The organism is Candidatus Kapaibacterium sp., from assembly GCA_025059875.1.
Taxonomy (GTDB): Bacteria; Bacteroidota; Ignavibacteria; order Kapaibacteriales; family HRBIN21; genus HRBIN21.
On sequence record JANXCT010000001.1, the window covers coordinates 403701 to 458490 of the forward strand.

The window sequence follows — 54790 nt, forward strand, 5'->3', positions numbered from 1 at the left end:
AGCACCCAATATGGCGACAATGCGCGGAAAGGTGCTTGCAGCTCATCCGTCGACAGGCACTCCATGCTCAGGTCTTGGGGTTCTTCCATCCCGTTACTCAGCAGTGGATTGAGTGCCAGAGTCCGCTCCCTTCTGATATGCAGGCTGTGTTGGATGAGCTACGTGCTGCGCGTCAGGCGACGGAGGCTCCACACCAAGGAGTTGTGCCACTACTTGCTCCGCTTTCCGAAGAGTCTCCTCCAGGCGGTCGTTGCAGATAACGAGGTCGAATTGGGCCTGGTAGCTCAGCTCGAGTGATACCCGCTGGAGGCGCTGTTGGATCTGCTCTTCTGTTTCTGTCCCTCGCTGCCGGAGGCGGCGTTCTAGCTCTTCAATGCTCGGGGGGGCGACGTAGAGCAGAAAGGTCTCTTCCGGATACGCTTTGCGTAGAGAGAGTGCGCCTTTGACGTCAACATCGAAGAGCAAGAACTCGCCCTTGACGAGGGCTTCCTCTATTTGCCGCCGCGGGGTACCATAGAGGTGTCCGAAGATTTCCTCGTACTCTACTAGCTCTCCAGCGCGGATGGCGGCCTGGAATTCTTCGGTTGAGAGGAAGAGGTAGTCTCTTCCATGCACCTCTCCGGCGCGTTGCGGACGTGTTGTTGCGGAAACAGAGAATCGGAGCTGTGGGAAACGCGATAGCAGGTATCGGGCAACAGTGGTCTTCCCAGCGCCGCTTGGAGCGGAGATGACGATCAGGTGCTTGCGCTGACCAGCCGTGCTGCTCATGCTGCTACTCAATGTTCTGAGCTTGCTCGCGAATGCGTTCCAATTCTTCCTTCAACTGAACAACCCACTGCGAGATTTGGGCATCATCCGCTTTTGCTCCAATTGTATTCGCTTCCCTCTGCATCTCCTGCAGCAGGAAGGAGAGCCGACGTCCTACAGGCTCGCGTTCGCGTAGGAGCTGCCGCATTAGCTGAAGGTGGCTGCGGAGTCGGGTACATTCTTCCGTTACGTCCAGCCGATCCGCTAGTATGGCGAACTCTTGGTAGAGGCGCTGAGGATCTGGAAGCTCTTGGAGGAGTGCAGCAACCCGCTTGCGGAGCCGCTGTTGGGCTTCGGGCACACGCTGATTGCTTCGGCGTTCGATTGCCCTGACGGTGCGTTCTATGGTCCGAAGGCGCTGACGAATATCAGCAACGAGAGCCTGGCCCTCGGCAGCCCTCATACGCTGAAGTTGGCGAAGTGCTTCCTGCAAAACTCGCTGCGTCAGCTTCCAAAGGTACTCGTCGGTCTCGGAGGTCGTCGTCCCTTCAAAGAGTTCGGGGAAGCGCAGGAAGTGCTCCAGCCGCAATGTGTCTTCTATGCCCGTCAGCTGGATGAGTTGCTGTAGCATACGCTGGTATGCCTGGACGAGTTCAGGGGAAAGGAGGCGAGCCGGCGGTTCCTGCCATTGCAGCGTAACGGCAACAGTAACGGTCCCCCTTGAGATGTAATCTTGGACCAGCTCCCGGATGTGCCACTCACGTGCAGCTAGTACCTTCGGCAAGCGGCATGAGATGTCTAGGAAACGGCCGTTGAGGCTGGTGATCTCAGCGACTATGCGGACGCGCCTGTCGTAGATTTCTGCCCGCCCAAAGCCGGTCATGCTGCGCAGCATTCTGCTTGCCTTGTGGTGTAGGCAAAAGCAGAGGCTGCGGGTATGAGCCAATCTACCAGGCAAGCATACCCGCAGCCTATTGGAGGCACTACCCTAGCGTCTGCCACCCCGCTGCTGTTGTTGCTCGCTACCCTGCTGCTGAGCTGCTGCTGTGATGGCATCCATGACTTGTTTGTATCGGTCAGCATCAGCACCCGTAATACGGGCACGCTGCATGAGCGTTACCAGATTCTGTGCAACCGGCAGCTGGAGCTCCAAGGTAATCTCGTCGTTCGGATTGGCGCGGTTGGCCTTCTGTGCGTTCTCTAGCGCATCAGAGAGGACTTTGCGAACCTCGAGGAATGCATCTACCTCACGACCCTGAATTTCCACGCTGTTGATGAGGTTGATGGTGAAGACCAGCCCTGCAGCCGTCAGCTTCGGCTTGATAATCTGAGGCGGAGGTGGCGTCTGGAGTTGGCCAGCCCCTTGCTGTGCCATTGCAAAGGTGCCTGCGGTAAGACTAACCATGAGCCATTGCACGACAGATCTGGACATTGGAACACCTCACGAGCTGCGTGGTTCTACATACCTATCTGTACACCCAGCCGGTGAAGCAAGGCAGCGCTCACCAGCGTTGCACTGTAGTCAACACTTACCTCCGGTACGGTAATTCCTACGCCGGCTGTTGCCCCCGTCGTACCCCTATACCCTGACGCGGCGGCACGACGCAATGCGTTGTCGTAGCCGATGCGAAGCCGGAGCGCAGGACTAAAACGTAGCTCCACGCCAACCGCAAAATTCTCGAATTTTTGCCATATGGAGGCGCTTGGTTCAGTCAGGCGCGTGAAGCTCAGGTTGAAGATTGCTGGTAGACCCTGTAGGAAGTGTGTCAGCCCAACCCGTAGGTCGGTAGGTAGGGACAGAGGCTCCTGGGAGAAGCGGCGGAGGATTGTACCAGCATGAAGAAGGGATAGTCCAACGCTTGTTCGCTCGTCCGGGAAACGGTAGAGCAGGCCAGCGTCTATGGCAATAACCCAGGCGTGGCGGCTCTCTAAGCGCTCCCACACAAGCTTGGCTCCAAGCCCATAGAAGAGGCGTGGCTCCAGCGTGTCGCCGTAGGAGATGGAGAGAGCTATGTCGTGGGCTGAGAACTCTCCCAGAGGGCGCCCTTGGACGTCGCGCCGTTCGAAGACGCCGTAGTCCATGTAGACGATACTAGTACTGAGTATGCCGGCCATTAGGGGAATGCCGGCTGCCAAAAGGGCTCCCGCGTTGATGTCCAGTACGTGCTTCAGGAACACTGAGCTGAAGGAGCGGCGGGGGAGCGTGGGATTCAGGGCAGGGTTCAACAGAATGCTGGGGGCATCCTCTGGGAGAGCGACTGTCGCCGCAGCCAGGGCGGCTGAACGAGGGGCAATCGCAGTCCGCAGGAACTGGAATGCCGCCGTAGAGCTAGCAATCGCGGGCACGACGGTAAATAGGCCGAGCAGTACTATGCGGTACATCTGCTGCGGACCTGCTGCACAACGTAACGCTGGATTGCTTCCCAGAAGATTGCCGGGGGGCGGACAGGCCGCCACCGACGGGCATCCATGAAGGTGTGGAGCGTATAACCAGTAGCGATCAACTCAGTCTCGCGATAGATTTCATACTCCAGCCGAAGTGATGGAGTGTACCGAGGAAGGTACCGAGTCCGAATAGAAAGCACGTCGTCATAGTGCGCGGGGGCATGGTAGTGAGCATGGGCTTCTAAAACCGGCAGGAGATACCCGTGTGCCTCCAGGACGACGTATGGAATTCCGCAAGCACGTAGTAGCTCGGTGCGCCCCACCTCGAAGTAGAGTAGGTACGTGGCGTAGTACACGACCCCCATTCGGTCAGTGTCGGCGTAGCGAACCCGTATAGTGGTGGTATGCAGGAGCGGCGGTAGCGTTTCCAGCTCTGCTAATCTCATCGGCGGGGGAGAGGGTGGATCTTCTCCAGCGTTGCGAAGAGCTCCAGGAGCCGCTCCAGTTCCTCAAAGGAGTAGAACTCAATCTCTAGCCGACCTTGCCCGCGAGCGTTCGCATGGAGACGGACACGTGTGCTGAAGAGCCGCTGGAGGTGCTCTTCGATCTCCTTCAGGGTGGTCTGAACAGGCGAAGAAGTGGCTGCTGGGGAAGAAACGGGCGCTTCGCTGGTTTTGGGAGGTCGTTCTAACGCTCCTTCGGGGGTCAAGCGCAGCCGTCCTAATTCGATCTCCTTCACCAGCATCTCCGTTTGGCGGACGGAGAGACCCTTTGCGAGGACGAGTTCAAAGGCGGCACGCTGTAGCTCTTCTGTCGGTAGTGCCAACAGAGCACGTGCATGTCCCATCGTGAGCTCGCGCCGGCGGAGAGCCTCCTGGATAGGTTCTGGCAGACGGAGGAGCCGAAGGAAGTTTGCTACGGTCGTCCGGTCTTTGCCAACTTTAGCAGCCACCTCCTCCTGTGTCAGGTGGCATTCCTCAATGAGCCGCTGGTAGCCTCGGGCAACCTCTATGGGGTTGAGGTTCTCTCGCTGAACATTCTCGATGAGCGCTAGCTCGAGGAGCTCGATGTCGCGTTCAACGTCCAGGATGTACGCGGGGACACGCTCCAATCCCGCTTCTATGCAGGCGCGTACGCGGCGCTCTCCAGCGATCAGCTCAAACTCATTGCCAGCGCGGCGGACGGTGATTGGTTGGATAAGCCCTCGCTCTTTGATCGACCGGGTCAGCTCTTCGAGTGCTTTCGGATCGAAGTCTTGGCGAGGCTGGTAGGGATTCGGACGAATCTTCCGGAGCTCAATCAGCATGACAACGCCAACCGAAACGCCGTCATCCAGCGGTAGTTCCCGGGCCCGTTCGGGGGATAGGGGTGTTGAGGGGATCAGAGCCTCGAGTCCACGTCCTAATCCGAGAGCTGGACGGGCCTTAGAGCTCATCCTACCTTCCCTGCAGCTGTTGATGTCGCCTGCTCTGGTAAGTGTGATCCTCGGGCAATCTCGGGGTTACGTTCTAGGATCTCCTGCGCCAGCTCCAAGTAGTTCCGTGCCCCCTGGCAGAGAGCGTCGTAGAGCAAGACAGGCTTGCCATGGCTCGGGGCTTCAGAGAGGCGCACATTACGAGCAATGACTGTCCGGAACGTCTTTGTCCCAAAGTGACGTCGGACTTCCTCCAAGACCTGGTTGGAGAGTCGGAGGCGACTGTCGTACATCGTCAGCAAGACACCCTCAATGTCCAGCGTTGGATTGAGGTGTCGCCGGACAATCGCGATCGTATTCAGAAGCTGGCCTAAGCCCTCCAGAGCGTAGTACTCACACTGCACGGGAATGAGCACGGAGTCGGCGGCAGTTAAGGCGTTGAGGGTGAGCAGGCCGAGGGATGGGGGACAATCGATGAGCGTGAAGGAATACTTGCGTCGAACATCTTCCAGGACCTCCCGTAGGATGCGCTCTCGCCGTGGAAGGTCTACCATTTCAATCTCTGCGCCCACCAGATTGATGTGGGATGGCAACACCCAGAGAAAGGGAAGCTCTGTAGACACGATGGCCTCGTGGATCGGCACGCCGCCAATGAGGACTTCATACGTGGTCTTCTCCAAGCGCCGAGTGTCGATTCCTAGGCCGTTGGAGGCATTTGCTTGCGGATCGACGTCAACCAAGAGCACGGGGTATTCTGCGACTGCTAGAGAGGCAGCTAAGTTGACAGCTGTTGTCGTCTTCCCAACCCCACCCTTCTGGTTAGCGATCGCGATGACTTTCCCCATACTGCCCCATAGGCTGTAGTACCATCCCCTCGTTGCACAGGAAAGCGTAGAGGGCTACCAGTACCAGGGAGTGGCGAATCTGACCAGAACGGATGAGGTGAGGGAGTGCTTCTACGGGAGTCAGGCGAACAGCGATTTCTTCATGCTTGTCCCATCGCTGCTCATCTACCTGGCGGCAGTCGCGCCAGAGGTACGTGTAGCAGACATTCGTCAGGAAGGCAGGGTTAGGATACACTGTGGCTAGCAGGGTGGCGTCGGTGTCTGAGGCATACCCGGTCTCTTCTCGACACTCCCGCTCCGCCGCCATCCGAGGGTCTTCGCCTGGTGCGACCATCCCCCCGGGAATCTCCAACGTCACAGCATCGATCCCATGGCGGTACTGCTCAATGAGCACGACTTCGCCATCCGAAGTGACGGGGACAATGTTGACCCATGTGGGGGCCTCCAGGACGACGAACTCACCCACCTGCTGCCGCAGCGGGTGGCGGCGCCGAACGCGCCATACAGTGAAGATGCTGTGCTCGGAGAGCCGCTCTTGCCCAAGGGTTTCCCATAGGGGGAGTGTGGTATGTTCTGTCGGCCGTTGCACAGAGTTCGAACGGGCTGACTAGCGCCTAAAATTACGGAGTTTGGGATGGCTTCTGGGACCGCCGCAGTCGGCGGCGTAGCGCTTCCAGCTGCTGGGGTGTGTCGATGCCCATGAGAATCCCCTCAACGGGCACGCAACCGATCTGGAGGCCAGCCTCTAGTAGGCGTAACTGCTCCAGCCGTTCTGCCTCTTCCAGCGGGCTGGGCGCGAGCGTGCGGAAACGCTGGAGAACAGGAGCACGATAGGCATATAGCCCGATGTGCTTCCAGAAGTGGGCACGGTGAATCCACTCCTGGGGTTGGTAATCGCGAACATGTGGAATCGGGGAACGAGAAAAGTACAGCGCACATCCATCAGCTCGGAGTACCACTTTCACAACATCAGGGGAGAAAAGCTCCGAAGCCGACGTCATGGGCTGGATGAGTGTAGCCACATCCCAGTGCGTGTTGCTCTGGAGAGCGGAGACCAGGGCGTCGATATGGGCTGGCTGGACGAGAGGCTCATCGGCCTGGAGGTTCACGACGATTGGGTCGTGGAGACCAAGGAGTTCGTACGCTACGGCAAGCCGATCCGTCCCGCTTGGGAGTGTATCAGGGGTGAGAATGGCGTCGGCTCCAAGACGGCGGCATGTAGCAACGATCCGCTCGTCGTCAGTAGCTACGTAGACGTACCGGAGGCTTCGGGCTTGCCGTGCTGCTTCCCACACCCATTGGAGTAGGGGCTTCCCGAAGAGACGCCGCAACGGTTTGCCAGGGAGGCGCTGCGAAGCGTAGCGGGCAGGGATAATGCCCACAGCCGTCATGTCATTCAATGACTTTCGGGACGCGGAAGAAGACCCCATTGTGCTTAGGAGCATTCCGAAGGGCTTCTTCGCGTGGGAGCGAAGGCTGAGGTATGTCCTCACGGAAGGCGTTCTCCACGGGGATGATGTGCACGAGTGGTTCGACACCTTCCAGTTCCAGCTTCTCGATGGCGCTGATGAAGTGAACGATGCGCTCGAACTGCTCAACGAATCCACTGAGCTCTTCCTCAGAGAATCGGAGCCGAGCCAGCTCGGCAATGTGCTTCACCAAGGCTACGCGGGATTCCATGAGGGGCCCACCATGGTAGACATTTCCGCTAGCCATGTCGCAATGCGATGTCGTAGGGACTGAAGAAACTCCTGCTGCGCCGCGCGGTCTGTTGCCGGCGGGATTTCTATAGGAGCTCCGATCCGTACGCGAGCGGTTCCAGGTCGGAAGCGAAGGGTATGGGGGGGTAGAAGGGCATAGGTACCGGCGATTGCTACAGGAACAATGGGACAGCGAAGCTGCTGGGCTAGGATGAGAGCCCCACGTTTGAATGGGCGGACAGTGCCATCAAAGGAGCGACCGCCTTCGGGAAAGACCACTGGTGACACTCCGTACTGCCGAGAATAGGCAATGGCTAAGCTGAGTTGCTGGAGAGCATCTGTGCTCCGCCGGGTAATTGGCACGTACGGCATTCGGCGCAATACCCATCCAAAGAAGGGAATGCGCTGCAGCCCCTTTTTGTAAAGGAAGCACAGACGATCGGGGAGCGCAGCAATCAGTACAGGTATGTCCAGGAGGCTGGCATGGTTGCAGACGTAGACAACGGGTCCTCGGAACTGCCGGAGATGCTCCGCTCCTTCTACCACGACTCGTACGCCACACAGCCACAACATCGTTTGGGCCCATCCGGGGACGGCTTCTAGCAAACGCCGGTGGGCGGTACGTGGAGGCAGTAGGAGGGCCCATGTTGAGGCTACGATTGTGTAGCCGATAATTGCAGCCGCTCGTAGGCCATATCCCACGATGTCACCGGTCCACATCAGGGCTCAGAGTGATGAGGACGGTTGTTAGGCTCGAAAACATAGTAGGCGTAGAGCACGTAGCGCTGGAGGCGGACAATCGGTCCAAACTGCTCAGCGTGCTCGCGGCGCAGTGCTGGGGCATACTCTGTCTCGTACCGTCGAAAGGCCTCCGGGGTGGGACAAGCGTAGTCTACCACGAAGGTTACCTCGTCGATGTCTGCTCCTACCGACCTCCACAACGTTGCGCGTTCAAAGCAGCCGGTGGAGAGCACAGCGGGGATATGCTCCTGACGCATCCACCGCTCCCACCTTGCTACATGGGGCAGTGGGACGGTTGCAATCACGAGGTAGCGGAGTTCCATTCCGAAGTTGTCGACTGTCTACGGCGGTCGAAGACGAAGCAACCGAGAGCAGCGATGTGCTGTGACATCAGCGGCTCTCTGCTTTGGTCTTAGAGGGGTCTCCCAAGCTCGGAGTCGGATCGCTGGCGCTGGAATGATGGGAGGACTAATGCCTCCAATTGCTCTAGTTCTCCGTGCGTAGGCGCCTCCACGACGAAGCGAATGATCGGCTCTGTGTTCGAGGGGCGCAGGTGGAACCAGCCCCTCCCAAACCGAGCGTAGAGGCCGTCATCACGGCGAACCTCTTTTGCCTGGTTGACAATGCTGGCAGCAATCCGCTCTATGACGGCGGATGCAGGCTCGGGATGAGTCAAGGCATATTTGTGCATAATCGGCCGTGGGAGAGCTGTAGCGAGCTCCGAGAGGCGTCGTTGCGAACGGGCCATGAGCCCCAGGATGAGCATGCAGCCCACAAGGGCATCCCGGCCATAGTGGACGTGCGGTAGAATGACCCCCCCGCTCCCTTCACCTCCAATCACTCCACGGGCTCTGCGGAGTGCCTGCACAACGTTAAGCTCTCCGACGGGGGACCGCAGGACATTTGTGCCATACTGCTGGGCTATGGCCTCCACGACGGAAGTGGTGGAGTAGTTGACTACTACCGTTGGCTCGTATTGCCGTCCACACGCTTGTTCCTTTTGCTCCAAGACCGCCTGCACCGCTAGTGCGATTGTCAACTCCTCCCAGAGGCATGTTCCAGTTTCGTCAACCAGTACCAAGCGGTCACCGTCGGGGTCAACGGCGATACCGATGTCAGCTCCAGTGCGACGCACCCACTCCGATAGTTCCTGGAGGTGCTGGGGAAGGGGTTCCGGAGGATGCGGAAAAACTCCGCTGCCATCCGCATGGAGGAGCGTGATTCTACAGCGGAGGTGCTGAAGGAATGGAGGCAGGAGGAATGAGCCGCTGGCATTGACAGCGTCTACTACAACATGGAAGTGCTCATGGGCGATCATTTCGCTGAGGCGTCGTAGCCATCGGGGGCGCTCGAGGCTCTGGATATGCTCCCAAATGGCACGCTCGTGCAGCCAGCGAACAGGATGAAGGGTGTAGCGGTACCCGTTCGAGGAGATGCTGCTGGTGGAACGTGCCTCCCGATAGAAGAGCGTAGCGTCCAGTGTCAGCCCTTCTGCCCCTAAGAACTTCAGCCCGTGCCATTCGGCGGGGTTGTGAGAGGCCGTAATCGAGATGCCTCCGGGGAGACGGCGACGTGCAATCCATACTTGGGTCGTCGGCGTAGGGACAATCCCCAGCCGATGGATGCGGTGCCCATACGCCTTTAGGGTTGTCACGACTAACTCCTCCAGAAGCTCGCTTCCACTGCGTCCATCACGGCTAACAGCTATGGGACCTTCCGGGAGGCGCTGCGAGAAGGAGTGGAGCATTCTCTCGATGAGTTCGGGCGAGAAGTCGTCGGCTGTGAAGCGTAGTCCGGAAACGGAGCACATCAGCGCCATGGAGGTCTCCGCCGAATAGCGTTAGCGAGGAGAGCGCAGGAGCTTCTCCAACTCTTCTACCCTCCGCGGCAGGGCTGAAGAGAGGACTTCACTGCCCGTTGGCGTGATGAAGACGAGGTCTTCAATCCGCACGCCGATGTTCCACCACCGTTGGTCGCAGGGGCTGCCAGGAGGGATGTAAACTCCCGGCTCTACTGTGATGACGAAGCCCGGCCGTAATGTGTCTACTGGTCCGACGTCGTGGACGTCCAAGCCTAAGTGGTGCGAAGTGGAGTGTGGGAAGTAGCGGTGCAGCTCCTCTGGGCTGCGGAGGATCCCCAGCTCCGACAGACGGCGTTTGAGGACGGCCACCGCGCGCCGGTGTGGAGCGGAGAATGGTACGCCTGGACGACAGGCCGCTAGTGCAGAATCCTGGGCTTCCAGCACGGCTTCGTAGACGAGGCGCTGCTCTGGGGAAAAGCGCCCGTTGATGGGAAACGTGCGGGTGAGATCGGCTGCATAGCCTGCGTACTCGGCACCGCAGTCTACTAAGACAAGCTCGCCATCGCGGATGCGGTGCGAACCGCGAGTGTAGTGGAGGATGCATGCATTGCCCCCAGCAGCAACGATTGTTGGGAAGGCAGGGGCATCGGCACCATGGCGTCGGAACTCAGCTTCCAAGAGTGCCTGGAGTTCTGCTTCCTTCATGCCGGGACCGGCTTCCCTCCAGAGGCGCTGGAATGCAGCCGTTGTAATTGCAATTGCCCGTCTCAGCAGTCTGAGCTCGGCAGTGTCCTTCTCTGCCCGCATTCGGCGTAGTGGCGGAAAGCCGTGCTGTAGGATGAGCTGAGGGAAGCGGTTACGGAGCCGTTCTCGCTCTAGCCGTTCAGTGGAAATGACCTCTCCAGAGATCGGGAGCCGGAGTGAAGGGGTAGGGAAGGCGAGCACGTAGAGGGTATCCGTTTGGCTCAGGAGCAGGTGAAGGAGCGAATCGTAGTGTACCCGTGGGAGTGCCGGGATGTCGAGCAGCCTCTCTGCTTCCATTGGACCCATTTGGGCTCCCTCCCAGCGTTCGCGTGCAGCGGACCGCTCTGGAAGGAAGAGCAGCTCTTGCAGGCGGCGTTCTCCCCATGGAATGCCCTGAGGGCTGAGTACCAAGACCGAATTCGGCTCGAGGACTCCAGTGAGGTACCATAGCCAACTACTTTGGCGGTAGGGGTAGTAGACGTCACCGTTCCGGAGACGGGGCTCAGCGGCGAACACAAGGAGTGCTGACCGTGGACCCAAGTACTGCAGCACTCGCTGCCGACGCTGGCGGTAAACCGATGCAGGAATCCCATCGGGGTGGGGGTACTCGTAGGCCAGTTGCCAGTCTTCGGGGAGCCTGGAATGGCCTATCGATGATAGCAGCAAGGACCCAAGCAAGATTCCTGTGGCAGCGCAGGTCCGTGTGCTGTTCATCAGGGTAGTATCATTTCAAGACTCGACGCAGGCTCTGGAGGAATTGGTCACGTGTCCGTGCCCCTACGATGCGCTCAACGATCCTGCCGTTGGCATCAATGATGAAGGTAGTTGGGATAGCTACGATGTTGCCGTAGGCGTCTGCTACTCGGACATCGCCAAGCAAATTCAAGTACGGAACACCCCGAGCTTCGAGGAAGCTTCGGACCTTCTCCTGGGCTTGTGCACCCTGGTCCAAGCTGATGCCGATCAACAAGAACTTCTCTGGCGACAGTTCGCGGTGGAGCTCGATCAAGTCTGGAATTTCCCTTCGGCAAGGACCACACCAAGTTGCCCAAAAATTCAGCAGAACGACTCGATTTCGGGCTATTTCCGAGAAGCGGACCCGACGACCATCGCTATCACGCCAGGCGAAGTCGGGAGCTCGGTTTCCTGACGCAGGGAACACCTCCTCTATGACCGGTACTCGAATGGGGGTAGGGCCTTGGGAGGCCGGCTGCGGTGACTTCTGTGCAACGCAGGCGTTCACGAGGATGAGGATGCTCACTAGGAGTCCGGCGGCTTTGGAGAAGCGCATCTGCCTTTGCAATCTGACGTGCAACATTAGCAGTTCACTCTTGCCATTCTGCATGGAGCAATAGCTTGGCCTTCTGCGGAGGCAGAGTTGTCGCAATCCCACAGACGAAGGACTCTTGCTCCCAGAAGGCGCATGTAACGATGCTGTCGCATGATTGCCACTTCCACTCGTGTCGGTGGAGGGCTTCCCAAATAGACGAATCCAGCCACAGTCGCTGTTGGTCAAACGCTTGCCGTGGTGCCTTCGCAAACATCAACCAACCCTCGGGCGCGTGGTAGATTGCTATGGGGATCGAGTAGCCGTTGACCTGCTGGATAGCGACTCCAACGAGCTCCGCTCTCGACAAGCCCCGGGGGACAGGGGACAGTGGATAGGGGATCCCGTTCTGGCGGAGGAGGGAATGGAGCTCCGCAATGTCTCCGACCTTAGCAACGGCTAGTCTCTGCCGTTGAAACTCGTGAAGACTTGTCCGAAGGGCTGTTGCAAAGCATGCTGGGCTGGGGCGTACTGGCAGATTCGTCCAGAGCCATAAACCCGCTCCAGCGACAAGTAGTGCTCCGGCAGTCACGAGAAGGCGTCGCCGCCGACGGGCCCTTCGCTGGCGTAGGTGCATCGCTAGACGGAGAGTGCCTAGAAGCTCTGGGGGAGCAGTCTGCCGTAGCCGAGCCTGCCGTTGCCGTAGTAGAGTAGCAACAGCCTTCTCTGTTCGGTAGAGGTGAGCATACTCTGGGTTGGTGGCAAGCAACCGCTCTAAGCGGGCGCGTACCGATGGCTCCAACGGGATGCCATCTACGTAAGCGGAAAGGTGCTGCTGTAGGAACGAGCGGTCCTCAGTCGCCATGGTTCGCTGATGGAGATTCCGGCGATACCCAGCCTCGCTGCTGAGCGTAGTGGAAGAGGAGTGCCGCTAATCGAATTCGAGCTCGATGGAGTCGTGAGCGCACGGTCCCGATTGGGATTCCCAACATGTTGGCAACGTCCTCATACGAGAACTCCTCAAGGTCGCAGAGAATGACGATTGTCCGGAATGATTCGGGCAACGCATAGAGCGCTTCCACGACTTCCTCGTCCAGCACAGTCTTGTAGAACTCGGTTTCGACTGAAGGACTCGCTGGTAGCTCTGGGAAAGAGTCCTCATCATCCGGATGCTCGTCGTAGCTGAGGAGCTCCGGAGTGCGCCGGAGTCTACGGTAGTGGTTGATGTAGAGGTTCCGCAGAATCTTGAACAGCCATGCCTTGCAATTCGTACCCGGCTGGAAGCTCTTCCAGTTCTCCCAGGCTCGCGTGAAAGTGTCCTGGACTAAGTCCTTCGCTAGCTCGCGGTCTCGGCAGAGGTATGCAGCAAAGGAGTATAGTGCCTCCCAGTGGGGGAGGGCCTCTCGCTCAAACTCCCGTTGCTGCTTACTGGAGTACACGTTCGCTACGCTGAGTTTTGGGAGTCTTGTCAGCGGGGCCCTCCGAAGAGAAGGGGGTCCAAGTTCGGAGCAAGTCTACCAGCAGCCGAACCCCAAAGCCCGTACCGCCCTTCGGCATATAGTCGGTCTCTTTAGGCGCGATTGCCGTCCCGGCGATGTCCAGGTGTGCCCAAGGGTAGTCTCCGACGAAGTGCTTCAAGAAGAGGGCTGCCGTGATGGCACCAGCATTGCGGCCGCCGGAGTTCTTCACGTCAGCTACATCGCTGCGGATTAGCTCTCCGTACTCCTCGTAGAGCGGCAGCTCCCAGACACGCTCGTACGTTCTCTCGGCGGCTTGCTTGATGCGCTCAAGGAGTTCACGATGGTTTCCGAAGAGTCCGGCAGCGACGTTCCCAAGGGCGACGACGCAGGCACCAGTAAGTGTCGCTAAGTCGATGACAGCCTGGGGTTTGTAGCGTTCCGCGTAGACCAAGGCGTCCGCAAGGATCAGTCGGCCTTCGGCGTCGGTATTCTCGATCTCAGCAGTCTTACCGTTGAGGAAGCGCAGGATGTCGCCCGGGACCATGGCTGAGCCGCTGGGCATGTTCTCGGTTGCCGGCACCAGTCCGACGACGTTGAGTGGGAGTCGGAGCCGGGCAACGACGGAGAGTGCCCCGATAACAGAGGCGGCACCGTGCATGTCGGCCTTCATCTCGCTCATGTTGGCTGCCGGCTTTAGCGAGATGCCGCCCGTATCGAAGGTGATGCCTTTCCCGACGAGTACGATCGGTGGCTGGCTTCGCCGAGTGCCCCAGTACTCCATGATGATGAAGACTGGAGGACGGGCACTCCCGCGGTTAACTCCCAGGAGACCTCCCATTCCCAAGCGCTCAATCTGAGCCTTGTTGAGTACCCGAACATTGAAACCGGCCTGGTTGCCGACCTCGCGAGCACGTTCCGCCAGCGTCTCTGGGTAAATCTCATTCGGCGGAGCGTTTGCCAGATCACGTGTCAGGAAGACCCCTTCGCAGAGGATACGAGTGTAGTCCACCACAGGACGAAAGCGCTGTTGTTCGGCAGCGTTAGCGGTGCAGACCGTGAGGCGCTCCAGGAGTCCGTTGTCTTGTTGGGTTGTGATGTACTTGGCGAAGCGATACTGGCTCAGGACGATCCCCTCGATTGCTGCCTGGAGGAATTCCTCTGCTGAGAGGCTCCCTACAGAGCCCTGCGGCACGGGGATGGCTACGTGGCGCAGCTTTGCAGAGGCAGCGCGTTTCGCAGCTGCTGCTGCGGCTCGACGGACAGTCTCCGCGCTCAACATTGCTTCCGAACCCAGCCCCGCTATCAGTACGCGAGGAGCTTGGAAGAGAGCTGGGTCTGTATACAGCAGCGCTACGCTCTTTGCCTTCCCGCTGATATCGCCTGACTGGAGGGCTACTCGCACTGTTGGCACGTAGCTGCTGATCTCCTGTTCCAAGCTCTGCACGCCCTCTTCCGTGACGAAGAGCACAACTGCATCAGCCTCGACCTGTTGCCATCGCTTACGGCGCAGTTCTATGGCGACCATGCTTCCTCTTCTACTCGCAGCTTGAACCACAGCAAAACTACGAACCGCGCTGTTGTTCCGTGTGTCTTCTCTAGGAGTGTCGCTAAGTTTGCGGCTGACTCCAGGCAGTGGAGCAGCTGTGTCTTGGCCAGTGGAACTCGGAGAGAGCTGCAAGATGGAGCGCCGTGAATTCCTTGGGTTGTTAGGGTTGTTGGGAGCTACAGGGGCGGTTGGGCCTCTAGGGCAGAAGGAGGCACAAGGGCAGCAGTTTGCAGGGCAGCTTACAGAGCACACGCTCCCGCCACTTCCCTATCCTTACGATGCTCTAGAGCCCTACATTGACGCCAAGACGATGGAGATTCACCACACCAAGCACCATCAGGCGTACGTGGATGGGCTCAACCGTGCTGAGCGAGAGTTGGCAAAAGCTCGGGCTTCGGGGGACTTTACCTACGTAGAGTACTGGTCCAAGAAGGCTGCCTTCAACGGCGGAGGGCACTTCCTCCACACGCTTTTCTGGAACATCATGGCGCCTCCGGGTAAGGGAGGCGGAGGTGAGCCGACAGGGCTGCTGCGACAGCTAGTAGAGCAGAGCTTCGGGAGCTTCGAGGCCTTCAAGCGGCATTTCTCCGCTGCTGCTTTAGCCGTCGAGGGGAGTGGATGGGCGCTACTACACTATCGGCCTGCAGACGGGCGCCTCATCGTCCTCCAAGCCGAAAATCAACACAAGCTCACCCCATGGGGAGCCATACCGTTGATGGGGATAGATGTCTGGGAGCACGCCTACTACCTCAAGTACCAGAACCGTCGCAAAGACTACATTGACGCCTGGTGGAACGTTGTAAACTGGGCGCAGGTAGAGCAGAACTTACGGGCCGTTATGGGCAGATAGTTGGCTTTAGGATGGATGCGGTTATTCTTGCGGGAGGGTTGGGCGAACGCCTGCGGCCGTTGACGAAGATTATCCCGAAGCCGCTGCTGCCAGTTGGTGAACGCTCTGTGCTGGAGATTATCCTTCTGGGGCTCAAGCGTAGTGGCGTCCGCCGGATTTTCGTGGCGCTCAACTACCAGTCAGAGCTCTTCAAGGCCTTCCTGGGAGACGGCAGCCGTTGGGGGCTCCAGATCGAGTGTTCGGTCGAAGACCAGCCCCTAGGAACCGCTGGGCCGCTTCGCCTGTTTGCCGATCGGCTACGCCGCCCGTTTATCGTCATCAATGGAGACATCCTGACCAACTTGAATTTCCGCACTCTGCTACAATATCACCGTCGCCGCAAGGCTCTCATAACGGTCGTCACCAAAGAATTGGCGCTACCCCTTCGGTATGGAGTCGTTACAGCCGAGGGGGATTATGTTCGGCGGCTTGAGGAGAAGCCGAACATCTATGCGGAGGTTGTCGCGGGCATCTATGCTTGTGAGCCAGAGATACTGCAGCGTATTCCGCCACGAGAGTACTACACGATGCCGCAGCTTATCCACCAACTCCTGGATGTGGGGCTTCCAGTAGCGCGGTTCCCTCTGCGGGATTATTGGCTCGACATCGGGCAGATGGAGGATTACGAGCAGGCACAGCAGCTCTACGCTCAGGGCGCTTTCGACGAGCTCGTCAGCAATGCAACGTGAGCCGAACTTCCATCGCCCATGGTATCCCCCGGCATTGGAACTCTTTGAGAAAGCAGCCGCAGGGAAGCGTTGCCATGTGCTGGACGTTGGGGGCGGTGCCGCGGAGATGGCGGTGCTCCTTCGGGAGCGTGGGCATACGGTGGAATTCGTAGATATTGACGAATACAACGTTGCTCGTGCGCGCCTGTTGGGATTCCTAGCTTACCGCCACGATTGCAATCGCCCTTTGACGGAGCTCTTCGAGCCAGAGCGCTACGACGCGGCACTGCTCCTAGAGGTCATAGAACACGTTATCCATACTCAGGTCCTGCTGCGTAGCCTTTGGCGATGTCTGCGTCCGGGTGGGTTTGTTGTCGTGACAACCCCGAACGTTGCCCATCTCCGCTGGCGTCTGCGGGCACTCTTAGGCCATCCGCCACGGGGTGAGGGATACCATGTGCGCTTCTTTACGTACGCACTGCTCTGCCATGAGCTCCGTACCGCTGGCTTTCGGATTGAGCACGAGGCGCACGCAACCTCAACGTTCGGACTCAATGCCCTCCGCATATGGTTGGGTAAGCCACCGATACGGCTCCCGCTTCCGAAGCCGCTTCGTGGACTACTGGCGAGGAACTTCGCGGTAGTGGCGCGGAAATGCCCGTGAACGCTCAGGCATGGCAGGATTTCTACCAGGATCGGGCAGTAATCGTCCTTGGAGGCGCTGGATTCTTGGGAAGCCACCTCGTAGAACGATTGGTCGGACTTGGTGCGCGGGTGACGGTGGTGGATGCCCTAATACCAGGCAGTGGTGGGCGGTTGGACAATCTTGCGGGGGTCATCTCTCGGATTCACTTCGTGCAGGCCAACTATGGGGATATTTCAGCATGGTCATCAGCACTAGAGCCCGGATGCATCGTCTTCCACTGTGCCGCCTTCAATACGCACCGTTGGTGCAATGAGCACCCAGAGCAGGATGCCCGCTGGAACTACTTGCCGAACTGTGCCCTCGCAGAGTTGTTCCATCGGCTCTCATTCTCGGTCCGGCTCCTCTATGCCAGTAGTCGGACAGTCTACCCACGGAGCTCTGCCCGTATCGTGACGGAGCGCCATCCTGTAGCCCCCAGCGATGTCTACAGCCTCCACTGCTGGGCAAGTGAGCAGCTCTTAACGCAGCTGCTGGGATCTTATCATGCCGTCCTTCTGCTTCGGCTTTCCCACCTCTACGGGCCTCGGCAGCGATTGCAAGGCGTAGAGATTGGATTCATGGGAGAACTCCTTCGGGCAGCTCTCTCGGGAGAGCCCTATGAGCTCTTCGCTAAAGGGGAAGTTTACCGCGATGTGCTCTATGTAGGCGATGCCGTGGAGATCTTCCTGCGGCTGGGTGCTCACTGGGTTACTGGTGTCTTCAATGTGCCAGGAGCCTATGTATCGGCTCGGACAATAGCACAGATGTTGGAGAGTCTGTGTGGTTGGAGCTCGTATCGGCTAGTAGAGACCCCCGCGCTCTCTTTCCCTCGCCTCTCTGGACGGAAGCTTCGGGAGGTTCTCGGCCAGTTACTACAGACACCACTGCGGGAGGCTCTGTGGACTACACTTCAAGCACTCCAGCGATGCTGAGGCGCTATTTTTGTGCTCCACCGGGATATGTGGAGTTCAGCGGTGCAGGATGTGATGGCGTTTCAGGGCGTGGACTACTATCGGCTGGACGAGTTGCTGACTCCAGAACAGAAGTTGGTGCGCCAGACGGTGCGCGACTTCGTTGAGGCAGAAGTCATTCCCATCATCGAGCAGCACTACCGAGAAGGGACCTTCCCGCTGCATCTTGTGCCGAAGATGGCCGAGCTTGGGCTCTTTGGGATTACACTGCCTCCTGAGTATGGCTGTGCTGGGGCCGACAATATCACGTACGGCTTAGTCATGCAGGAGCTGGAGCGAGGGGACTCGGCAATCCGGTCGTTTGCGTCGGTGCAGAGTTCCCTGGTGATGTACCCGATCTACACCTACGGTACTGAAGAGCAGAAGCGGAAGTGGCTACCAAAGCTGGCTCGTGGTGAAGCCATTGGCTGTTTTGGCCTCACCGAGCCTGACTTTGGCTCTAACCCTGCCGGTATGCTAACGACGGCTCAGCGGACATCCTGCGGCTTCGTGCTCAACGGCACGAAGATGTGGATTACGAACGGCTCCATCGCCGATGTGGCAGTCGTCTGGGCGAAGCTGGACGGGGAGGTCCATGGCTTCCTCGTGGAGAAGGGTACTCCCGGCTTCACTACCGTGGAGATGAAGAACAAGCACTCGTTGCGGGCATCCGTGACGTCAGAGCTTATCTTCCAGGATTGCGAAATCCCGGAGGAGAACATGCTTCAAGTTCGTGGACTCAAGGGGCCGCTGAGCTGCTTAACGCAAGCTCGTTACGGCATCGCTTGGGGTGCTGTTGGTTCGGCGATGGCCACGTTTGAGGTGGCCCTCAACTACGCAAAGACGCGGATTCAGTTTGGGCGTCCGATTGCCAGCTTCCAGCTCATCCAGGACAAACTGGTATGGATGTTGACCGAAATCACCAAAGCCCAGCTCCTCTGCTTCCGGTTGGGACAGCTTAAAGATGCTGGAACAATGACTTTCCAGCAGGTTTCATTGGCGAAGCGGAACAACGTAGACATCGCGCTCAAGGTAGCCCGGATGGCCCGGGAGATTTTGGGTGCCAATGGCATTTTGGATGAATACCCCGTCATGCGTCACATGGCTAACTTGGAGTCAGTTAAGACCTACGAGGGAACCCACGAGATCCACACGCTCATCATCGGCGCCGACATCACGGGCTTTCCTGCATTCGCTTAGAACGGAGGTGGCTGCTCTTCAGGAATGAGCAGACTCCGATCATCGTAGCGGGCAGAGTTGAGGCGTCGCGAGACCGGAGCGAAAGCCATGGCTTCTGAAGGATAGGGACGGAGGAGACTAAGGGCAAGTGGTACAGGAGTTGCGGGGTCTAGCCATAGCTTTTCTGCTTCTCGATGGAGGAGGGCCGGCATTCGGTCGTGGATGCGAGCAACGAGACCGTTGGCGGGTACGGTGATGATCGCGAAGCTTTGGAGGAGTTCTCCCGTCTCGGGATTGAGCCACTCGTCCCACAGCCCTGCCATTCCGAAGAGCGGCTCCTCGGGAAGGAAGAAGCGGAAGGGAAACCGACCACTAGGGTGCTGAAGCCATTCATAGAAGGCGCTCGCTGGGACTAAGCAACGGCGGTGGTGGATGAGATGGCGAAAGCTAGGGCGCTCGCGCAGCGTTTCAGCCCGTGCATTGATGAGGCGGCTACCAAAGTCCTCGCGGGCCCACACAGGAGTGAGCCCCCATCGTAGGAAGCTCAGCTCGCTCTGTCCCATCTGCACGCGAATAGCGGGTAGCAACTGGAGGGGTGCAGCATTGTACCGTTCTATGGTCGGTGCCTCTTGTACGTAGAAGCGCCGAGAGAGTTCCTCCCCAGAAGCAACGAGCATGTACCTCCCACACATTCGGACCAGAATGTGCTGCTCTTCAACCGAGCTCGGAGACGAACAAACCTCACTTTCGCAGGGTGGGTGGGAACTGCATGGCTCTGGCACGTCTCTACTGGCAGAGGCGGAGAGCAAGCGTAGTGGTTTGCGAGCTGCTCTGTAAAGCGTTGATTGTGTTGGACTTGCTGCACAGAGGACAACCGCAGCGTATATTTGTAGTGCCGTGCAGTGCACGGAAGCGTTGTAGAGTATATGTCGAACTAGCTGTCAGGGTGCACCATGAAGCGGCTCGTTGCTCTGCTGGTCGTTGCCGGAATGGCGGCAGTCAGTGCATCAGCACAGAAGACCAAACAAGGGGACAGAGCATGGCTGTTTACACTGAACGGTCTGTCAGTTCTGGGGGTCGGCGGTTACAACGGTGGGTTAGGGCTGTTGTACTACCTCAGCGATGACTTAGGTTTGACCGTGGGTCTGGGATTTGGAACTAAGAGCACAACAGAAAGAGCGCCGACCCAGGGAGGAGCAGATGAGAAGACTTCTGCACTGAACCTCACTCTTTCCCCGGGGATCCGCTTCAATCTTGCCTCAAGTGGCCCCGTTGTGGGGTATGCGGGTGTCGGTATATCATTTGGAATGGGGAGTGAGACGGTGGAGAATCGAGATCATCAAAGCGGACACAAAGTAGAAGCGTCAACGACTACGTTCGGTGCAGCGGTCACCGTGGGGGCTGAGTGGTTTGCGTGGAGCAACGTCTCTTTAGGTGCCAGCTACAGCCTGGGCTTCTCTACAAGCTCGGGAAAGCAGAAGGTAACGACTGGCGGCCAGACGACAGAAACGGATGCGCCCTCTGTGACCAACATTAGCACCGTTCCGTCTGGTTCCTTTACGCTTTCCATTTACTGGTAAGCATGGTGCAAGCGCCCTGAATGAGAAACGCCCGTGCGCTTACACGCACGGGCGTTTCTTTTTAGGGTGGTCAGGGAGGGATTCGAACCCCCGACACGGGGATTTTCAGTCCCCTGCTCTACCACCTGAGCTACCTGACCAGCCAGAGAGCTCACCACAAAATTAGCAAGTGCGCACGGTTTCAGCAGTATGGTGCGCTTTCGCTGGGAGCAATGGCAAGCACTGCCGTGGGCGCTTCGACTGCGGAAGCTTCTCTGTAGGCCCTTCAGACAGCTTTCGAGGCAGTGGGGTCCTCGGTCCCTGGAGCTTGTCTGTGGACATGGTGTAAGGGCAACTCTTAGCCCTCTTTCGCGCTCTCCGCTGTCGGCGCGGCACGTTGAGCCCTTCCAGAGAGGGCTCTGGGAGTGGTGGGAACACTGGCGGCAAGGGGAGCTCTTACTCTTTCTCCCTTCATGGATCCGTCTCCCGCATGTAGAACAGCCAATGCGCTATCGAGAGGAAGGGAGGTCGGGTAGGAAATGGGTGGAAGAGGCTCTGAGCTTGCTGCCTGCAGCACATCAGTGGCTGGATTGGCAGTGTGATGTGTTCAGCGGATATCAGTGGGATGGTACCAGACCGTCGTGGGAGCTGTCGCTATGTCCGACAGGAGCTGACCCGAAGGTGCCATGGGAGCTCGGTCGGATGCAGTATTTGGTGTCACTAGCGCTCTTAGCCCAGCTTACCGATGGGCCAACGGCAGAGCAGCTCCGAGACCACTTCCGCTCCACAGTGCTGGATTTCCTCGTGCAGAATCCGCCTGGATTCGGGATTCAGTGGGCATCGCCGTTGGAGGTGGCTCTCCGCGCAGTATCGTTGGTTGTAGCATGGACATTCTTCGAGCAGCAGGGGCTACTGGATGTCGCTTTCGGACGCGTGATGGCTCAGGGCCTGTGCGAGCATGGGTCCTTTCTGATGCATCATCTGGAATGGGGCGAGGGGCTACGAGGGAATCACTACGTGGGGAATCTAGTCGGGCTGCTGTGTTTGGGAGCCGCTTTGGACAATCTTCCGGTGGCTGATGCATGGCTGGCTTTTGGAATTCGAGAGCTGACCAGTGAAGTCTTACACCAATTCTTGCCGGACGGGGGGCACTTTGAAGGCTCTACGTACTATCACCGGTTCGTGCTGGAGATGGTGCTCCTCGGAACCCTTGTCGTGGTAGGGCTACCTACGGCTCGGCGGCAGCGACTCCAGCACTACGACCATCAGCTGTGGCGAGGCGAAAGGCCGTTGGCGCCGCCCCCAGTCCCGGCGTATCCAATATCTACATCCGCAGCAGGATCGGTATCTCCGTTCCCGCAGGAGTACTGGGAACGATTGCGCGCGGCGATCCGCTTTGCTGCAGCCATAACGAACCGTAGCGGGCGGGCTCCTCAGATTGGCGACCACGACAGTGGACGCTGTGTCAAGCTCATTCCGCGGCTCGTTATGCTCTCCCAAGAGCAGGCAGAGACATACGAGCTCCCTACCGGACGACCGGTTGCGCAGCTAGCAGAGGACCATCGTGACATGCGACCGACGTTAAGCTTAGCGGCGGCGCTCTGCCGGTCCTACCCTAAGGAATGGTTGCAACAGCCGGAAGCGTGGTTGTTAGAGCCTTGCCCGCTGCTGGAGGTAGAGCCGCCTGGACCCGTGGAGGTCTTTCCCGATTTCGGTGTCGTGCTCTATCGCTGGGACGAGTTCTTCTTGGCTGTTCGCTGCGGGGGTATAGATCGGCTCCACCTGAGTGGTGGACATGCCCACTGCGATCAGTTGTCGTTTGAGCTGACCATCGGCAATTGTGAAGTCCTTGTGGACCCCGGAACCTACTGCTATACGGCCTCGCCGGAATGGCGGAACTGGTTTCGTGCAACAGGAGCGCACAACACGGTTGCTGTGCCTGGGGTAGAGCAGTTCCGGTTCTATGGACATACTCCGGAGGCTCTCTTCTGGCTCTTCCGACGCAAGGTGCAGGTACGGATACTCTCTGTCAGCGCGCAGGAGTTTGTCGGAGAGTTCCTCCATCCGCTGTACCGGCATCGTCGCTGCTTGCAGATACTAGCCACGGGGATCGAAGGGGCGGACGTCTACGAGGGGCCGACCTCAGCAGTTGTCAACTTTCACTTGTCACCGGAGATCAGGGTTGTGCAGCATGGCTCCGAGGAGATGCTCTGGCATAGTCCAGTGGGTACCCTCCGCTTCTGGAGCACGGCTCCTGCGGAAGTATCTCCCAGCTTCTTCTCCCCAGGGTACTTGGTGCGGCAGCGTACTCACTGCGTGCGGCTTACCCTCGTGCCTGGTGAGGTCCGCTGGAGGCTGGAACTCCTGTGAGAGGAGCTTACGCTAGAGCTCCAGGTCTGCTCCAAGAAAGATTAGGCGCTCCCCGCCTGGGAAGAAGTGGCGCCCCTCGGCGCCAGCAGCATAGAGGGCGTTGAAGAGGTTGGAGACCTGTAGGCGGAGAACGATCCCCTGGAGTCCCAGAACGTTCGAGAGTCGCCAGCGCACGTCTAAGTCGGCAACCGTGTAGGGGTCGACAACGTTGTCCCGGTAGTCGGCAATCGTTGGGTCCTGGGCAGCGTATTCAGCCAGCTTCTCTCCAAAGCTGTCCGAATAGAACTTGCCCACATGCCGGACTGTGAGTTGGGCCTCGAGCTGACCAATCCGGTAACGGAGCACTCCAGAAGCAAGAACCTCGGGAAATCCCGCTACTGGATTTCCATTGAGCGAGAAGGCCTTTGTGCCGCTGTAGTAAGTATACTCCACAATGCGGTTGCGGCTTAGCGTTGCGGAGCCCCCAACGGTTATAGAGCTCCCATCCGGAAGCCGGAGGAGCTCTGCGAGGATTTCAATCTCCACTCCAATGTGGCGTGTCCGTGGTGCATTCCCGTCAATCGGGACTCCGAAGACGTCGACGCGTCCACTCTTGACCAGCTCGTCGAAGAACTCCATCCAAAAGGCGTTGACAGAGGCAGCGAGACGCTCGGATCGGTAGCGCCACCCTAGCTCAATGTCCAGCATCCGCTCGGGCTTGATCAGTGGTTTAGAGAAGTCGTAACGAATGACGCCACCAACGGTGTCAGCCTCAAACAAGGGTCGGGCTCCGAAGTAGGAATCTTCGGCAGCGTAGAGATTCCGCATCCGTGGCTCGCGAGAAGTATACCCTACCATGCCGAAGGCTTCATGCCCTGTGCCGAAGCGCCATAGGAGCCCGACGCGGGGGTTGAAGAAAGTGTAGCGCACGTCGAATAGGGTTCCAGTGCCCCTCACCGTATCGCCCGATCGGGTTAGGTACTGCGTAGGTCGGCCTCCGGCCCTCTCGTTGCGGATGCGGTAGCTGTGGTGGACGAGTTGCCCTTCGAGATTGAGCAGGAGCTGTGGGCGGAGTTCGTACTGTTCACGGGCGAATACGGAGAAGATGTCGCGAATGCCCTCGTAAGAGTAGATCTTATACTCGGGGTCGAAGTTCGTCGGCAGGAGTTCGGCGTACCGCACCTTACCCCAATGCACGGAGCGATGCAGTCGCACCTCGGCCCCAATCAGGAGCTCACCACCAGTGTGTCGCCATAGTAGTCGAGGGATCCACCCACCGTGTCGGTTGCCCACAAATGCCCGAATGATGGCATTGCGCGGGTAGACGGTATCGGGGAGGTCCCAACCATACTCTCTGGTCAGCCGTAGCGTCCGAGCGTCAGCCCACGATCCATCGAAGTCAAAGAAGCCGTCACCGGTGTAGTAGAAGAGCACGGACTTCAGCTCCAAGTCGTCGGTGATGCGCCAGTCGTTGAGCAACTCGTAGTGTGGCTGGGAGAAGTTCTCCAGCTCGTTGGGACGGCGTTCTATGGCGAAAACGATTTGACGGTAGGTGCTATCGTATTGCCACCAGGCATAGTTCTTGCGGCGGAGTGTCAGGTCCTTGATGTGCTCCTTAGGAATGCCGTAGTACGTCAGCCCATCGGCTATGGGCCCACCGTAGATGTTGATCTGCGTAGTGAGACGCTCGTCGAAGCGGGCCCCGCTGAGGAAGTAGCTGTTCAGCTCTGCCCAGCTCTGGTCCCGATAGCCCCAGGAGTTGATGCGGGCCATGCGTCCATAGACGGCGTATTGCCCCTCAATGAGCCCAGAGGAGACTTCGAATGCGTAGCGCTGGATTGTAGGCTGGAACGTCGTCCGCCCGCCAGCACCGAACTGCTGCCAGCCGTTGCCGATGCTGATGCGTACCAAGCGCCCTGTGAGAAAGTTGGAGGTGGTGATGTTGATGCTGCCTCCGATGGCAGCAGCACCGTAGTTCGTTACTCCAGCTCCACGCTGGACCTGAATGGAGCCAATACTGGCGGCCAGATCTGGGAGGTCAATCCAGTACACGTTGTGGTCCTCCGGGTCGTTCTGCGGCACCCCGTTGATGAGTACAGCAATCCGGCGTTGGTCGAATCCTCGCATAACAAGGGTGGAGTAGCCGATTTGGTTGCCGTTCTGGGACCATACGAGCACGGACGGGAGTGTGTTGAGGAGGGTTGGGAGGTCTTGGGCCGTATACCGCTGGGCAAGTTCTGCTCGTGTAACCTCAGCGAACGGTACGGGGCTCCTCCCCACCTCAGCTCGGGTTGTGGTCACGGTTACGGCCGGTAGCTGGTACAAGCGGAGTGTGTCCTCTGGGTTCTCTGTTCTCTGCTGGGCATAAGCGAGGACTAAAGGGACGGAGAGAGCAAGAACACCTGCGGTGGACCGAACCATCTCGTCTCCTCCACACGTGTGTTACACAACGTGCTTTCACCGTGTGGAGGTGCTTGCTGTAGGGAGGCCATGAGAGGGGGGATTGCAGCAACAGAGAGGTTCTCTGGGCTGCTCCGTTTTCCCTACGCCGGCATTACCCGGATCAGGTTCGAAGGGTATCCTCTCAGCCTCGCCCCAGAAAGGCGAAGCACCCCCAACGGAGCTACCACAAAATTACGGCTTTCCTGGAAGCTACGTGGTTCTGAACCCTATAGCGAAAAGCGCAGCCCAGCACCAATGACCAGCTGCTCGGCTCCACCGAGCACAAACTTGATCTCGCCGAAAATAGCGCCGAAATCTACCCGCGTTTCGCCTCCAATGCCGACGTTGAGACCAATCTCGGAATCGCTGACAGTTTCGAAGCCAATATCTCTACGAGCATACTGGAGACCAAAGAGCCCGTAAGCGCGTTGCTGACGTCGGTGCTCGTAGAAGATGTAGTGGGCGTTGAGGTCAATTGTCCAGAAGCTCGTCCCCGACTCAGTGAAGAAATAGTGGAAGTTCGGAGTCAGGCGTAAGGTGGGGGAGAGTCCGTAGTAGCCTCGAAGGTCGATCCCGGGCTTCTCGATGTCGCTACCGAAGCAGAGGCCGACCCCTAAATGGATCTGGGCAAACGCAACATTAGCCCAGACTATGAAGGTAACGACGGCAAGTGAGAACACGAGCTTCATAGGGGCTTCCTCCAAGGAGTAGTACCAACTCTTGGTATGCACCACGGCGGCTATGGACGTACGATGGACTGCCGCTGATGTGCAAAGAAGCTTTTGATCGCGTCTGCGACGTAGCGGAGCTGTTCTTCGGTCAACTCCGGATACAGGGGTAAAGAGAGCAACTCTTGTTGGTATTGCCAAGCGATAGGGAAATCCTCAGGGCGATGCCTGAAGTGCTGGTATGCCGGCACGAAGGGAAGAGCTCGGGGATAGTGGAGCTGGGTTTGGATTCCACGCTCAGCGAGGAATTTCTGCAGTTCGTCTCGTCGAAGAGTACGGACGACGAAGAGATGGAAGACATGGGTGCAGTTGGGGCGGATACGCGGTAGAGCTAGCTCTTCAACGTCTGCCAGGAGTTCGGCGTAGCGCTGCGCACGCTCAGCACGCTGCTGGTTCCAGTGGTGAATGTATCGGAGCTTGACGGAAAGGATCGCCGCTTGGAGACCATCTAAGCGGCTGTTGATGCCCTCGATCTCATGCTCGTGCTTCGTCAATGAGCCATGATTAGCGAAAATGCGGACAAAGTAGGCAAGAGCATCGTCGTCTGTCAAGAGCGCTCCGCCATCTCCGAAGGCTCCTAAGTTCTTGCTGGGGTAGAAGCTAAAGGCTGCTAGTGCCCCAAAGGTTCCCACCAGACGCTCACGGTAGCGAGCGAAATGTGCTTGAGCACAATCCTCCAGGATGGAAAGCCCGTGCCGCTGAGCTAATTCCAGCAGAGGGTCCATATCTGCTGGCTGCCCATAGAGGTGCACTGGGATGATAGCCTTGGTCCTCTCCGTAATCTTGGCTTCTGCGTGGCGTGGGTCTATGGTGTAGTACTCGGGCTCGATGTCTACGAAGACGGGTCGGGCGCCTGTCAGGGAGACTGCCTCGGCTGTAGAGATCCACGTCAGAGCAGGGACGAGGACTTCATCACCAGGGCCGATTCTTAGTGCTCGGAGACCAATGTGGAGGGCATCGGTGCCGTTACCAACCCCAATGCAGTGACGAACGCCGTGAGCTTCAGCATAGGCGCGCTCGAACTCCTCAACATACTTGCCGCGAATGAATGCAGCGTCTGCAAGGACCTGTGCGATTGCAGCATCGATCTCTGCTTTAATACGAGCGTACTGAGCTGGGAGGTCGACGAAGGGGACTTGAACATGCATCGCTATACCTGCTGAGATAGGTCGCGCAGCTTACGGGCAGGATTCCCAGCGTAGATGCCAGGCTCTAAGATATCCTTCGTCACCACCGCTCCAGCTCCGATAACGACATCATCTACAATCCTGACGGGCAGAATCGTTGCGTTCGTGCCGATCGCGACGCGGTTGCCGACGATCGTGGGTTTCAGCAAGTCTCGGCACCCGCGGGGGGCTGGGCCGCCCGTTTGGAAAGTGTCGTTGATGAACATGACCCCATGCGAGATGAAGCAGTCGTCTCCGATAGTGACCATTTCACAGATGAAGGAGTGCGACTGGATGCGAGTGCGTTTGCCAATTCGGACTCCGCGCTGGATTTCTACAAAGGGGCCGATGAAGCAGTCGTCGTCAATGAAGCACTCGTAGAGGTTAACTGGCTCGACGACGATGACGTTCCGTCCAAAGGTGACGTCCCGAATCTGCACCTTCCAGCGAATCGGCCCGTAGCCTACCATGCTGCACTTCAGCTTTCAAGGCACTGCTGGAGTACTTGAAGGACTCCCTCAACCGTTGGCCGAGAACCTCTGTCGCCACCGACCACAACGGCCTTTGGAGAATACGGGCCGATATGGCACGGATCCGTACTCACAAAGATAGCCACTACGGGCGTTCCTACGGCAACCGCCAAGTGCATAAGCCCGGAGTCGTTGCAGACGAGGAGACGGCAACGGCTGAGGATGGCAGCAGTCTCAGGCACAGAGGTCTTCCCGGCCATGTTGATAGTAGCAGGACCGAGAGCCTGCGCAAGCGTTCTTGCCAATCCCTGCTCTTCACGGCCCCCAAGCAGTACAAGCGTATACCCTTGTGCTTGCAGCCAGCGCCCAACAGCGATGAACTGCTCATCCCCCCATCGCTTCTCCGCCCGACCGCTACCTGGATGGAGTGCTACCAGTTGGGCTCTAGGGAAGAGCTGCTGCACTCTTGGATGAGCTGCATTCGAGACGGGATATGAAGGACGGAGGCTGCCCTCAGGGATGTGCTCTCCAAGGATGCGGAGCAGGTCCAGATTCGCCTCCACGCGGTGGCGGCTCGGTTGGAGGGGGAGGAGGTGGTGGTAAATGCAGGAAAGATCTCGCTCTGGCTCGGTCGTTGGTGGAAAAGCGTGCTTCACCCGGAGTCGAGCTTGGCTAATGGCAGCAATGAGAGAGTGTCGGAGTGTATTTGCGGGTTGTGCACCGAGGAAGACATCAGCCTTGAAGCTCCAACAGCGCCACAGCACCCAGGGGAGTGTCAAGATTCCGAGAGTGCCTTCGCGGTACTGGAAGAGGCGCACACGAAAGGGCGCGAAGACTGCTGCCACTCGCTCCGAGGCTACGACGGCGGTCTCTTTTTGCGGACGACTCTGTTGCAGAGCGAGCAGCAGTGGAGTGGCCATGAGAGCGTCTCCGAGTCCGGCGCCGCAGAGGAGGAGTACCCGGCGGGCATGCCGCCATCGACTTTGGAGCTCCTCTCGGGTCAGCGGCCTAGCTTTTGCCAAGCGACACAGTAGGGCGCGGAGCAGTGCTTTCGCCTTTCGGCCTACTCTCGGTAGCCGTTGGCCCATAGGCAGCGGAGCTCTTCGGTTGACAGGCCTATGCGGATACCCTCAAAGAGGCGGTGGAGTTGGTAGGAGTTGTGCCGAAGCCCGTGGCGTGACTCTGCATACTGGCGTGCCCGCTTCCCAAGTGCTCGAAGGTCTTCTGGGTGGTTGAGAGCATCTTCCAGCTCTCGCTGTAGCAAGGTCAAGTCCCCTCGAGCACAGAACCCTAAGCCATGGCGAGTGATGACCTCTGCAGGATCCACCCAAAGAGAGTACACCGGAGTTTCTCTCAACCAGGCTTGGACGAAAGTGTTGGGGAAGCCCTCGTAGAGCCCCGTATGGAGTAGAACCCATGCACGCTCCAGCAGCCGTTCCACGTCCTCAACTGGTAGGGCACCGTAGAAAAGGAGAGTTTTCGGCAGGGAGCGCCAACGACGGAGCTCGTGAAGCTGTTCCCGGCGAGTAGCTCCAGTGACGAAGTGGAACTCTGCCCTCTCGGCGAGCGCTGTGGCGATTCGAAGAGCCGACGAGAGCTGGGCGTGGGGACGATAGTTGTGAATCCAGGCCACTAGGGGGGTGGGGTGCTTCTCTGGCGAGCGTAGCGGTTCCGGATGGAGCGTGCGGACGAGGAGTCCTATGCGCGCATACCGCTGGCGTAGCCATAAGGCCTGCTGTTCGTGTTGTACCAAGATATACGGTGCTTTGCGGAGAAGACGATGGAGTCGGGCGTCTGACCAGAGGGCGTATGGGAGCAGCAGCCATGAACGCCACCGAGGGTATCGGTAAAGAGTAAATGCTCGTGTGGTTGGAAATCGCCATCGAAGCAGCGCATCCGAAGAGATGGCGAAAACATACGGGATCTTTCGGCGTAAGGCAAACGAAAGGACGGATCCGCTCTCCTGGAGTGTGCCCCAGCCTCGCTGGTAGAGGACTTCTGGCTGTACCTCTTCGAGGACTCGTTCCACCTCCTTCTGCGGGACAGCCCAGCCATAAGGGTAAAGCGGCAGCCAATAGACAGGCGTGCCAGCCACGTCTTCCCAGCCCTGCTTTCCCTGCAGGCTGTGGCAGAGGTAGACGACCTCCCAACCGTAGTGTTGGAGAGCCTCGCCGAGGAAGCGAGTCTGCAGCTCGACTCCGCCGGCATGCTCGCTCCAGTGGCGATGCCCTGCGATGCAGAGGCGTGGCATCAGAGTGCTACCGTTGGAGAAACTCTTGGAGTAGCATTTCCCACAGCTCTTGTGGGAGGCGTGGCTGCTCGTACATCCCAGCCAACCAGCGCTGCCGAAAGGCCTCGTAGAGTGCAACGGCGCAGGCAACCGAGATGTTGAGGCTCTGCACCATCCCTACCTGTGGGATCCAGAAGACCCCATCAGCGGCCTCCAGAGCCTCTTCGGAAACCCCGCGATGCTCATTCCCGAAGACCAGAGCTGTCGGTAACGTGAGATTTAGGCTGTAGAGCGAAGGGACCTCTGAGCGGACAGCTGTTGCCCAGATTCGGTAGCCCTGGGAACGGAGTGCAGCATAGCATGTGGCGATATCTCTGTGGCGTCGGAGGATTAGCCACTTATATGCGCTGGCGGATGTTCGATGGCTGATTTCGGGGAAGGGATCTACCGTGTAGACTAAGTAGACCTCCAGGACTCCCACAGCATCGCACGTGCGGAGGACTGCTGAGACGTTGTGGGTGTCATGAACGTTCTCGAGTACGACGGTCAGATCGGGTTGACGACGGTGCAGGACTTCTGCGATCCTATCACGGCGTTGGGCCGTCCGTTCCCGTAGTGGGATCATTTATCAGCTTCGCCCATCACCGGATCGATAGAGCCAATGATAGCAACGACGTCAGCTACCATGGAGCCCTCACAGAGGTATGGCAGTGCCTGCAGGTTGGCCGCCGATGGGGAGCGGATCTTCAGCTTCCAAGGCTGGCCAGTACCGTCGGAGACAATGTAAAAGCCCAACTCGCCTTTCGGACTCTCGATCGCTGTGTATGTCTCGCCTGGTTCAGGCATAGCACCGAAGTTGATGAGCATGAAGTCGTTGATGAGTTCCTCCATGCGCGTGTAGACCCGCTCCTTTGGGGGAAGGACGAAGCGGGGATCGTGGGCCAGAACCTCCCCGGGCGGCATCTTCTCTAGGACTTGCCGTAGGATTTTGACGCTCTCTTTCATCTCCTGGATACGCACCATGTAGCGCGCCCATGAGTCTCCGTCGGGGTAGGTGATGACTTCGAAGTCCAGTTGGTCGTAGACCAAGTATGGCTCATCGCGCCTCAAGTCGCGTGGTACTCCGGAGCCTCGCAGCGATGGGCCCGTCAGTCCGAGCTGGATTGCCTTCTCGGCCGAGATGTACCCAACCCCTGCTAGGCGCTCAATGAAGATGCGGTTGCGGTGTACGACCTTCTCAAAGTAGGCCAGCTCGTGGGGGAACTGGTCCAGCCACTCTCGAATCTTCGCGAAGGCTTCTGGTGGAACGTCGTTCGCAACGCCTCCGATACGGGTGTAGCTCGTTGTGAAACGGGCCCCACAGATGAGCTCGAAGATGTCGTAGAGCTTCTCTCGCTCGCGGAAGGTCCAGAGGAACAGGGTCATTGCGCCAACGTCCATGCAGGTGGCGCCCATTGCCAGCAGGTGCGAGGAGATTCGCGCTAACTCGGCAACCAGGACTCGGATCCACTGGGCTCGTGGTGGAGCTTCGATGCCACAGGCGTTCTCTATCGCCAGCGCAATGGCAACGTTGTTCGACATCGGAGCAATGTAGTCCAGCCGGTCAGTGTGCGGGATGAATTCGTGGTAGGTGATGTTCTCCGCCAGCTTCTCGTAGCCACGGTGGAGGTACCCCAATTCGGGCACGCACTTGACGACCGTCTCCCCATCCAGCCGGAGCAATACTCGCAGGACTCCATGGGTTGCTGGATGCTGTGGCCCCATGTTGAGGACGAGGTCGTTCTCCAGTGGGTCTTCGAAGAGGACACTGACATCGCGGTCCAGCAATTGGCGTAGGATTTTCGCTTGCCGGACTTGCTGCACACGCTCCACGAAGGCGATCTCATCGTGCGGTCGGTGTTCCTTCATTGCAGCTCCGCTTGAGCTCTGACCGCACAAAATTATGCAGCCGATATCCCTTGGCAGCTACCGTAGCGTCAGAGAAAGGCCTTCCACAGCATGGATTCGATCGGGACAGGTTTCTTCTCGCGGTACTTGGAACTCGGGCGGCGATTGTAGGGGTTGAGCACCTCACCTTTGACCTCGAAGTAGATGAGCTGCCCAATCGGCATCCCAGCGTAGATGCGGACAGGCTTCTTGACGGAGATCTCCAAGGTCCAGTAGTTACAGAACCCCACATCTCCCTTGCCAGCAGTGGCGTGGATGTCAATTCCAAGGCGTCCGACGCTGGACTTTCCTTCTAAGAAAGGGACGTGAGCGTGCGTCTCCGTGTACTCCTCAGTGACGCCGAGGTAGAGCATGTTCGGCTGGAGGACATAGCCCTCCTCGGGGATCTCAAAGAGCTCTATCCGATTTGGCTTACGTGCATCCAGCACCTCGTCGACGTATATGCCTAGCACCTTGCCTAGGTGGACGTCGTAGCTGTTTGGTCCCAAGCACTCAGGTCGGAAAGGATCAATCACAATCAGCCCCTTGGCGATGTTCTCCAGGATCTCCTTGTCTGAGAGGATCATGCCCGTTGCTGCTCAGAACCCCTATACACTCTTGAGAGCTTCAGCGACTGCTTCCAGTGAACGGCGGGCGTCACCGAAGAGCATGTAGGTGTTAGGCTGGTAGAACAGCTCGTTCTCAACACCGGCGAACCCAGGGTTCATAGAGCGCTTGAGGACAATGACAGTGCGGGCCCGGTCGACATCCAAGATGGGCATCCCGTAAAGGGGACTGGTTGGGTCCTTGCGGGCGGCTGGATTGACGACGTCGTTAGCGCCGACGACAAGCGCTACGTCCGTGTGCTCGAATTCCGGATTGATGCGTTCCATGTCGTAGAGGAGGTCGTAGGGCACATCGGCCTCTGCGAGGAGTACGTTCATGTGCCCTGGCATTCGGCCAGCGACGGGGTGAATCGCAAATTTCACGTCAATCCCCCGCTGTTGGAGCAGGGTAGCCAGTTTCTTGACAGCGTGCTGGGCTTGGGCGACTGCCATACCGTAGCCTGGGACGATGACGACGGAGCGTGCGTAGCCCATGATGACGGCTGCGTCTTCTGCGGTCGTGGTTCGGACAACGCGGTCAGTAGCAGCTCCCTGAACTACCTCTGCACCGAAGGCTCCGAAGAGCACATTCAGCAATGAGCGGTTCATCGCCATGCACATGATGTTGGTCAGGATGAAGCCCGATGCCCCAACGAGCGTGCCTGCGATGATGAGGAGGTAGTTGTGGAGCACAAATCCTGTGCTCGCGGCGGCCAAGCCGGAGAGGGAGTTCAGGAAGGAGATCACCACCGGCATATCCGCGCCGCCGATCGGGATGACAAGCATAATCCCCAGCACAGCAGAAATGGCCAGCAATGCGTAGAAGAGGCCGGCCAGGGTGGACTCTGCCCATGTCGTCTGCTGTAGCAGTATGAGTACGGCGAGGACTACGATAGCGGCTGCCTGCAGAGCGTTCCAGCCATGGTGGAAGGGTAAGACAATTGGACGGCCGGTGATGAGCTCTTGGAGCTTTGCGAAAGCAATCAGGCTACCGGTAAACGTAACTGTGCCGATGACGACGCTAGCCTCTATCGTCCCAAGCAAGACACCAGAGGCCTGCCCGATACCGTGATGAAGCTGAAGGCGCTCCATTTCAGCGACGGCGACGAGAGCAGAGGCAGCCCCCCCGAAGCCGTTCAGGAGTGCCACCATCTGGGGCATGGCGGTCATGCGGACTGTCAGCGCCATCCCTGCTCCCAGCGCCGAACCTAAGACGACGCCGAGCAGGATCCATTCAAAGCTCACGATGCTGCGGTCCAGCAGTGTGGCGATGATACCTAGGAGCATACCGGATGCTCCGATGAGATTCCCCGATCGAGCTGTTCGGGGGGAGCTCAAGCGCTTGAGCGCTATGATGAACTTTGCTGAGGCGGCCAGGTATGCCAGGTTAATGAGCACCTCCATGGCGCTCCTCCTGGCGTTGTGGGCGGAACATTCGGAGCATTCGGTCGGTCACCAAGAAGCCTCCGACGACGTTAATCATCGCAAAGGTCACCGCTGCCACGCCCAAGAGGATCAGCACTGGGGATTCCCCACGACCGGCAATCAGTAGCGAGCCTACGATGGTAATCCCCGAGATAGCGTTGGAGCCTGACATCAAGGGCGTATGGAGTGTCGGAGGGACTTTGGAAATGACTTCGAAGCCAACGAAGGCTGCCAGTGTGAAGATGAAGATGGAGAAGAGCACCTCGGTCATCTGGGTTATCGCTCTGCTGAGACTGTCTCGTTAGCGAAGGGATAGAGCTGTCCAGCGTGGGTGAGGCAGGTCTGCCGGAGGATTTCGTCCTCGAAGTGGAGCGTAGGACGCCCGTCTTTGGTGAGTAGGCGTAGGAACTGCTCGAAGTTGCGTGCAAGCATCTGGCTGGCGTGGATGGGGATAGTAGCAGGAAGGTTCAGCGGGCCGTAAATAGCCACGCCGTTGTGCTCCTTCCACGCTCCTAACTCGGTCAGCTCGCAGTTCCCGCCAGTTTCCGCTGCCAGATCAATGATGACGCTGCCAGGTTGCATCCGCTCTACCATTTCGGCGGTGATCAGCCGAGGAGCAGGGCGTTCAGGAACGGCCGCCGTGGTGATGACGATATCTGCCCGGGCCACGTAGGTTGCTAAGGCTTCCCGTTGGCGACGCTGGACCTCTTCAGGGAGTTCGCGCGCATAACCGCCGCGTTGTTCAACGGCGTCCACTTCCAGCGTAATCGGCAGGAAGCGGGCACCAAGGCTTTCGACCTGCTCCTTAACGGCGGGACGGATATCGTAAGCCTCTACACGGGCCCCCAACCGACGGGCCGTAGCGATCGCTTGCAAGCCAGCAACTCCAGCCCCAATGACGAGCACCAGTGCCGGTGGGATCGTGCCTGCAGCCGTTACCATCATCGGCAGTAGCTTCCCAAAGCGTTCCGCGGCAACGATGACAGCCTTGTATCCCGCAAGCGAAGCCATAGAGGAGAGCACGTCCATGCCCTGTGCCCGCGAGATTCGGGGTATCCGTTCCAAGCCGAAGCAAGTAACGTTCTGCTTTCGGAGTAGCTCCAGCCGCTCAGGGTAGCGCCAGGCTTGGAGAATACCGATCAAGACCTGTCCCTCTCGCAATTGTGCAATCTCCGCCTCTGTCAGCATGTGGAGGCGCAGGAGGACATCGGCTCGGCCGACTACCTCTGCGGCAGATGGGACTACTTCAGCCCCTGCACTCTGGAAGCTTGCATCGGAATAGTGTGCTCCCTCGCCAGCACCTTGGTGTACGACAACCTTGTAGCCTTGTTGGCACAGTCGCTGGACGACTTCAGGGGTTAGGGCAACTCGTCGCTCGCCGTGTGCCTGTTCCCGTACGATGCCGATTTCCATAGACAGTTGGTCCTCTCTTAGGTATGCCGGCCCAAAATTAGCAAGAGCCGTGTCTCTTCATGAAAGCGGCTCGTGAGGCTGAGGCAGAGAAAGTAAATTTGTGGCCGCTGATGAGCAGTTCCATGGTACATTGCCGGAATCGTGTAGGCACCTTTGAAGCTCACATGCACTTGCTCCTGCTCTAAGAACTTGCCTGCCGAGGAGCATGCTTTGTGCTGAGCTGCAGCGACTCTTAAAGTTGGCCCAGCCAACGGTCTCCTGCTGTACCGAGGCCCTCTTTGCAGCCGACTTCACAGAGGCAGGAAAGCGAAGCTACCATCTAGAGATTCGGTTGAACGCGACAGCGCAGCACTTCTCTTATCCGTTGTGGATATGTCCCCTACATGCTGCCTAGTCGTGATTCGGCGGATTCCCTCAACACGGCGGCACGAAGGCCAAGGGGCCCAAGTGAGGCGGCTCTTCCCAACACTACAGCAACGCACGATTGATCCGTTTGTGCTTTTCGATGAGTTCCATGTCGTACCTCCAGCTCACTTTCCCGACCACTCCCATAGTGGTCTTGAGGTCGTTACCTACCTCATGGAAGGCGGTTTCCGGCATCGTGATAACTTAGGTAACGACAGCACCGTACTGGCCGGTGGAGCACAGCGCTTTACAGCAGGTAGCGGAATCGTACATGCCGAACATCCTGTCGGTGACCGGGTCCATGGTCTCCAGCTCTGGATTGTCTTGCCGCAAGCTCTGAAAGGGATCGAGCCATCATACCAAGCAGTGCCGCAGTTGGCGTGGGAGACACGTGATGGCGTACACCGCTGTTGGATCGTCGGTGGCTCTTCTCCAATCCGGCTTCACACCCCCGTAGAGTATTTTGCTGTGCGCCTCTCTGCGGGCCATCGGTACTGGCATATGCTGCCATCGGGATGGCAGGGGTTTGCCTACGTACTCCAAGGTGAGATCCGGCTCAACGATGTGCCCCTCCGGACTGCTGAAGGGACAGTCATTCGTGGCGAGGAACAGCTCTTCTGCACTGCGGTGCAGGATGCCCGATGGGTGCTAGCAGTAGGAAAGCCGTGGCAGGAGCCGATTCGGTTGTACGGTGGGTCGGTACTGTGAAGATGGTCTCCAGGGATTGCTCAAGGGCATGGAGTGTGGGGATAGAGGAGTTGGGCTCTTCGACAGCTTTGCAACGAACTTCAAGTCTACAAGAGACGCAGATGCGCTGCTCCGGGGAGGGGTTCCTTCTCTTGGGCAAAACATTCTGAAGAGAGCTTCCGAAGGGTTTTTGCGGTATGTCCAACTCATTTGAGGTGCTCCAATGAACGTCCTCGTGCTCATCGGTCGGATTGTGGTTGGCGGGTACTATCTCTACAACGCCCTGAATCATTTGGTCTTCGCCCCAGGCCCACTGTCGGAGTATGCCGCAGCCAAGGGGGTTCCAGCGCCGATGTTGGCCGTTATCGTTTCGGGGTTGCTACTCTTGATCGGCGGCTTGAGTATCCTGCTGGGGGTGTATACCCGCATTGGGGTATTGGCGCTCGTGCTCTTCTTCCTACCGGTGACGTTCTGGATGCATGATTTCTGGGCGATCGAAGATCCGGGGCAGCGAATGATGCAAATGGTTCAGTTCCTCAAGAACCTTGCCCTCATGGGCAGTGCACTGATGTTCTTGGCGATTCCGGAGCCGTGGCCGTACTCTGTAGCACCGAGGAAGCAGACGTAGTGGGTATCTGACCGTCACCGGCGGGCTGAGGGATGGTCGAGGTATTAGTAGTAAGTACTTGGGCGCCTTCTGTTTGGACTGTATTGGCTCTACAATGCCCTCAACCACTTGTTGATTGCACCGAAGGCACTAAGCGAGTACGCAGCATTGCACGGGGTGCCGGCACCGACGCTGGCCGTATACGTCGGCGGGATACTGCTCGCAGTAGGTGGGATAACGATCCTGTCGGGCATGTATGTCCCTGTTGGAGTTGCGGCGTTAGTCGCATTCCTGGGACTGGTCACCTTTTGGATGCACGCCTTCTGGAGGGTACGCGACCCCGTACAGCGAATGGTAGAGTTGACCCAGTTTACGAAGAACATGGCTCTCATCGGAGCAACCCTGCTGCTGTTGGCTATTCCAGAGTCGTGGTGGAAGTTAGCGGATTGAGGCCGTTGGCTGCCTCCGTCGTAGGAACAGAGTCTCGCGGTGTGAGTCGAACTGCACATGATTCACGTGGTGGGCATCGTTGGCAGCTTGCGGCGGGAGTCCTACAATCGGAAGCTGCTGCGGACGGCTCAACAGGTAGCACCGGCCGACATGGAGATTGAGGAGGTGTCGCTCGCAGGGATCCCGCTCTACAACCAGGACGAAGAGGAGCCGGTACCATCGGCGGTGCAGACGCTGAAGGAGCGGATCCGAGCGGCCGACGCGGTCGTCATAGCGACTCCGGAGTACAACCACTCCATTCCTGGGGTACTGAAGAATGCCCTTGACTGGATGTCGCATCCTCCGGCGGAGAATCCGTTCGAGAGAAAGCCTGTCGCAATTATCGGGGCGACGCTTGGGGAGTTCGGCACTCTACGGGCTCAGCTTCACTTACGCCAAGTGCTGTCATACTTGAATGCTGAGGTGCTCGCCAAACCAGAGGTGCTGGTAGCTCGTGTCCGGGAGAAAGTTGGCCAAGATGGACTCATTGTTGACCCAGTAGCACTCCAGCTCCTACAGCAGCTACTGGAGGAGTTGCGGCAGCGAGTGTTGGAGCGACGGTGGCTTTTAATGTCCTTCCATGCGCGCTGAGTCCCTCTTGGGACATGCCGGCGAACTGCTACGTCGGATGGAGCGCTCCCCACAGCCGCCAGACAGCGTTGCTCAGGACTTCTTCCGCCAGCGGACATACTTGGGGAGCAAGGAGCGCCGATTCATTGCAGAGGTGGCGTTCGCTACACTGCGATGCTGGGGAACGCTCGGATGGTGCGTAGCGCGGATTTCCCATCCCTCGGTCCCCAGGGAGCGGCTGCTGGTAGCTGCGATGGGCTACCTTGGGCCGCGGCTGGGAAACCCGCATTTGACTCCTGCTTGTGCCGCAGCTCTCCAAGCCGGTACGGTAGCTCAGCACGAGGAACTCTGGGAGCGGGTTCTGGCTGAGTCGGGATGGAAGGGGCAGGCGCGGCCGTGGCTCGAGGGGTTGTGGCGGGCGCTCTGTAGCTTGGAGCTGGAGGCAGCTAAAGTGCTTCGGCGTCCATGTCTGGAGTGGAGTCCGGAGGCATGGCAACTCATTTCGGCCGTCTGCTCTATTCCCGACTGGATCCTCCAGCGATGGCTCGAGAATCCCTGGTATGGGTGGGAGCCATCGGATGCTGTGCAACTCTGCCGTGCCCTCCTCCAGCCTGCATATCCATGCCTCCGAGTCAACGTTCTCCAGAGCTCGCGGGAAACTGTGCTGCAGTCTCTGAGAGAGCAGGGCATTTCTGCCGTCCCAACCCTATTCTCGCCGGTCGGGATACGGCTGTGGGAGCGCATCGCGCTGCATGAGCTACAGCTCCATCGGAGTGGAGTTGTGGAGGTCCAAGAAGAGGCAAGCCAACTCGTTGGGTATGCCACTGCACCGCAGTCTGATTGGCGGCTTTGGGATGCCTGTGCTGGGGCAGGTGGTAAAGCGCTCCACTTAGCGGTGTTGCAGGGGGATAGAGGTGAGATTTGGGCAACCGACATAGACCACCAACGATTGCAGGCTCTCCGGGTCCGATTGCGGCGAGCCCGTCTCAGTTCGGTGCGTCCTCTTCTTCTCCCTCGAGGGCAGCTACCACGAGCACTCCCGCACCGCTTCCACGCGGTCCTTGTAGACGCTCCATGTTCGGGACTAGGAACGGTTCGCCGTACGCCCACCCTGAAATGGCGTCTGACGCCGGAGGCGCTTGCCCGTCATCAGCGGAGACAGCGAGAACTCATAGAGCGTTACGCCGAGCGTGTCCTTCCAGGGGGCGTGCTAGTCTATGCTACCTGCTCGCTGATGCCGGAGGAGAACTTCGGAGTGGTGCGGTACTTCCTGGAACGTCAGCCAGAATGGGAGCTGGAACCCGTTTCTGAGGTCCTCCGTGCATCAGGGATTCAACTCCCGCAGGCTCCTCCTCAGTTCCCTGAGTGCCTCCTCCTCCCTTCTGTCCATGGCACCGACGGTTTCTTCATCGCCCGCCTCCGCCGTCGGAAGTGGACGGGCATGCCTCAGTCTTAATCTACGGTACACTGGCATACGCCAGCAGCGCTAGAATTTTACAGGGACTGGTTATGATGCAGGGGCCAGTCGTTACTTCTGGTAACTATAGACGAGTGGCGATGAAGGGCGCTCTGGCCCCTTTCAGCGTAGTAGCTCCCACTCTGGTGGCAAAGCCAGCAGTAGGGGCTCACGCTGACTCAATTTCTGGAGCTGGAGTGCGTGCTGTGCAGCGGTGCGGGCTTGCTGGGGTACAAGCTCCAGGAAGGCTTCTTTGAGGCGTGATAGTGCACTGCCGGAGGATCCTCCGCGTAAGGCCTCAAGCAACAGGTCAAGCGGGTCCTTGGGTTCGGGGAACTCTCGGATCGCCACAGGCTGGTCTGGCGGGATTCCCAGGCGGCGCTTAGCGATGTTGATTGCTACGGAGAGTCCTCCGAGGGTGTCCACAAGCCGCTGGCGGTAAGCATCTTCACCACTCCAGACTCGTCCTCGAGCACGCTCGCGCACTTCTTCCAGGCTCATGTTCCGTCGGACGGCGACTTTTTGGAGGAAGAGCTGGTACATCTCGGCACCAAGCTCCCGAAAGCGCTGGAGCTGGGCCTTCGGATAGGGCAAGGATGGGTCAGCGAATAGAGCACCGTCGTTCGATGTGACGGTGTCAACCGTTATACCCAGCTTTCGGATCGCGCCTGAGTAGTTCGGGAGCATAAGGATGACTCCAACAGAGCCGGTAATCGTCGTCGGGTGGGCGATAATCGTATCGCACCCCATGGCGAGGTAGTATCCTCCAGAGGCGGCCACTGGGCCCAGAGAGGCGTAGATAGGCTTGTGCTGGGCAATGCGGCGAAGCTCGGTCCAGATGGCGTCCGAGCCGAGGACGGAGCCCCCGGGGCTGTCTACTCGGAGGATGATCGCAGCGATGTCCTTGTCCTGTTCAGCTTTGCGTAGGGCCTCGATCAGGTCCTCTGCAGCGATAACAGGGGATGAGAAGGGGTTGGATTGGCGGCCAGGCACGATCGGGCCGCTTGCGTAGACGATCGCGATTGCTGGGCGGGAGGGCGCTCGTTTGTGCCAATGCTCCCAAGGCTTCGTGTCACGATAGCGGGCAACGCTGAGCAGCCGTTCCCGCATCTCCAATGTGTCTTTGAGGCCTATTCGGCGGGCTAAGGAGATGAGGAGCTCAGTTTCATGGGCCACTCCGTCGATGAGCCCTGCAGCACGGAGTGAGTCCGGCGTGTGGACTCCTTTGGACAGGAGCCGCTGGAGCTCTGAGGGGGTTATTTTTCGCTGTGCCTCCACGAGTGCAACGAAGCGCCGATACCGCTGCTGCAACAGTTCCAAGAGGTTGCTTCGCGCCGCCGGGCTGAAGGAGCGGCGCACATATGGCTCGCCAGCAGACTTGTACTCTTCGAACTGCTCCACGTGGAAGGAGATACCGAGCTTCTCCAAGAGGCCAGTGAGGAATAGCTCCGAGACGGAGAAGCCGCTCAGCTTGAGTAGCCCTCCTGGTGGCATGAAGATGCTGTCTGCAGCAACAGCGAGCATGAAGTCTCGTTCGTCGCCAGCCTCCATGAAGGCGTAGATGAACTTGCCGCTCTTGCGGAATTCGAGCAAGGCTTCTATGAGCTCTTCTCGCTGTGCCCAGCCCGTACTGCTAAGGCTGAGCCGTAGGTATGCGCCTTTGATGGAGGGGTCAGACTGTGCTATGCGGAGCGCTTCCAGAGTTTCGCGAAAGGTCGCCTGCGGTGGGGCACCGAAGAGCTCCGCTACGGAGCCTTGGCGCCACTCTGGGAGGCTGCCAAGCTCCAGTAGGAGCACTGAGGGCTCGCGATCGCCAGTAGTGATGCTCGGCAGTTTGAGGTCATCTAAGGGTAGCCATCGTGGCAGGAGCAGGCTGAGTAGTACATAAACGGCAGCGAGTCCCGCAACGACGAGTGGGGGTATCCACCACGGTGTCTTGCGGCGCTGTGGAGGAACCTGGGTTGGGAAGTCAGAGTCTCTCTGGCGTGTCGGGAAGTCTGCAGCCATGGGAGGTGCACCGAAAGGAGACCGCCGCGAAAATACAGACCCACAGGGCACGTCGTATGCTGTGCCCATAGGTGGAGGCAGCATGTCGGAGACTCTCCCGCAGGTGCTGCTGGAAGAGTACTTGTACGAGCTCCCGCCGGATCGGATTGCGCAGTATCCGTTGTCAGAGCGAGACCAGTGTCGGCTACTGGTAGCGGAATGTCGTACCCGAACGATTCGGCATCACACCTTCGCTGAACTCCCTGAGCTGCTCCCTGCGGGTACACTGCTCGTGCGCAACGTGACGAAGGTTGTCCATGCTCGCCTATTCCTACGTAAGCCGACGGGAGGAGTAGTAGAGGTGCTGCTGCTACAGCCACTGGAAGGCTCGCCAGAGGCCGGGTTTGCTGCGCATCCGCCTGTGGAGTGGGAGTGTCTGCTGCGGGGTCGCCGATTGCGCCCTGGCACAGAACTAGGGCTAGTGGTGGGAAGGTGGAGGCTCCATGCTCGCCTTCTCGACTATGCTGCCGGACAAGCGAGTATCTGGTTGGATTGGCAGCCTGCAACGGCGACGTTAGCTGAGCTCCTCCAAGAGCTGGGACGAGTTCCGCTGCCACCGTACTTGCGGCGGGAGGATGAAGCAGCCGACCGGGAGCTCTACCAGACCGTCTACGCTAGTGTGCCGGGGTCAGTCGCCGCTCCAACGGCGGGACTGCACTTCACGGAGACTCTCTTCCAGCGGCTCAAGCAGGCAGGGATCGAGATTGCGGACGTATGCCTCCACGTCGGCATGGACACCTTCAAACCCGTTCGGGTGTCGGACGCCCGCCAGCACAAGATGCACAGTGAGTTTTTGAGTGTCGCAGATTCCACGCTTCGGGTGTTGCGAGAGTTCTTCCGCCATCCTGACCGGCAGTGGCTCGTTGCTGTAGGGACTACCTCTGTACGGACGCTGGAGACACTCTACTGGCATGGGGTTCGCCTCTTCGTTCGGAGAGACTCTGAGCTTTGGGCTTCCCCAACTCTGCAGCTGCCTCAGTGGGAACCGTACGACCTCCTTCGCGGACCACTCCCCCCACCAGCCGACGCATTCGAGGCCATCCTAGAGTGGATGCAGCACCATGGCATCGGGCAGCTCCAGGGGACGACGGAGCTGATGATCATGCCTGGCTACCGCTACCAGCTCTGTGATGCCATCATCACGAACTTCCACCAGCCGCGGAGCACGCTCCTCCTGTTGGTGGGAGCTTTCGTGGGAGAATTTTGGCGCGATATCTACGCTGAAGCCCTCGCTCAGGGCTACCGGTTCCTCAGCTACGGGGATGCTTCCCTCCTCATCTGCCCGCGGCAACTTCCACGATAGCGTCTGCCCGTGGCAACTTTACAGCACTGGGTGTGAAACTAGCGCTAAAGGGCAGAGTCCACCTAGGTCCGGCTGTGGTCTTCCAATTCGGCTACGACAACCGCCACAGCATGCGTTGCCGTGTGCGACAGCGACACGTGGAAGCAGTAGCCGCTATAGCGGCGTGCTAGTTCGCCTCCAAGCAAGAGCTCCGGTTCACCCAGTTGGCCGTTGACGACGGAAATCGCATTCCACAGGCACGGAGGGCGCATCCCTGTTCGGATGGCTTTGCTGAAGGCCTCCTTGGCAGCAAATCGGGCAGCGTAGTGAAGGGCACGTCGCTGGCCAAAGCGGTCGCAGTACTGGCGCTCCACGTCCGTGAAGATGCGGCGAAGGAAGCGTTCGCCGTAGCGTTCTATTGCGGCCTCTATGCGGCGGACCTCAACGATATCAACGCCGATGCCGACGATCATCCTGCCTTCGAGAGCTTTTGACGGCATTCGCAGAGCCGGCGGAGGAGCTCTGGCAGAACAGTTGCTGCGGAGCCGCGGAGAGCGATGTCGGCAGCAGGTGTTAGCTCCGTTGGGTTGGGGTTCACTTCTATCACCGTTGCTCCCGCCAGTTTCGCCTGCCAGACGAGCCCTGCCGCTGGGTAGACCTCCCCTGAGGTGCCAATCGAGAGTAATACGTCGCAGCGAGCGACTGCTTGCTCCGCTTCAGCGAAGACGTCCTCCGGCAAGAGCTCCCCAAACCAGACTACAGACGGGCGGATCCGACCACCGCAGTGGGGACAAGTAGGAGCTCTTTCTTCGGGCAGATTCGGTGCCTCGTAAGGCCGGCCACAGCGATGGCAGTGGTTCCGCAGGATAGAGCCGTGGAGCTCCAGCACCCGGCGGCTCCCGGCACGTTGGTGGAGTTGGTCAATGTTCTGCGTGACGACCGTGAACTCCTCGAAGTGCGGCTCCATAGCCGCTAAGGCGTAATGCCCAGGATTGGGTTCAGCAGCAGCGATGACGCGGCGGCGGTGCTGGTACCATGCCCATACGCGGTCTGGGTTCCGTTCGAAGGCTTCTGGAGTCGCAAGCTCTTCCGGTCGGAACTGCTCCCAAAGTCCTCCAGGGTCGCGGAAAGTAGGAATACCGCTCTCGGCGGAGATTCCCGCACCGGTAAAGGCAACCACTCTACGAGCTTGGCAGAGTCTTTCAGCAGCCCGCTGATATGCCGTACCGTCGGCGCTCATCGTCGCATGTTACAAGTGCCACCGGGTGCCAAGAGCAGCAAGTCTCCTGCTCGAGTGCCTCGATCGGCAAGAGTGTCGGTGCGGAGGTACTCGAAGTTCTGCGTCAGGTTGTAGAGCCCTAAGGAGTCTACGTCAGCACTGAGCTGAAGCTGTTCGGCAAGCTGCCCGAGAAAATCCTGGATGGGATGCTGAGCCGGTAGCTGCAGGCGTAGAATCTGTCCGGAGAAGGCCCGGCACACGAAGACCTCAATTACGGCTGCTGCCATAGGAGCTGACCAACCAGTTTCCGGACTGCTCGCCGAAACTCCAGCACAGAGTCGTCGTGCACCTTGGTGTCCGCGGCTGCGATGAGCTCTGGAGCGATCGCTTGGCCGACTCGGGAGAGCCGGTAGAGCTCCATCCGGAGGTGGGCTCCCTCGCTCGTTCGCTGGAATGAGCCGGCAAGGAGGTACTCTACGCCCATGTTGGCCAGCAGCTCCAGCTCTAAGGCTGTCGGCGGATTGTAGTTCTCGGGCTCACGGAGTCGGCCGAGGGCATAGATGGAGTCGCGCGTGTCGATGTCACAGACGACGAAGCGGGGATGGTGGCGGGCGGTGTCAATTGCATTGAGCACGGCATCGTAGGAGCTGACGACCTTCTGCCGGAAGAGCTGCCATGGTGGTAGTCCCGGCTCTTCGCTGTAGCTGATGCTGCTGACCGCCAGTAACGGAGCTGGATAGACCCGTAACGGGGGCTCGTGGGTAGCGTACAGTGTGCTGTCGCCGACGCAGAGGGCAAATGCTCGCTGGGTTGCTTCTAAGAGTGCCGGGTCGTAGAGGGGCTCTCCTGAGCCGACTCTCGCGTATCGAGCCAGCGCGTAACCGACGCCGCGGCTTTCGGACTCATACTCCGGCGCCCATCGCAGCACGACCTCTACGCGGACCAGGTGGACGAAGCGCTCTGCCAGAGCAAAGCAGATAGCGGTGCATCCTAGACGTTGCGCCACAGCCCGTACTGTCGGTGCCAGCCCTTCACGCTGAAGGGCTTCGATGACCGAGTCTCGCTGTAGTGCAGGGACGACGGTGTATCGGCCGGAGACCTCCACAGCGAGCGTAATGGCAGCCTCTAACTTCTGTGTGCCGAAACCAGCAAAGCCAGTGCCGAGTCGGGCCTGAGCAATGAGGATCGCTGGCGGCAAGATGGAGTCGTTTGCCCGGCACAGGGTTCCCGGCAGTGCACCAAGAGCAAGAACGAGGAACCACATTGGTCCTACCGTACGCTCTCAGCAGAGCACAGACGCCGGAGGAGCAGAGGCCAGTGTAACGGCTTGTTCTTAAACGGTTTAGCACTGCTCGGCGTCTATTGCCTGGGCACAGGGAGGTAAGGGCGATGCGGATTGTTTGCACGATTGGAGACTGCAACGGTGTCGGATTGGAGGTCTGGGTGAAGGCCCTGGCGGAGGCACAGCGCCATTCGAAGGTCTTCGGCACCCGATGGGCCCTCATTGCCCATCCGAGGTCGGTGGCAGAGTACGTCGATGGATGTTGTCTATCGGTCAAGCTCCAGCAAGGGAGCTTGCAGATAGGACGCCTCACGGTGGAGCTAATTCCTTGCCAGACGTACGCCCCCGTTCGTTGGGGCTACCCTGATCCGCTGGCAGCCCGCCAAGCATGGGAAGCGCTGGCAACCGCGCTAGAGTTAGCTCGGAGTGGGCAGGCCGATGCCATTGTTACGCTGCCGATCACGAAGCACCTCATGAACGAGATTGGCTGGCGCTTCCCAGGCCAGACGGAGTATCTGGCTCACCCTTATCCGAACCGTACTCCGACGATGCTCTTCGTTGCGGGTTCTCTACGGGTGGCTCTCTTGACAACCCATGTCCCGCTGCGGCGAGTCCACAGCATGGTGACGCCAGAAGCCTTCTCTGCCTTCGTGCAGCGCCTCCACGATGGGCTCTCCGTAGACTTTGGCCTACGAGAGCCCAAGATAGCGCTCTTGGGGCTCAATCCCCATGCTGGCGAGAGTAGCAGGCTAGGGAATGAGGAGCGGATGCTTCAGCCTGCCATAGAGAAGCTGCGTCGTGCTGGGTATGTTGTGGACGGTCCTTTTGCTGCCGATAGCTTCTTTGCGCGCCAGCGCTGGAAGGAGTACGACGTCACCGTGGCGATGTACCACGACCAGGGACTTATCCCCTTTAAGCTGCTAGCTCGCGGCCGTGGGGTCAACGTAACGCTCGGACTTCCGTTCGTCCGTACGTCGCCTGACCACGGCACTGCGTACGATATTGCAGGCAAAGGGATTGCCGACCACCGCAGCATGTACCACGCTCTACTCCTCAGCTTGGAGCTGGCACAACGGCGCCGTGCTCACGGCTTGCACCCTCGTAGGAGAGATATTGCCCCGGTCCGCGAGGCCTCCCTGGCATGATAGTGAACGGGGTGCCATACCGCACAATCTGGCGACAGCGCGAGGGGGTCATTGCTCTCATTGATCAGCGCTTCCTCCCACATCGCTTCGTGGTGGAGGAGGTGCACACGGTGGAGGAGATGGCGCGGGCGATCCGGGAGATGCACATCCGCGGCGCAATTGCCCTCGGCGCTGCTGCTGCGTATGGGCTGGAATTGGCTGCCGTTTCGGCTCCGGACGACCAGCTCCGGAAGGCTCTCCAGCGAGCAGCAACAGTACTGCGGCAAACACGTCCAACAGCCGTTAACATTGCCTGGGCAGTAGCAACGGTTATGGCGGCTGTAGATGGCGTAGAACAGCCGCAGGAGCTCCGCTTTCGGCTCCTTCAGGTGGTGGATGCGTTGGTAGAAGCAGAGGTGGACCGCTGTCGTCGTATTGGGGAACATGGCGCTCGGCTCCTCCAGCAGCTTGCAGAACAGCGGGGTGGTAAACCGCTCAACATCCTGACCCACTGCAATGCTGGCTGGTTAGGGTGCGTTGACTACGGCACGGCCCTAGCCCCTGTCTACGTTGCTGCTGAAGCGGGCACTCCGCTTCATGTCTGGGTGAGCGAGACACGTCCCCGAAACCAGGGAGCGGCGCTGACGGCCTGGGAGCTCCAGCAGCAGGGTATCCCTTACACGATTGTCGTCGACAGCGCCTGCGGGCACCTAGTGCAGCGAGGGATGGTTGATGTTGCTATCGTTGGGGCCGATCGCATCAGCCGACGAGGTGACACAGCCAACAAAATTGGGACTTACCTCAAGGCACTGGCGTGCCATCGGTATGGGGTACCGTTCTACGTGGCTGCTCCGAGCTCCTCTGTGGATTGGGGACTGAGCGACGGTCTGCAGGCGATCCCAATTGAGGAGCGCTCTCCGGACGAGGTGTTGACTACCAGTGGTTGGGACGGCAATGGGATTGCGACGGTTCGCATAGCGCCTGAAGGAGCGCCAGCGTGGAACCCAGCCTTTGACGTCACCCCAGCAGAGCTGATCACGGGCTTCATTACTGAGCATGGCGTCATTCAGCCGACGGAAGCCGCACTAGAAGCACTGGCCAGGAATGCCGATGTACGCGTCGGAGGGGACCGTTAAGTTCGAGTACGAATGGGAGCGGCTTCCACTCCCCGAATCCCCGCGGCTACGAGAACTCTGCCGGTGGCGAAACCTCCTCTTTCGGTACGGGCTCATCGGGGCAGATTCCGCTGGCGTAGGCTATGGGAACGTGAGCATCCGCTGCGGTGAAGGTGCACACTTCCTGATTACGGGCAACGGTACAGGCGGGATCGCAGAGCTAACGGCTGAGGGATGTTCGGAAGTCGCGGAGGTAGACATTCACCGGAATTTCCTGCGCTGTCGTGGCTTAGTCCGTGCCTCTTCGGAGAGCCTGAGCCATGCAGCGCTCTACCTTAGCTCCCCAACCATCGGAGCGGTCGTCCATGCCCATCATCGCACTCTCTGGGAGCGGCTCTTTGGGATCTGCCCAACGACAGATCCAGCCATACCGTACGGGACTCCCGAGCTAGCACTGGCGCTTATGAGGCTTGTGGTCGAGCATCGGCTTGAAAGGCACGGGCTCATCGTTATGGGTGGCCACAAGGATGGCCTCCTGAGCTTTGGCAGTACATTACAGGAAGCCGTGCAAATACTGCTCCAGCAGCTTACAGAGCTGCCGACACCAGTGCCTTCGGTACCCGGATGCTTAGAGCACCCCGGACATCTCCCACCCGGAAACCCCGTGCCTTGTCCTCAGGATAGCGCTCACTGAGGAGCTGAGCCACAGAGCTAGGGATTTGCTCAGGGCTGCCATGGCACATCAGGCAGAGCTCTGACTGGAGGAGGATAGGGCGGAGAAGGCGAACGTCGCTCTCGTGGTAGACGACAACCACTGTATCCAGCGATCGACCTTCACTCCGCCAACGTTGGAACTGCTCTATCCATGCAGCTTCCAGGCTATCCGGGCGGTTCTGTGGATTGCGCCATCGCAATGCTGTCCGGCGGATGGAGATGCCGTGCTGCTGAGCAAACGATGCCGTGAACCGCTGAGCCGTATCAGCACAAATGCGCACAGCAGCCTCCGGTCCCTGCTGCAGAGCTTGCAGCAGTAGGGCCTGCATCCGCCGAAGGAAGGCTCGGCCCACGGCGTCCAGAGAGTCAGGAGTCCATCGCACTTGTTGCGGCGTGGACATCTCGCGCGCTTGTTGCTGCCACCATATGACACCGAGGACGAGGCCAAAGACGAGGAGAACGACCAAACCGACAACTAGACTCTGCTCACTCCAACGAGCCATGGCTACATGCTCCTCGTGTGTGCGACGTCCGTCCGAAGAGTCGGTATCGATGCTGGGCTACCCAGCGATAACAAGCGTTTCGGAATGGCGGAGGTAGCACGCGCAACAGCCATGCCCATACACGGAAGCCACCGCCTAAGTACTGCAGCAGCACAGAGAGGGCTTCCGCAGCCTCGAAGCGTTGGCCACCATACTCCACGACCACAGCATCGGAACCTTCTGGCAACGGCATGACCCGTAACGGAAGTCCGCGGCGTGCTGCACGACGGTGTATCCACTGCCCGAGTCCAGAACAGAAGCTGCAGGCACTGTCTATCCGCAGCGTCAGCCCCTCAGCGTCTCCAGTGCGTTCCATGCAACCGCTGCCAGCAGCGCAGCACCTATCGGGAGAGCCTCTTCGCTCGGCGCGAAGGACGGATGATGCAGACCTGGCATTGCCTCAAGCTCCGGTGGGCGTACCCCGAGCAGCCAGAAGGCCGAAGGGAAGCGCTGGCTGTAGTAAGCGAAATCCTCAGCCCACATGACGGGCTGGAACGGTACGACTGCAGAGGGCCCTAGGATGGTGGCTGCTGCTTGGCGCACCAGTTCAGTTGCCAACTCGTGGTTGACCAGTGCAGGGTAACCACGCCGCACTTCTAGGGTTGCCTGGACTGCATGTAGGGCAGTGATAGCAGAGGTAGCCCGCTGGAGCTGCTGCAGTGTCTGCTGACGCCACACTTCGTCAAAACTTCGCAGCGTGCCCTGGAGGCGCACCTCCGTTGGGATGATGTTCGTTGCGGTCCCGCCGTGGATTGCCGTGATGGAGAGTACCGCCGGCAGGAATGGGTCGCGGCGCCGGCTAATGAGGGTCTGCAGATGGAGGATGAGCTCAGCTGCAGTGACGATAGGGTCTCCTGTCCGATGTGGTTGAGCGGCGTGTCCTCCGCTCGACTTCAGCGTCCAGAAGAGCTCATCGGTTGCTGCGAAAATTGGGCCTGCAGCAATAGCGAGTTGGCCGACGGCCAATTCCGGATACACATGCTGCCCAAACACAGCAACAGGGGCTGGGTCCTCCAGGGCCCCTTCAGCTAAGAGGAGGGAGGCCCCGCCAGGGAGCTGCTCCTCGCCAGGCTGGAAAATGAGCAGTACGCTCCCAGGAAGCTCAGCCTCGCACTCCTTCAGCAGTGCTGCCGCTCCCAGCAACATTGCTGTGTGCATGTCGTGCCCGCAAGCATGCATGACGCCGGGCTGCTGCGAGGCAAATGGGAGGTCGGTGGCTTCCTCTATCGGTAGGGCGTCAATATCCGCTCGGAGAGCGACACAGGGGTTGCCAGACCCCAAGAGGCCAATCGTGCCTGTTTCTGCGGCCGTCCGGAAGGGGATTCCCAAGGCTTGGAGCTGTTGTCGGATGTAGGCAGCAGTTTGGTGCTCTTGGAACGAGAGCTCAGGGTGCTGGTGTAACCATCGCCGATGGTGTTGGAGCTCGCCAAAGAGTGCTTCTGCTCGCTGCCGGAAGGCTTGTGCTTTCTTCACTCTTCCTCCTCCAGCGACACTTCAACGGTGTCCTTCCCCAAGACCTGGACGCTACCCTCCAGGAAGACAGCGCGGAGCTGCTCTGCGGCCTCACCTTCCCAGTCAACCACTAACGGAACACGGCTCCGTGGAATCAGCTCAACCGGGGGCAAGGCCTCGCCACGGAACCATGCAGTAAGGGCGACCGCTATAGCTGCCGTACCACATGCTTGGGTTTCACGTTCGACTCCGCGCTCGTATGTCCGGATTCGGAGCTTGCCGCCCTCCGCTGGGGCATATACGCTGACGTTGACACCAGCGGGAGCAAAGCGCGGATGGTACCGCAATTGGCGGCCTAAGGCTTCCATGTCTACCGACTCGAGGCTCTCACCTGCGGAGGTAGCGGTTAGCTCCGAGAGGGGGAGGACTGCATGTGGAGACCCCGTATCTACGAACCAAAGGTGCAGTGTTCTCTCGGGAAGCTCCACGGACAATGCTCGAGGCGGTACAGGTGGTGGCCCTAACCGGAGGCGGATGCCTTTGTCAGTCGCCGTGGCTTCAATTTCTTGTCCGGCAAAGAGTAGCTGCACAGAGGGCCGCTGTTGGTCCATAGCGACAGCTGCGGCACAGCAGGCTCCGTTCCCACACAGCATTCCGGTGGAGCCATCGGGGTTGAAGTAGTGGACTGGAATACGGCCGTTCGCATCGGGCTGCCCCACGAGCAAGAGCCCATCGGTCCACTGGCAGAGCTGGCGTGCCAGCCGTCGCCATACCGGGAGAGGCAAACGGCGACGCCGTTCTCGCACGAGAGTAAACGTGTTTCCCGCTCCAGAGACGTACGTGACGGAGATCAGCATCTCAGTCTTGCAGCACCCGTAGCATCTGCTCGTGGAGTTGTCCATTGCTGGCTACGATGGAGGACCGAGGTTCTAAACGATGGGCTGTCCCGTCATAGTGCGTCACCCGACCTCCGGCCTCCTGCACTAAGAGGATGCCAGCGGCGACATCCCACGGCTGGAGAGCGACCTCCCAGAAGCCGTCGAAGCGGCCAGCGGCAACGTATGCTAGGTCGAGGGCTGCTGATCCTAGCCGTCGGACTGGTATTCCAAGGTGAAGGAAACGCAGGAAGTGCTCCATGCAGTTACCCGGGTTGTCAGCAACGTTGTAAGGAAAGCCCGTCACGAGGATGGCGTCCTCTATCTGAGTAGTCTGCGAAACATGGAGGCGTTCGCCGTTGAGCCATGCTCCTTCGCCGCGAATAGCCGTGAATAGCTCCCCCAGGAGGGGCTGGTAGATGACGCCACAGAGGACTTCCTGTTCGTAGAGCGCTGCGATACTGACGCAGAAGATAGGGATGCCATGCGCGAAGTTGACTGTTCCATCCAGTGGATCCACTAGCCACCAGAGCCGATGGTGCGCGCTACCGGAGTGTCCGCTCTCTTCGGCCCAGAATGCCGAGTCTGGAAAACGTCGTCGCAAGGACTCAACGATGAGTGCCTCCGCCCGTCGGTCGTAGTTCGTCACCAGGTTGTGGCGTCCATCCTTGCGCTCCACCACTAGAGAGGAGCCAAAGCCAGTACGGAGCAGCGCCCCTGCCTCTAGCGCTGCCTCCACCATGTTGGCGAGGAGCTCGTGGGCCGAGGGCTTCATGCCTGTACCCAGTGCATGCGGCGTTCCCTTACTCTCCACCCCGCAATTGCCAACAAGATAGCGGCAGTTGTAGCGGCTGCAACAATGCCCGGGGAGAGGAAGGAGATCACAAACCCTGCCACGATTGGGCCAGCAATGATGCCGGCAGAATAGAACACGTAGAGTAGCGCGAAGGCAGAACCACGCAGTGATGCTGGGGCATGTTCAGCTACCAGGACGTGGAGTGCTGGAAAGACCAGCCCGAAGCCGATTCCGTAGACCCCCATGGCTATGCCTAAACTCCAGAGTGGATGGAGCTTCCACAGCACTGCTAGGCAAGCTGCAATTAGCCCTAACCCAAGCAGAGCACGCTCTAACGGTTGCCCGCGCCGAAAGAGCGCCATAATCGGAACAGACACGAGTGCCATCCAGCCCAAGAGCTGGCCTGCGGTTGCCGTTGTGTAGCCGCGTTCCACCAGTAAGAGTGGCAGAGTGTACGCCAGCGTCCCCATGCAGAAAGTGAACGACGCTGTCAGCGAGTATGTGACTACAAGCAAGGGGACGCGGAGGACTGTTAGAGGTTGGGGCAATTTAGACTTGGCCCTGAGGACAAGAGTCTCGGGCACGAACTGCCAAACGAGGAGTGCTGCCAGTGCCATCAGTACAGCAACACTCGCGAAGAGAACGGGTGCTCCAAAGTGCTGGGCTAGGATGCCACCAATGGGCGGAGCTACGATCGCTGCCAGTCCTATGGTAGCTCCAGCATAGCCCATGGCTTTTACCCGTTGCCCTCCAGCTTGCTCACCAATCAGCGCGAAGAGGGCTGGTAGGGAAAAAGCTCCAAGGACTCCATGGAGGACACGTAGGCTAGCGAGCCACCACACGGATGGAAGAGCGCCATAGAGTCCTAACACCACGGATGTCCCTATGAGGCTCGCCACGAGCGGCCGCTTTCGGCCAAATGTATCAGCAACGTAGCCACCTGCCACCTGTGTTAGAAGCCCCACAAGCGAGTACGTGCTCATGACGAGCCCAATCTGCCATGCTTCGGCCCCTATCCCACGGAGGTAGACGGGCAAGACTGGGAGCATGGCGAAGGTGTCGAAGAAGCTGGCGAAGATTGCAACTGCTAACGCCCAGCGTTCTGCTATCCGCTGCCCGCAGTCGGGGTGCAGGGAGGAAGGCATACACTCTGTGAGGCTCGAAGCACTCCGGGAGGGTCGGCGTAGATCGGTCTCCCTGTGCAGGAGGTGGGAGTCGAACCCACACGGGGTTTTCAGCCCCACCGGATTTTGAGTCCGGCGCGTCTGCCAGTTCCGCCACTCCTGCGTGGGCAGAGGGAGAGTCGAACTCCCGACCTCTTGCTTGTAAGGCAAGCGCTCTGGACCACCTGAGCTATCTGCCCACTGTGCGCAAATTTACAAAGCTTTCTGCGAGCACCTCTGACATGGATAGCTGCTGCAGAGACGGCCCTTCTCAAACTTGGCGCATGCTCAAGCTTTGAGCGGCAGATGTTCACAATACTAGCAGGCACTGCTGCGGCCAAAGGTAGTGCAGTTGTGGAGTAACCGTATTGCTCAGGGTGCAAGCTCGGGGGCGAGCTGCTGTATGAGGGGGATAGGGTGGTTCGGGTAGTGCCCTGTTAAGGCACAGGCAAGCTCTATGCCTACCCTTCTGTGCGATGTTGGCCACGTGGTGTCTAGCCATAGCCATGGGTATCCTCGGCGTCATAGCTGCGTGAGCACATGGGCTCGGCGTATTGGTGTGGCATTCTCCTGCATGACGTGGCATGGGCTTCTGTTCTCGGCCGTGCTAGGCATTCCCGCGTCAATTAGGGGCAGGGCGAACTGGCGGAGGCTTCTAGGAGGCTTGCGGGATAGAAGACAGCACAGCGTGAGGCTCTGTCGAGTGTTGAAGCCACTGACCGAGAGGGTGGCAGTATTGCGAGGAAGCAGGCCGAGGGGTAGGCCCGGGGCTTCGAGGAACATGTCCAGGTGCAAGCAAGAAGTTTCCAGGTGCAAGCAAGAAGTTTGAAGAGCCCGCATCTGGAGAGTTGGATTTCGTTTAGCAGCGGTGTTAGATGCCAGGCGGTTCAATATGCTGACGGGGGCTCACAGCGTACGACTCCCTGTGTCGGACAGCCACCACAAGTTAAGGGAAATTCGTCCACAATCTCCAGCAAGGTAACGAGCACGAGAGGCGTGACATGGCGGAGCGTGTATCGCCTTACCGTCCGGGCAATCGGATTCGGATCGTGACGGCTGCTTCCCTCTTCGATGGGCACGATGCTGCCATCAACATTATGCGCCGCATCATGCAGGCAACGGGTGCAGAGGTCATCCACCTTGGACACAACCGTTCGGCGCAGGAGATCGTTGAGGCAGCCATCCAGGAGTACACGCAGGGAATCGCTGTGACGAGCTATCAAGGCGGCCACATGGAGTTTTTCACGTACATGTACGACCTCTTACGTGAGCGGGGAGCTGGGCACATCAAAATCTTCGGTGGCGGTGGTGGCACGATCCTACCGTCGGAGATTCAAGAGCTGCATCGTTACGGCATTGCCCGCATCTACCATCCCGATGACGGTCGGGCGATGGGACTGCAGGGCATGATCAACGATGTGCTCCAAAAGTGTGATTTCTTGCCGCCGCTGACGTACAACGGTGATCTCCTCAGCTTCGTGCTCAAGGGAGACACCTTGGCCATAGCACAGGCTATCACGCTAGTGGAGGAGTATCCTGAGCTGGCACCAGACTTCCTTCAGGAACTCCGCCGCCACTTACCGTTGCGGCGAATCCCAGTGCTGGGCATCACTGGTACGGGCGGTTCTGGGA

General features: G+C 59.0%; 59 protein-coding genes, 3 tRNA genes, 1 pseudogene and 1 riboswitch (2 of these 64 only partly in view). Of the genes and pseudogenes, 18 read left to right on the forward strand and 45 right to left on the reverse strand.

Going from position 1 to position 54790, the window contains the following annotated elements; translation table 11 throughout:
- Positions 1-104, forward strand: a pseudogene (locus NZ960_01830) (RluA family pseudouridine synthase) (it extends 865 nt beyond the left edge of the window).
- On the opposite strand, the gene gmk reads toward NZ960_01830, so the two are convergent.
- The 18 genes from gmk to NZ960_01920 all read right to left on the reverse strand — a co-directional run bounded on the left by gmk (position 94) and on the right by NZ960_01920 (position 14629).
- Positions 94-768 carry a guanylate kinase gene (gene gmk / locus NZ960_01835; protein MCS7176357.1) on the reverse strand — a complete coding sequence of 225 codons (675 nt, stop codon included), beginning with the start codon at positions 766-768 and terminating at the stop codon, positions 94-96. The pseudogene NZ960_01830 and the gene gmk overlap by 11 nt on opposite strands.
- Positions 769-772: 4 nt before the next feature.
- Positions 773-1630: a YicC family protein gene (locus tag NZ960_01840; GenBank protein ID MCS7176358.1), complete on the reverse strand. Its 858-nt coding sequence runs from the start codon at positions 1628-1630 to the stop codon at positions 773-775.
- A 105-nt stretch (positions 1631-1735) separates the two neighbouring features.
- Positions 1736-2179 carry a hypothetical protein gene (locus NZ960_01845; GenBank protein MCS7176359.1) on the reverse strand — a complete coding sequence of 148 codons (444 nt, stop codon included), beginning with the start codon at positions 2177-2179 and terminating at the stop codon, positions 1736-1738.
- 26 nt (positions 2180-2205) lie between these two features.
- Positions 2206-3129, reverse strand: a complete 924-nt coding sequence (locus tag NZ960_01850; protein MCS7176360.1) for a PorV/PorQ family protein — start codon at positions 3127-3129, stop codon at positions 2206-2208.
- Positions 3117-3578, reverse strand: a complete 462-nt coding sequence (locus NZ960_01855; protein MCS7176361.1) for an acyl-CoA thioesterase — start codon at positions 3576-3578, stop codon at positions 3117-3119. The genes NZ960_01850 and NZ960_01855 overlap by 13 nt, the downstream gene beginning before the upstream one ends.
- Complete coding sequence (locus NZ960_01860; GenBank protein MCS7176362.1) at positions 3575-4567, reverse strand: ParB/RepB/Spo0J family partition protein; 993 nt, start codon at positions 4565-4567, stop codon at positions 3575-3577. The genes NZ960_01855 and NZ960_01860 overlap by 4 nt, the downstream gene beginning before the upstream one ends.
- Complete coding sequence (locus NZ960_01865; GenBank protein ID MCS7176363.1) at positions 4564-5391, reverse strand: AAA family ATPase; 828 nt, start codon at positions 5389-5391, stop codon at positions 4564-4566. Before NZ960_01865 ends, NZ960_01860 begins: the two co-directional genes overlap by 4 nt.
- Complete coding sequence (locus tag NZ960_01870) at positions 5366-5980, reverse strand: NUDIX hydrolase (protein ID MCS7176364.1); 615 nt, start codon at positions 5978-5980, stop codon at positions 5366-5368. Before NZ960_01870 ends, NZ960_01865 begins: the two co-directional genes overlap by 26 nt.
- 31 nt (positions 5981-6011) lie before the next feature.
- Positions 6012-6782, reverse strand: a complete 771-nt coding sequence (gene kdsB / locus NZ960_01875) for a 3-deoxy-manno-octulosonate cytidylyltransferase (GenBank protein ID MCS7176365.1) — start codon at positions 6780-6782, stop codon at positions 6012-6014.
- A gap of 1 nt (position 6783) precedes the next feature.
- A complete protein-coding gene (gene gatC, locus NZ960_01880) occupies positions 6784-7071 on the reverse strand; it encodes an Asp-tRNA(Asn)/Glu-tRNA(Gln) amidotransferase subunit GatC (GenBank protein MCS7176366.1) in 288 nt (95 codons plus the stop codon).
- A complete protein-coding gene (locus NZ960_01885) occupies positions 7056-7811 on the reverse strand; it encodes a 1-acyl-sn-glycerol-3-phosphate acyltransferase (protein MCS7176367.1) in 756 nt (251 codons plus the stop codon). Before NZ960_01885 ends, gatC begins: the two co-directional genes overlap by 16 nt.
- On the reverse strand, positions 7811-8155 hold the full coding sequence (locus NZ960_01890; GenBank protein ID MCS7176368.1) for a DUF4286 family protein: 345 nt from the start codon (positions 8153-8155) through the stop codon (positions 7811-7813). Before NZ960_01890 ends, NZ960_01885 begins: the two co-directional genes overlap by 1 nt.
- Positions 8156-8244: 89 nt before the next feature.
- Positions 8245-9651, reverse strand: a complete 1407-nt coding sequence (locus NZ960_01895) for a hypothetical protein (protein ID MCS7176369.1) — start codon at positions 9649-9651, stop codon at positions 8245-8247.
- Positions 9652-9672: 21 nt separating this feature from the next.
- Positions 9673-11091 (reverse strand): aminopeptidase P family protein, encoded by a 1419-nt coding sequence (locus tag NZ960_01900; GenBank protein ID MCS7176370.1) that lies wholly within the window; start codon positions 11089-11091, stop codon positions 9673-9675.
- Positions 11092-11101: 10 nt separating this feature from the next.
- Positions 11102-11668 carry a TlpA family protein disulfide reductase gene (locus tag NZ960_01905; GenBank protein ID MCS7176371.1) on the reverse strand — a complete coding sequence of 189 codons (567 nt, stop codon included), beginning with the start codon at positions 11666-11668 and terminating at the stop codon, positions 11102-11104.
- Between the two features lie 34 nt (positions 11669-11702).
- The gene (locus tag NZ960_01910; GenBank protein ID MCS7176372.1) at positions 11703-12509 is read right to left on the reverse strand and encodes a hypothetical protein; all 807 of its coding nucleotides are present in this window, start codon (positions 12507-12509) and stop codon (positions 11703-11705) included.
- A complete protein-coding gene (locus tag NZ960_01915) occupies positions 12499-13083 on the reverse strand; it encodes a sigma-70 family RNA polymerase sigma factor (protein ID MCS7176373.1) in 585 nt (194 codons plus the stop codon). The genes NZ960_01910 and NZ960_01915 overlap by 11 nt, the downstream gene beginning before the upstream one ends.
- A complete protein-coding gene (locus NZ960_01920; GenBank protein ID MCS7176374.1) occupies positions 13070-14629 on the reverse strand; it encodes a leucyl aminopeptidase in 1560 nt (519 codons plus the stop codon). The genes NZ960_01915 and NZ960_01920 overlap by 14 nt, the downstream gene beginning before the upstream one ends.
- A gap of 154 nt (positions 14630-14783) precedes the next feature.
- Between NZ960_01920 and NZ960_01925 the strand changes: the two genes are divergently transcribed.
- Genes NZ960_01925 through NZ960_01945 form a run of 5 tightly spaced genes read left to right on the forward strand, consistent with a single transcriptional unit; the run spans position 14784 to position 19042 of the window.
- Positions 14784-15500, forward strand: a complete 717-nt coding sequence (locus tag NZ960_01925; GenBank protein ID MCS7176375.1) for a superoxide dismutase — start codon at positions 14784-14786, stop codon at positions 15498-15500.
- Positions 15501-15511: 11 nt separating this feature from the next.
- Entirely contained in the window at positions 15512-16228 is a 717-nt protein-coding gene (locus tag NZ960_01930; protein MCS7176376.1) for a sugar phosphate nucleotidyltransferase, read from the forward strand.
- Positions 16218-16871: a class I SAM-dependent methyltransferase gene (locus tag NZ960_01935; protein MCS7176377.1), complete on the forward strand. Its 654-nt coding sequence runs from the start codon at positions 16218-16220 to the stop codon at positions 16869-16871. Before NZ960_01930 ends, NZ960_01935 begins: the two co-directional genes overlap by 11 nt.
- Positions 16862-17824, forward strand: a complete 963-nt coding sequence (locus tag NZ960_01940; GenBank protein ID MCS7176378.1) for an NAD-dependent epimerase/dehydratase family protein — start codon at positions 16862-16864, stop codon at positions 17822-17824. The genes NZ960_01935 and NZ960_01940 overlap by 10 nt, the downstream gene beginning before the upstream one ends.
- A 54-nt stretch (positions 17825-17878) precedes the next feature.
- Complete coding sequence (locus tag NZ960_01945; GenBank protein ID MCS7176379.1) at positions 17879-19042, forward strand: acyl-CoA dehydrogenase family protein; 1164 nt, start codon at positions 17879-17881, stop codon at positions 19040-19042.
- Here the strand turns inward: NZ960_01945 and NZ960_01950 are convergent.
- On the reverse strand, positions 19039-19713 hold the full coding sequence (locus NZ960_01950; GenBank protein ID MCS7176380.1) for an SOS response-associated peptidase: 675 nt from the start codon (positions 19711-19713) through the stop codon (positions 19039-19041). The two genes, NZ960_01945 and NZ960_01950, sit on opposite strands and share 4 nt — an antisense overlap.
- A gap of 261 nt (positions 19714-19974) precedes the next feature.
- Between NZ960_01950 and NZ960_01955 the strand changes: the two genes are divergently transcribed.
- A complete protein-coding gene (locus NZ960_01955; protein MCS7176381.1) occupies positions 19975-20601 on the forward strand; it encodes an outer membrane beta-barrel protein in 627 nt (208 codons plus the stop codon).
- A gap of 67 nt (positions 20602-20668) precedes the next feature.
- Here NZ960_01955 and NZ960_01960 read toward each other — a convergent pair.
- A tRNA-Phe gene (locus NZ960_01960) sits at positions 20669-20741 on the reverse strand.
- 49 nt (positions 20742-20790) lie between these two features.
- On the opposite strand from NZ960_01960, the gene NZ960_01965 reads away from it, so the two are divergent.
- Positions 20791-22950: a heparinase II/III family protein gene (locus NZ960_01965; GenBank protein MCS7176382.1), complete on the forward strand. Its 2160-nt coding sequence runs from the start codon at positions 20791-20793 to the stop codon at positions 22948-22950.
- Positions 22951-22962: 12 nt separating this feature from the next.
- Here the strand turns inward: NZ960_01965 and NZ960_01970 are convergent, their stop codons facing one another.
- The 12 genes from NZ960_01970 to NZ960_02025 form a co-directional block, all read right to left on the reverse strand.
- Positions 22963-25350 carry a TonB-dependent receptor gene (locus NZ960_01970; protein MCS7176383.1) on the reverse strand — a complete coding sequence of 796 codons (2388 nt, stop codon included), beginning with the start codon at positions 25348-25350 and terminating at the stop codon, positions 22963-22965.
- Between the two features lie 101 nt (positions 25351-25451).
- Positions 25452-25555, reverse strand: a riboswitch (TPP riboswitch).
- Positions 25556-25598: 43 nt separating this feature from the next.
- Complete coding sequence (locus NZ960_01975; GenBank protein ID MCS7176384.1) at positions 25599-26060, reverse strand: hypothetical protein; 462 nt, start codon at positions 26058-26060, stop codon at positions 25599-25601.
- Positions 26061-26110: 50 nt separating this feature from the next.
- Positions 26111-27247, reverse strand: a complete 1137-nt coding sequence (locus tag NZ960_01980; protein MCS7176385.1) for a DegT/DnrJ/EryC1/StrS family aminotransferase — start codon at positions 27245-27247, stop codon at positions 26111-26113.
- A gap of 2 nt (positions 27248-27249) precedes the next feature.
- Positions 27250-27735 carry an N-acetyltransferase gene (locus tag NZ960_01985; protein ID MCS7176386.1) on the reverse strand — a complete coding sequence of 162 codons (486 nt, stop codon included), beginning with the start codon at positions 27733-27735 and terminating at the stop codon, positions 27250-27252.
- A gap of 8 nt (positions 27736-27743) precedes the next feature.
- The gene (locus NZ960_01990) at positions 27744-28655 is read right to left on the reverse strand and encodes a glycosyltransferase family 9 protein (protein MCS7176387.1); all 912 of its coding nucleotides are present in this window, start codon (positions 28653-28655) and stop codon (positions 27744-27746) included.
- Positions 28656-28798: 143 nt separating this feature from the next.
- Positions 28799-29986: a glycosyltransferase family 4 protein gene (locus NZ960_01995; protein MCS7176388.1), complete on the reverse strand. Its 1188-nt coding sequence runs from the start codon at positions 29984-29986 to the stop codon at positions 28799-28801.
- 7 nt (positions 29987-29993) lie between these two features.
- Positions 29994-30590 (reverse strand): RNA methyltransferase, encoded by a 597-nt coding sequence (locus NZ960_02000; GenBank protein MCS7176389.1) that lies wholly within the window; start codon positions 30588-30590, stop codon positions 29994-29996.
- Positions 30587-31873 (reverse strand): NADH dehydrogenase (quinone) subunit D, encoded by a 1287-nt coding sequence (gene nuoD, locus NZ960_02005; protein MCS7176390.1) that lies wholly within the window; start codon positions 31871-31873, stop codon positions 30587-30589. Before nuoD ends, NZ960_02000 begins: the two co-directional genes overlap by 4 nt.
- 68 nt (positions 31874-31941) lie before the next feature.
- Positions 31942-32478, reverse strand: a complete 537-nt coding sequence (gene dcd, locus NZ960_02010) for a dCTP deaminase (protein MCS7176391.1) — start codon at positions 32476-32478, stop codon at positions 31942-31944.
- 21 nt (positions 32479-32499) lie between these two features.
- Positions 32500-33900, reverse strand: a complete 1401-nt coding sequence (locus NZ960_02015) for an NAD(P)(+) transhydrogenase (Re/Si-specific) subunit beta (protein ID MCS7176392.1) — start codon at positions 33898-33900, stop codon at positions 32500-32502.
- Positions 33884-34192 carry an NAD(P) transhydrogenase subunit alpha gene (locus NZ960_02020; protein MCS7176393.1) on the reverse strand — a complete coding sequence of 103 codons (309 nt, stop codon included), beginning with the start codon at positions 34190-34192 and terminating at the stop codon, positions 33884-33886. The genes NZ960_02015 and NZ960_02020 overlap by 17 nt, the downstream gene beginning before the upstream one ends.
- A 5-nt stretch (positions 34193-34197) precedes the next feature.
- A complete protein-coding gene (locus tag NZ960_02025) occupies positions 34198-35334 on the reverse strand; it encodes a Re/Si-specific NAD(P)(+) transhydrogenase subunit alpha (GenBank protein ID MCS7176394.1) in 1137 nt (378 codons plus the stop codon).
- Between the two features lie 396 nt (positions 35335-35730).
- Here NZ960_02025 and NZ960_02030 point away from each other — a divergent pair, with 396 nt between their 5' ends.
- From NZ960_02030 to NZ960_02050, 5 genes are all read left to right on the forward strand, one after another.
- Positions 35731-36447, forward strand: a complete 717-nt coding sequence (locus NZ960_02030; GenBank protein ID MCS7176395.1) for a pirin family protein — start codon at positions 35731-35733, stop codon at positions 36445-36447.
- 202 nt (positions 36448-36649) lie between these two features.
- The gene (locus NZ960_02035) at positions 36650-37054 is read left to right on the forward strand and encodes a DoxX family protein (protein ID MCS7176396.1); all 405 of its coding nucleotides are present in this window, start codon (positions 36650-36652) and stop codon (positions 37052-37054) included.
- Between the two features lie 69 nt (positions 37055-37123).
- Entirely contained in the window at positions 37124-37483 is a 360-nt protein-coding gene (locus NZ960_02040) for a DoxX family protein (GenBank protein ID MCS7176397.1), read from the forward strand.
- 57 nt (positions 37484-37540) lie between these two features.
- Complete coding sequence (locus tag NZ960_02045; GenBank protein MCS7176398.1) at positions 37541-38113, forward strand: NAD(P)H-dependent oxidoreductase; 573 nt, start codon at positions 37541-37543, stop codon at positions 38111-38113.
- Positions 38103-39548, forward strand: coding sequence for a hypothetical protein (locus NZ960_02050; GenBank protein ID MCS7176399.1), 1446 nt, complete (start codon positions 38103-38105; stop codon positions 39546-39548). The genes NZ960_02045 and NZ960_02050 overlap by 11 nt, the downstream gene beginning before the upstream one ends.
- Before the next feature lie 123 nt (positions 39549-39671).
- Here NZ960_02050 and sppA read toward each other — a convergent pair whose 3' ends face one another.
- Positions 39672-41555, reverse strand: coding sequence for a signal peptide peptidase SppA (sppA, locus tag NZ960_02055; protein ID MCS7176400.1), 1884 nt, complete (start codon positions 41553-41555; stop codon positions 39672-39674).
- Between the two features lie 82 nt (positions 41556-41637).
- On the opposite strand from sppA, the gene NZ960_02060 reads away from it, so the two are divergent.
- On the forward strand, positions 41638-42897 hold the full coding sequence (locus NZ960_02060; GenBank protein ID MCS7176401.1) for an S-adenosylmethionine:tRNA ribosyltransferase-isomerase: 1260 nt from the start codon (positions 41638-41640) through the stop codon (positions 42895-42897).
- A gap of 62 nt (positions 42898-42959) precedes the next feature.
- On the opposite strand, the gene acpS is transcribed toward NZ960_02060, so the two are convergent.
- From acpS to NZ960_02080, 4 genes are read right to left on the reverse strand one after another with little or no spacing between them, the layout of a single operon-like run.
- A complete protein-coding gene (gene acpS / locus NZ960_02065) occupies positions 42960-43349 on the reverse strand; it encodes a holo-ACP synthase (protein ID MCS7176402.1) in 390 nt (129 codons plus the stop codon).
- On the reverse strand, positions 43346-44116 hold the full coding sequence (locus NZ960_02070; GenBank protein MCS7176403.1) for an NAD-dependent deacylase: 771 nt from the start codon (positions 44114-44116) through the stop codon (positions 43346-43348). The genes acpS and NZ960_02070 overlap by 4 nt, the downstream gene beginning before the upstream one ends.
- Positions 44113-44382 carry a hypothetical protein gene (locus NZ960_02075; protein ID MCS7176404.1) on the reverse strand — a complete coding sequence of 90 codons (270 nt, stop codon included), beginning with the start codon at positions 44380-44382 and terminating at the stop codon, positions 44113-44115. Before NZ960_02075 ends, NZ960_02070 begins: the two co-directional genes overlap by 4 nt.
- Positions 44367-45359, reverse strand: coding sequence for a hypothetical protein (locus NZ960_02080; protein ID MCS7176405.1), 993 nt, complete (start codon positions 45357-45359; stop codon positions 44367-44369). Before NZ960_02080 ends, NZ960_02075 begins: the two co-directional genes overlap by 16 nt.
- Positions 45360-45484: 125 nt before the next feature.
- Here NZ960_02080 and pdxA point away from each other — a divergent pair, with 125 nt between their 5' ends.
- From pdxA to NZ960_02095, 3 genes are read left to right on the forward strand one after another with little or no spacing between them, the layout of a single operon-like run.
- Positions 45485-46522 (forward strand): 4-hydroxythreonine-4-phosphate dehydrogenase PdxA, encoded by a 1038-nt coding sequence (pdxA, locus tag NZ960_02085; GenBank protein ID MCS7176406.1) that lies wholly within the window; start codon positions 45485-45487, stop codon positions 46520-46522.
- Positions 46519-47637 (forward strand): S-methyl-5-thioribose-1-phosphate isomerase, encoded by a 1119-nt coding sequence (mtnA, locus tag NZ960_02090; GenBank protein MCS7176407.1) that lies wholly within the window; start codon positions 46519-46521, stop codon positions 47635-47637. The genes pdxA and mtnA overlap by 4 nt, the downstream gene beginning before the upstream one ends.
- Positions 47606-48310, forward strand: a complete 705-nt coding sequence (locus NZ960_02095; protein MCS7176408.1) for a class II aldolase/adducin family protein — start codon at positions 47606-47608, stop codon at positions 48308-48310. The genes mtnA and NZ960_02095 overlap by 32 nt, the downstream gene beginning before the upstream one ends.
- Here NZ960_02095 and NZ960_02100 read toward each other — a convergent pair.
- The 8 genes from NZ960_02100 to NZ960_02135 all read right to left on the reverse strand — a co-directional run bounded on the left by NZ960_02100 (position 48204) and on the right by NZ960_02135 (position 53358).
- Positions 48204-48833 (reverse strand): DUF3365 domain-containing protein, encoded by a 630-nt coding sequence (locus NZ960_02100; protein MCS7176409.1) that lies wholly within the window; start codon positions 48831-48833, stop codon positions 48204-48206. The two genes, NZ960_02095 and NZ960_02100, sit on opposite strands and share 107 nt — an antisense overlap.
- Entirely contained in the window at positions 48817-49188 is a 372-nt protein-coding gene (locus tag NZ960_02105; GenBank protein ID MCS7176410.1) for a DCC1-like thiol-disulfide oxidoreductase family protein, read from the reverse strand. The genes NZ960_02100 and NZ960_02105 overlap by 17 nt, the downstream gene beginning before the upstream one ends.
- Positions 49158-50345, reverse strand: a complete 1188-nt coding sequence (locus tag NZ960_02110) for a M20 family metallopeptidase (GenBank protein MCS7176411.1) — start codon at positions 50343-50345, stop codon at positions 49158-49160. The genes NZ960_02105 and NZ960_02110 overlap by 31 nt, the downstream gene beginning before the upstream one ends.
- Positions 50342-51181, reverse strand: a complete 840-nt coding sequence (gene dapF / locus NZ960_02115; GenBank protein ID MCS7176412.1) for a diaminopimelate epimerase — start codon at positions 51179-51181, stop codon at positions 50342-50344. Before dapF ends, NZ960_02110 begins: the two co-directional genes overlap by 4 nt.
- A 1-nt stretch (position 51182) precedes the next feature.
- Positions 51183-51974, reverse strand: a complete 792-nt coding sequence (locus NZ960_02120) for an inositol monophosphatase (GenBank protein ID MCS7176413.1) — start codon at positions 51972-51974, stop codon at positions 51183-51185.
- Complete coding sequence (locus tag NZ960_02125) at positions 51971-53140, reverse strand: MFS transporter (protein MCS7176414.1); 1170 nt, start codon at positions 53138-53140, stop codon at positions 51971-51973. The genes NZ960_02120 and NZ960_02125 overlap by 4 nt, the downstream gene beginning before the upstream one ends.
- A 55-nt stretch (positions 53141-53195) precedes the next feature.
- Positions 53196-53282 (reverse strand) — tRNA-Leu (locus NZ960_02130).
- 1 nt (position 53283) lies between these two features.
- Positions 53284-53358, reverse strand: a tRNA-Val gene (locus NZ960_02135).
- A gap of 801 nt (positions 53359-54159) precedes the next feature.
- Between NZ960_02135 and NZ960_02140 the strand changes: the two genes are divergently transcribed.
- Positions 54160-54790, forward strand: partial view of a methylmalonyl-CoA mutase family protein gene (locus NZ960_02140; GenBank protein MCS7176415.1) — the 5' end (the start) only. Its footprint extends 2741 nt past the window's final position; the window shows 631 of its 3372 coding nt (coding positions 1-631); the start codon lies at positions 54160-54162; its stop codon lies beyond the right edge, outside the window.

What these genes read in the sequence shown, in the direction of transcription:
- gmk (MCS7176357.1), bottom strand. Translation starts at nt 768, where the DNA reads ATGAGCAGCACGGCTGGTCAGCGCAAGCACCTGATCGTCATCTCCGCT.
- NZ960_01840 (MCS7176358.1), bottom strand. Translation starts at nt 1,630, where the DNA reads ATGACCGGCTTTGGGCGGGCAGAAATCTACGACAGGCGCGTCCGCATA.
- NZ960_01845 (MCS7176359.1), bottom strand. Translation starts at nt 2,179, where the DNA reads ATGTCCAGATCTGTCGTGCAATGGCTCATGGTTAGTCTTACCGCAGGC.
- NZ960_01850 (MCS7176360.1), bottom strand. Translation starts at nt 3,129, where the DNA reads ATGTACCGCATAGTACTGCTCGGCCTATTTACCGTCGTGCCCGCGATT.
- NZ960_01855 (MCS7176361.1), bottom strand. Translation starts at nt 3,578, where the DNA reads ATGAGATTAGCAGAGCTGGAAACGCTACCGCCGCTCCTGCATACCACC.
- NZ960_01860 (MCS7176362.1), bottom strand. Translation starts at nt 4,567, where the DNA reads ATGAGCTCTAAGGCCCGTCCAGCTCTCGGATTAGGACGTGGACTCGAG.
- NZ960_01865 (MCS7176363.1), bottom strand. Translation starts at nt 5,391, where the DNA reads ATGGGGAAAGTCATCGCGATCGCTAACCAGAAGGGTGGGGTTGGGAAG.
- kdsB (MCS7176365.1), bottom strand. Translation starts at nt 6,782, where the DNA reads ATGACGGCTGTGGGCATTATCCCTGCCCGCTACGCTTCGCAGCGCCTC.
- gatC (MCS7176366.1), bottom strand. Translation starts at nt 7,071, where the DNA reads ATGGAATCCCGCGTAGCCTTGGTGAAGCACATTGCCGAGCTGGCTCGG.
- NZ960_01885 (MCS7176367.1), bottom strand. Translation starts at nt 7,811, where the DNA reads ATGTGGACCGGTGACATCGTGGGATATGGCCTACGAGCGGCTGCAATT.
- NZ960_01890 (MCS7176368.1), bottom strand. Translation starts at nt 8,155, where the DNA reads ATGGAACTCCGCTACCTCGTGATTGCAACCGTCCCACTGCCCCATGTA.
- NZ960_01895 (MCS7176369.1), bottom strand. Translation starts at nt 9,651, where the DNA reads ATGGCGCTGATGTGCTCCGTTTCCGGACTACGCTTCACAGCCGACGAC.
- NZ960_01900 (MCS7176370.1), bottom strand. Translation starts at nt 11,091, where the DNA reads ATGAACAGCACACGGACCTGCGCTGCCACAGGAATCTTGCTTGGGTCC.
- NZ960_01905 (MCS7176371.1), bottom strand. Translation starts at nt 11,668, where the DNA reads ATGCGCTTCTCCAAAGCCGCCGGACTCCTAGTGAGCATCCTCATCCTC.
- NZ960_01910 (MCS7176372.1), bottom strand. Translation starts at nt 12,509, where the DNA reads ATGGCGACTGAGGACCGCTCGTTCCTACAGCAGCACCTTTCCGCTTAC.
- NZ960_01920 (MCS7176374.1), bottom strand. Translation starts at nt 14,629, where the DNA reads ATGGTCGCCATAGAACTGCGCCGTAAGCGATGGCAACAGGTCGAGGCT.
- NZ960_01925 (MCS7176375.1), top strand. Translation starts at nt 14,784, where the DNA reads ATGGAGCGCCGTGAATTCCTTGGGTTGTTAGGGTTGTTGGGAGCTACA.
- NZ960_01930 (MCS7176376.1), top strand. Translation starts at nt 15,512, where the DNA reads ATGGATGCGGTTATTCTTGCGGGAGGGTTGGGCGAACGCCTGCGGCCG.
- NZ960_01935 (MCS7176377.1), top strand. Translation starts at nt 16,218, where the DNA reads ATGCAACGTGAGCCGAACTTCCATCGCCCATGGTATCCCCCGGCATTG.
- NZ960_01940 (MCS7176378.1), top strand. Translation starts at nt 16,862, where the DNA reads ATGCCCGTGAACGCTCAGGCATGGCAGGATTTCTACCAGGATCGGGCA.
- NZ960_01945 (MCS7176379.1), top strand. Translation starts at nt 17,879, where the DNA reads ATGGCGTTTCAGGGCGTGGACTACTATCGGCTGGACGAGTTGCTGACT.
- NZ960_01950 (MCS7176380.1), bottom strand. Translation starts at nt 19,713, where the DNA reads ATGTGTGGGAGGTACATGCTCGTTGCTTCTGGGGAGGAACTCTCTCGG.
- NZ960_01955 (MCS7176381.1), top strand. Translation starts at nt 19,975, where the DNA reads ATGAAGCGGCTCGTTGCTCTGCTGGTCGTTGCCGGAATGGCGGCAGTC.
- NZ960_01965 (MCS7176382.1), top strand. Translation starts at nt 20,791, where the DNA reads ATGGTGCGCTTTCGCTGGGAGCAATGGCAAGCACTGCCGTGGGCGCTT.
- NZ960_01970 (MCS7176383.1), bottom strand. Translation starts at nt 25,350, where the DNA reads ATGGTTCGGTCCACCGCAGGTGTTCTTGCTCTCTCCGTCCCTTTAGTC.
- NZ960_01975 (MCS7176384.1), bottom strand. Translation starts at nt 26,060, where the DNA reads ATGAAGCTCGTGTTCTCACTTGCCGTCGTTACCTTCATAGTCTGGGCT.
- NZ960_01980 (MCS7176385.1), bottom strand. Translation starts at nt 27,247, where the DNA reads ATGCATGTTCAAGTCCCCTTCGTCGACCTCCCAGCTCAGTACGCTCGT.
- NZ960_01985 (MCS7176386.1), bottom strand. Translation starts at nt 27,735, where the DNA reads ATGGTAGGCTACGGGCCGATTCGCTGGAAGGTGCAGATTCGGGACGTC.
- NZ960_01990 (MCS7176387.1), bottom strand. Translation starts at nt 28,655, where the DNA reads ATGGCCACTCCACTGCTGCTCGCTCTGCAACAGAGTCGTCCGCAAAAA.
- NZ960_01995 (MCS7176388.1), bottom strand. Translation starts at nt 29,986, where the DNA reads ATGCCACGCCTCTGCATCGCAGGGCATCGCCACTGGAGCGAGCATGCC.
- NZ960_02000 (MCS7176389.1), bottom strand. Translation starts at nt 30,590, where the DNA reads ATGATCCCACTACGGGAACGGACGGCCCAACGCCGTGATAGGATCGCA.
- nuoD (MCS7176390.1), bottom strand. Translation starts at nt 31,873, where the DNA reads ATGAAGGAACACCGACCGCACGATGAGATCGCCTTCGTGGAGCGTGTG.
- dcd (MCS7176391.1), bottom strand. Translation starts at nt 32,478, where the DNA reads ATGATCCTCTCAGACAAGGAGATCCTGGAGAACATCGCCAAGGGGCTG.
- NZ960_02015 (MCS7176392.1), bottom strand. Translation starts at nt 33,900, where the DNA reads ATGGAGGTGCTCATTAACCTGGCATACCTGGCCGCCTCAGCAAAGTTC.
- NZ960_02020 (MCS7176393.1), bottom strand. Translation starts at nt 34,192, where the DNA reads ATGACCGAGGTGCTCTTCTCCATCTTCATCTTCACACTGGCAGCCTTC.
- NZ960_02025 (MCS7176394.1), bottom strand. Translation starts at nt 35,334, where the DNA reads ATGGAAATCGGCATCGTACGGGAACAGGCACACGGCGAGCGACGAGTT.
- NZ960_02035 (MCS7176396.1), top strand. Translation starts at nt 36,650, where the DNA reads ATGAACGTCCTCGTGCTCATCGGTCGGATTGTGGTTGGCGGGTACTAT.
- NZ960_02045 (MCS7176398.1), top strand. Translation starts at nt 37,541, where the DNA reads ATGATTCACGTGGTGGGCATCGTTGGCAGCTTGCGGCGGGAGTCCTAC.
- NZ960_02050 (MCS7176399.1), top strand. Translation starts at nt 38,103, where the DNA reads ATGCGCGCTGAGTCCCTCTTGGGACATGCCGGCGAACTGCTACGTCGG.
- sppA (MCS7176400.1), bottom strand. Translation starts at nt 41,555, where the DNA reads ATGGCTGCAGACTTCCCGACACGCCAGAGAGACTCTGACTTCCCAACC.
- NZ960_02060 (MCS7176401.1), top strand. Translation starts at nt 41,638, where the DNA reads ATGTCGGAGACTCTCCCGCAGGTGCTGCTGGAAGAGTACTTGTACGAG.
- acpS (MCS7176402.1), bottom strand. Translation starts at nt 43,349, where the DNA reads ATGATCGTCGGCATCGGCGTTGATATCGTTGAGGTCCGCCGCATAGAG.
- NZ960_02070 (MCS7176403.1), bottom strand. Translation starts at nt 44,116, where the DNA reads ATGAGCGCCGACGGTACGGCATATCAGCGGGCTGCTGAAAGACTCTGC.
- NZ960_02075 (MCS7176404.1), bottom strand. Translation starts at nt 44,382, where the DNA reads ATGGCAGCAGCCGTAATTGAGGTCTTCGTGTGCCGGGCCTTCTCCGGA.
- NZ960_02080 (MCS7176405.1), bottom strand. Translation starts at nt 45,359, where the DNA reads ATGTGGTTCCTCGTTCTTGCTCTTGGTGCACTGCCGGGAACCCTGTGC.
- pdxA (MCS7176406.1), top strand. Translation starts at nt 45,485, where the DNA reads ATGCGGATTGTTTGCACGATTGGAGACTGCAACGGTGTCGGATTGGAG.
- mtnA (MCS7176407.1), top strand. Translation starts at nt 46,519, where the DNA reads ATGATAGTGAACGGGGTGCCATACCGCACAATCTGGCGACAGCGCGAG.
- NZ960_02095 (MCS7176408.1), top strand. Translation starts at nt 47,606, where the DNA reads ATGCCGATGTACGCGTCGGAGGGGACCGTTAAGTTCGAGTACGAATGG.
- NZ960_02100 (MCS7176409.1), bottom strand. Translation starts at nt 48,833, where the DNA reads ATGGCTCGTTGGAGTGAGCAGAGTCTAGTTGTCGGTTTGGTCGTTCTC.
- NZ960_02105 (MCS7176410.1), bottom strand. Translation starts at nt 49,188, where the DNA reads ATGGAACGCACTGGAGACGCTGAGGGGCTGACGCTGCGGATAGACAGT.
- dapF (MCS7176412.1), bottom strand. Translation starts at nt 51,181, where the DNA reads ATGCTGATCTCCGTCACGTACGTCTCTGGAGCGGGAAACACGTTTACT.
- NZ960_02120 (MCS7176413.1), bottom strand. Translation starts at nt 51,974, where the DNA reads ATGAAGCCCTCGGCCCACGAGCTCCTCGCCAACATGGTGGAGGCAGCG.
- NZ960_02125 (MCS7176414.1), bottom strand. Translation starts at nt 53,140, where the DNA reads ATGCCTTCCTCCCTGCACCCCGACTGCGGGCAGCGGATAGCAGAACGC.